Annotated in this window: 58 protein-coding genes, 1 tRNA gene and 1 pseudogene (1 of these 60 cut by a window edge); 36 read left to right on the forward strand and 24 right to left on the reverse strand. The window is 58.8% G+C overall.

Features of this window, described 5'->3' with window-relative positions; all coding sequences use genetic code 11:
* From dnaA to CPA42_RS00025, 5 genes are all read left to right on the forward strand, one after another.
* Complete coding sequence (dnaA, locus tag CPA42_RS00005; RefSeq protein ID WP_002515747.1) at positions 1–1,503, forward strand: chromosomal replication initiator protein DnaA; 1,503 nt, start codon at positions 1–3, stop codon at positions 1,501–1,503.
* Between the two features lie 471 nt (positions 1,504–1,974).
* On the forward strand, positions 1,975–3,135 hold the full coding sequence (gene dnaN, locus CPA42_RS00010; RefSeq protein ID WP_002517483.1) for a DNA polymerase III subunit beta: 1,161 nt from the start codon (positions 1,975–1,977) through the stop codon (positions 3,133–3,135).
* 136 nt (positions 3,136–3,271) lie between these two features.
* The gene (locus CPA42_RS00015; protein ID WP_002515945.1) at positions 3,272–3,925 is read left to right on the forward strand and encodes a DUF6226 family protein; all 654 of its coding nucleotides are present in this window, start codon (positions 3,272–3,274) and stop codon (positions 3,923–3,925) included.
* 36 nt (positions 3,926–3,961) lie between these two features.
* The gene (recF, locus tag CPA42_RS00020) at positions 3,962–5,167 is read left to right on the forward strand and encodes a DNA replication/repair protein RecF (RefSeq protein ID WP_002518554.1); all 1,206 of its coding nucleotides are present in this window, start codon (positions 3,962–3,964) and stop codon (positions 5,165–5,167) included.
* On the forward strand, positions 5,160–5,753 hold the full coding sequence (locus CPA42_RS00025; protein ID WP_002515904.1) for a DciA family protein: 594 nt from the start codon (positions 5,160–5,162) through the stop codon (positions 5,751–5,753). Before recF ends, CPA42_RS00025 begins: the two co-directional genes overlap by 8 nt.
* 63 nt (positions 5,754–5,816) lie before the next feature.
* On the opposite strand, the gene CPA42_RS00030 is transcribed toward CPA42_RS00025, so the two are convergent.
* The 3 genes from CPA42_RS00030 to CPA42_RS00040 all read right to left on the reverse strand — a co-directional run bounded on the left by CPA42_RS00030 (position 5,817) and on the right by CPA42_RS00040 (position 7,502).
* Positions 5,817–6,359 (reverse strand): ATP-binding cassette domain-containing protein, encoded by a 543-nt coding sequence (locus CPA42_RS00030; RefSeq protein ID WP_226807281.1) that lies wholly within the window; start codon positions 6,357–6,359, stop codon positions 5,817–5,819.
* Positions 6,244–7,293 carry an ABC transporter ATP-binding protein gene (locus CPA42_RS12990; protein ID WP_002518557.1) on the reverse strand — a complete coding sequence of 350 codons (1,050 nt, stop codon included), beginning with the start codon at positions 7,291–7,293 and terminating at the stop codon, positions 6,244–6,246. Before CPA42_RS12990 ends, CPA42_RS00030 begins: the two co-directional genes overlap by 116 nt.
* Before the next feature lie 80 nt (positions 7,294–7,373).
* Positions 7,374–7,502 (reverse strand): hypothetical protein, encoded by a 129-nt coding sequence (locus CPA42_RS00040; protein WP_002522464.1) that lies wholly within the window; start codon positions 7,500–7,502, stop codon positions 7,374–7,376.
* 557 nt (positions 7,503–8,059) lie between these two features.
* On the opposite strand from CPA42_RS00040, the gene manA reads away from it, so the two are divergent.
* The 4 genes from manA (at position 8,060) to CPA42_RS00060 (ending at position 14,903) form a co-directional block, all read left to right on the forward strand.
* Positions 8,060–9,247 carry a mannose-6-phosphate isomerase, class I gene (gene manA / locus CPA42_RS00045; protein WP_002515893.1) on the forward strand — a complete coding sequence of 396 codons (1,188 nt, stop codon included), beginning with the start codon at positions 8,060–8,062 and terminating at the stop codon, positions 9,245–9,247.
* A gap of 256 nt (positions 9,248–9,503) precedes the next feature.
* Complete coding sequence (gyrB, locus tag CPA42_RS00050) at positions 9,504–11,561, forward strand: DNA topoisomerase (ATP-hydrolyzing) subunit B (RefSeq protein ID WP_002518559.1); 2,058 nt, start codon at positions 9,504–9,506, stop codon at positions 11,559–11,561.
* A gap of 41 nt (positions 11,562–11,602) precedes the next feature.
* Positions 11,603–14,278, forward strand: coding sequence for a DNA gyrase subunit A (gene gyrA, locus CPA42_RS00055; protein WP_002515815.1), 2,676 nt, complete (start codon positions 11,603–11,605; stop codon positions 14,276–14,278).
* The gene (locus tag CPA42_RS00060) at positions 14,271–14,903 is read left to right on the forward strand and encodes a DUF3566 domain-containing protein (protein ID WP_002515835.1); all 633 of its coding nucleotides are present in this window, start codon (positions 14,271–14,273) and stop codon (positions 14,901–14,903) included. The genes gyrA and CPA42_RS00060 overlap by 8 nt, the downstream gene beginning before the upstream one ends.
* 98 nt (positions 14,904–15,001) lie before the next feature.
* On the opposite strand, the gene CPA42_RS00065 is transcribed toward CPA42_RS00060, so the two are convergent.
* Positions 15,002–15,997 carry an L-lactate dehydrogenase gene (locus CPA42_RS00065; RefSeq protein WP_002518560.1) on the reverse strand — a complete coding sequence of 332 codons (996 nt, stop codon included), beginning with the start codon at positions 15,995–15,997 and terminating at the stop codon, positions 15,002–15,004.
* A 490-nt stretch (positions 15,998–16,487) separates the two neighbouring features.
* Between CPA42_RS00065 and CPA42_RS00075 the strand changes: the two genes are divergently transcribed.
* The 8 genes from CPA42_RS00075 (at position 16,488) to CPA42_RS00110 (ending at position 22,805) form a co-directional block, all read left to right on the forward strand.
* Positions 16,488–17,495 carry a LacI family DNA-binding transcriptional regulator gene (locus CPA42_RS00075; RefSeq protein WP_002515911.1) on the forward strand — a complete coding sequence of 336 codons (1,008 nt, stop codon included), beginning with the start codon at positions 16,488–16,490 and terminating at the stop codon, positions 17,493–17,495.
* Complete coding sequence (locus CPA42_RS00080; RefSeq protein WP_002515830.1) at positions 17,492–18,997, forward strand: sugar ABC transporter ATP-binding protein; 1,506 nt, start codon at positions 17,492–17,494, stop codon at positions 18,995–18,997. Before CPA42_RS00075 ends, CPA42_RS00080 begins: the two co-directional genes overlap by 4 nt.
* Positions 18,998–19,055: 58 nt before the next feature.
* Positions 19,056–20,057, forward strand: coding sequence for an ABC transporter permease (locus CPA42_RS00085; protein ID WP_002518564.1), 1,002 nt, complete (start codon positions 19,056–19,058; stop codon positions 20,055–20,057).
* Between the two features lie 48 nt (positions 20,058–20,105).
* The gene (locus CPA42_RS00090; RefSeq protein ID WP_002515915.1) at positions 20,106–21,047 is read left to right on the forward strand and encodes a substrate-binding domain-containing protein; all 942 of its coding nucleotides are present in this window, start codon (positions 20,106–20,108) and stop codon (positions 21,045–21,047) included.
* On the forward strand, positions 21,044–21,973 hold the full coding sequence (locus CPA42_RS00095; protein ID WP_002515739.1) for a ribokinase: 930 nt from the start codon (positions 21,044–21,046) through the stop codon (positions 21,971–21,973). Before CPA42_RS00090 ends, CPA42_RS00095 begins: the two co-directional genes overlap by 4 nt.
* Positions 21,970–22,353 carry a D-ribose pyranase gene (gene rbsD, locus CPA42_RS00100; protein WP_002515909.1) on the forward strand — a complete coding sequence of 128 codons (384 nt, stop codon included), beginning with the start codon at positions 21,970–21,972 and terminating at the stop codon, positions 22,351–22,353. Before CPA42_RS00095 ends, rbsD begins: the two co-directional genes overlap by 4 nt.
* A 94-nt stretch (positions 22,354–22,447) precedes the next feature.
* Positions 22,448–22,521, forward strand: a tRNA-Ile gene (locus CPA42_RS00105).
* A gap of 80 nt (positions 22,522–22,601) precedes the next feature.
* A complete protein-coding gene (locus CPA42_RS00110) occupies positions 22,602–22,805 on the forward strand; it encodes a hypothetical protein (protein WP_002518565.1) in 204 nt (67 codons plus the stop codon).
* A gap of 151 nt (positions 22,806–22,956) precedes the next feature.
* Here the strand turns inward: CPA42_RS00110 and CPA42_RS00115 are convergent, their stop codons facing one another.
* The 4 genes from CPA42_RS00115 to CPA42_RS00130 are packed head-to-tail and all read right to left on the reverse strand — an operon-like array spanning position 22,957 to position 25,442.
* Positions 22,957–23,433, reverse strand: coding sequence for a PTS sugar transporter subunit IIA (locus tag CPA42_RS00115; protein ID WP_002515763.1), 477 nt, complete (start codon positions 23,431–23,433; stop codon positions 22,957–22,959).
* Between the two features lie 56 nt (positions 23,434–23,489).
* Positions 23,490–24,746, reverse strand: coding sequence for a PTS transporter subunit IIC (locus tag CPA42_RS00120; protein WP_002515696.1), 1,257 nt, complete (start codon positions 24,744–24,746; stop codon positions 23,490–23,492).
* 20 nt (positions 24,747–24,766) lie between these two features.
* Positions 24,767–25,069 (reverse strand): PTS sugar transporter subunit IIB, encoded by a 303-nt coding sequence (locus CPA42_RS00125; protein WP_002515905.1) that lies wholly within the window; start codon positions 25,067–25,069, stop codon positions 24,767–24,769.
* Positions 25,059–25,442, reverse strand: a complete 384-nt coding sequence (locus CPA42_RS00130) for a hypothetical protein (protein WP_002515880.1) — start codon at positions 25,440–25,442, stop codon at positions 25,059–25,061. Before CPA42_RS00130 ends, CPA42_RS00125 begins: the two co-directional genes overlap by 11 nt.
* A gap of 270 nt (positions 25,443–25,712) precedes the next feature.
* On the opposite strand from CPA42_RS00130, the gene CPA42_RS00135 reads away from it, so the two are divergent.
* Positions 25,713–27,224, forward strand: a complete 1,512-nt coding sequence (locus tag CPA42_RS00135) for a BglG family transcription antiterminator (protein WP_002515721.1) — start codon at positions 25,713–25,715, stop codon at positions 27,222–27,224.
* A 15-nt stretch (positions 27,225–27,239) separates the two neighbouring features.
* Positions 27,240–27,605: pseudogene (locus CPA42_RS00140) on the forward strand (PTS sugar transporter subunit IIA); the annotation flags it as partial.
* A 572-nt stretch (positions 27,606–28,177) separates the two neighbouring features.
* On the opposite strand, the gene CPA42_RS13460 reads toward CPA42_RS00140, so the two are convergent.
* A complete protein-coding gene (locus CPA42_RS13460; RefSeq protein WP_002518567.1) occupies positions 28,178–28,453 on the reverse strand; it encodes a hypothetical protein in 276 nt (91 codons plus the stop codon).
* Between the two features lie 78 nt (positions 28,454–28,531).
* Between CPA42_RS13460 and CPA42_RS00160 the strand changes: the two genes are divergently transcribed.
* Complete coding sequence (locus CPA42_RS00160) at positions 28,532–28,747, forward strand: metal-dependent amidase/aminoacylase/carboxypeptidase (RefSeq protein WP_002515855.1); 216 nt, start codon at positions 28,532–28,534, stop codon at positions 28,745–28,747.
* A 307-nt stretch (positions 28,748–29,054) separates the two neighbouring features.
* Here CPA42_RS00160 and CPA42_RS00165 read toward each other — a convergent pair whose 3' ends face one another.
* Positions 29,055–29,396, reverse strand: coding sequence for a hypothetical protein (locus CPA42_RS00165; protein ID WP_002518568.1), 342 nt, complete (start codon positions 29,394–29,396; stop codon positions 29,055–29,057).
* Between the two features lie 352 nt (positions 29,397–29,748).
* Positions 29,749–30,342, reverse strand: a complete 594-nt coding sequence (locus CPA42_RS00170) for an HAD family hydrolase (protein WP_002518569.1) — start codon at positions 30,340–30,342, stop codon at positions 29,749–29,751.
* Positions 30,343–30,508: 166 nt separating this feature from the next.
* Here CPA42_RS00170 and CPA42_RS00175 point away from each other — a divergent pair, with 166 nt between their 5' ends.
* Positions 30,509–31,267, forward strand: coding sequence for a DeoR/GlpR family DNA-binding transcription regulator (locus tag CPA42_RS00175; protein ID WP_002515864.1), 759 nt, complete (start codon positions 30,509–30,511; stop codon positions 31,265–31,267).
* A gap of 191 nt (positions 31,268–31,458) precedes the next feature.
* Complete coding sequence (locus tag CPA42_RS00180; RefSeq protein ID WP_002518571.1) at positions 31,459–31,881, forward strand: hypothetical protein; 423 nt, start codon at positions 31,459–31,461, stop codon at positions 31,879–31,881.
* A 5-nt stretch (positions 31,882–31,886) separates the two neighbouring features.
* Here CPA42_RS00180 and CPA42_RS00185 read toward each other — a convergent pair whose 3' ends face one another.
* Together CPA42_RS00185 and CPA42_RS00190 are read right to left on the reverse strand one after the other, a co-directional pair.
* The gene (locus CPA42_RS00185; protein WP_002515775.1) at positions 31,887–32,624 is read right to left on the reverse strand and encodes a hypothetical protein; all 738 of its coding nucleotides are present in this window, start codon (positions 32,622–32,624) and stop codon (positions 31,887–31,889) included.
* On the reverse strand, positions 32,618–33,091 hold the full coding sequence (locus CPA42_RS00190) for a hypothetical protein (protein ID WP_002518572.1): 474 nt from the start codon (positions 33,089–33,091) through the stop codon (positions 32,618–32,620). Before CPA42_RS00190 ends, CPA42_RS00185 begins: the two co-directional genes overlap by 7 nt.
* A 199-nt stretch (positions 33,092–33,290) precedes the next feature.
* Between CPA42_RS00190 and hisC the strand changes: the two genes are divergently transcribed.
* Positions 33,291–34,349 carry a histidinol-phosphate transaminase gene (hisC, locus tag CPA42_RS00195; RefSeq protein WP_002515713.1) on the forward strand — a complete coding sequence of 353 codons (1,059 nt, stop codon included), beginning with the start codon at positions 33,291–33,293 and terminating at the stop codon, positions 34,347–34,349.
* Positions 34,350–34,352: 3 nt separating this feature from the next.
* On the opposite strand, the gene CPA42_RS13465 is transcribed toward hisC, so the two are convergent.
* Entirely contained in the window at positions 34,353–34,520 is a 168-nt protein-coding gene (locus CPA42_RS13465; protein ID WP_306472438.1) for a DUF6363 domain-containing protein, read from the reverse strand.
* Entirely contained in the window at positions 34,457–35,230 is a 774-nt protein-coding gene (locus CPA42_RS00200; protein ID WP_002518574.1) for a patatin-like phospholipase family protein, read from the reverse strand. Before CPA42_RS00200 ends, CPA42_RS13465 begins: the two co-directional genes overlap by 64 nt.
* A 51-nt stretch (positions 35,231–35,281) precedes the next feature.
* Between CPA42_RS00200 and CPA42_RS00205 the strand changes: the two genes are divergently transcribed.
* The 11 genes from CPA42_RS00205 to CPA42_RS00260 all read left to right on the forward strand — a co-directional run bounded on the left by CPA42_RS00205 (position 35,282) and on the right by CPA42_RS00260 (position 45,420).
* A complete protein-coding gene (locus CPA42_RS00205; protein ID WP_002518575.1) occupies positions 35,282–35,848 on the forward strand; it encodes a GNAT family N-acetyltransferase in 567 nt (188 codons plus the stop codon).
* A gap of 13 nt (positions 35,849–35,861) precedes the next feature.
* Positions 35,862–36,521: a hypothetical protein gene (locus CPA42_RS00210; protein WP_002515733.1), complete on the forward strand. Its 660-nt coding sequence runs from the start codon at positions 35,862–35,864 to the stop codon at positions 36,519–36,521.
* 417 nt (positions 36,522–36,938) lie between these two features.
* Entirely contained in the window at positions 36,939–37,412 is a 474-nt protein-coding gene (locus CPA42_RS00220; protein ID WP_002518576.1) for an SAF domain-containing protein, read from the forward strand.
* The gene (locus CPA42_RS00225) at positions 37,412–38,230 is read left to right on the forward strand and encodes a hypothetical protein (protein WP_002515889.1); all 819 of its coding nucleotides are present in this window, start codon (positions 37,412–37,414) and stop codon (positions 38,228–38,230) included. The genes CPA42_RS00220 and CPA42_RS00225 overlap by 1 nt, the downstream gene beginning before the upstream one ends.
* Positions 38,231–38,508: 278 nt before the next feature.
* A complete protein-coding gene (locus CPA42_RS00230; RefSeq protein ID WP_002518577.1) occupies positions 38,509–39,729 on the forward strand; it encodes a CpaF family protein in 1,221 nt (406 codons plus the stop codon).
* Complete coding sequence (locus CPA42_RS00235; protein WP_002518578.1) at positions 39,720–40,601, forward strand: type II secretion system F family protein; 882 nt, start codon at positions 39,720–39,722, stop codon at positions 40,599–40,601. The genes CPA42_RS00230 and CPA42_RS00235 overlap by 10 nt, the downstream gene beginning before the upstream one ends.
* Positions 40,594–41,496, forward strand: coding sequence for a type II secretion system F family protein (locus CPA42_RS00240; RefSeq protein ID WP_002515937.1), 903 nt, complete (start codon positions 40,594–40,596; stop codon positions 41,494–41,496). Before CPA42_RS00235 ends, CPA42_RS00240 begins: the two co-directional genes overlap by 8 nt.
* 69 nt (positions 41,497–41,565) lie before the next feature.
* A complete protein-coding gene (locus tag CPA42_RS00245; RefSeq protein WP_002515840.1) occupies positions 41,566–41,778 on the forward strand; it encodes a hypothetical protein in 213 nt (70 codons plus the stop codon).
* Positions 41,775–42,155, forward strand: coding sequence for a TadE/TadG family type IV pilus assembly protein (locus tag CPA42_RS00250; protein WP_002518579.1), 381 nt, complete (start codon positions 41,775–41,777; stop codon positions 42,153–42,155). The genes CPA42_RS00245 and CPA42_RS00250 overlap by 4 nt, the downstream gene beginning before the upstream one ends.
* A complete protein-coding gene (locus tag CPA42_RS00255) occupies positions 42,152–42,661 on the forward strand; it encodes a TadE/TadG family type IV pilus assembly protein (protein WP_002515752.1) in 510 nt (169 codons plus the stop codon). Before CPA42_RS00250 ends, CPA42_RS00255 begins: the two co-directional genes overlap by 4 nt.
* Positions 42,658–45,420, forward strand: a complete 2,763-nt coding sequence (locus CPA42_RS00260; RefSeq protein ID WP_002515720.1) for a LysM peptidoglycan-binding domain-containing protein — start codon at positions 42,658–42,660, stop codon at positions 45,418–45,420. The genes CPA42_RS00255 and CPA42_RS00260 overlap by 4 nt, the downstream gene beginning before the upstream one ends.
* A 46-nt stretch (positions 45,421–45,466) precedes the next feature.
* On the opposite strand, the gene CPA42_RS00265 is transcribed toward CPA42_RS00260, so the two are convergent.
* Positions 45,467–46,864 carry an MFS transporter gene (locus CPA42_RS00265; RefSeq protein ID WP_002518581.1) on the reverse strand — a complete coding sequence of 466 codons (1,398 nt, stop codon included), beginning with the start codon at positions 46,862–46,864 and terminating at the stop codon, positions 45,467–45,469.
* A 276-nt stretch (positions 46,865–47,140) separates the two neighbouring features.
* Here CPA42_RS00265 and CPA42_RS00270 point away from each other — a divergent pair, with 276 nt between their 5' ends.
* Together CPA42_RS00270 and CPA42_RS00275 are read left to right on the forward strand one after the other, a co-directional pair.
* Entirely contained in the window at positions 47,141–48,889 is a 1,749-nt protein-coding gene (locus CPA42_RS00270; RefSeq protein ID WP_002518582.1) for a formate--tetrahydrofolate ligase, read from the forward strand.
* Positions 48,890–48,994: 105 nt separating this feature from the next.
* On the forward strand, positions 48,995–49,408 hold the full coding sequence (locus CPA42_RS00275) for a hypothetical protein (RefSeq protein ID WP_002515819.1): 414 nt from the start codon (positions 48,995–48,997) through the stop codon (positions 49,406–49,408).
* Here CPA42_RS00275 and CPA42_RS00280 read toward each other — a convergent pair.
* The 8 genes from CPA42_RS00280 to CPA42_RS00320 all read right to left on the reverse strand — a co-directional run.
* Positions 49,405–49,926, reverse strand: coding sequence for a hypothetical protein (locus tag CPA42_RS00280; RefSeq protein ID WP_002518583.1), 522 nt, complete (start codon positions 49,924–49,926; stop codon positions 49,405–49,407). The two genes, CPA42_RS00275 and CPA42_RS00280, sit on opposite strands and share 4 nt — an antisense overlap.
* A 24-nt stretch (positions 49,927–49,950) precedes the next feature.
* The gene (locus CPA42_RS00285; RefSeq protein WP_002515890.1) at positions 49,951–50,625 is read right to left on the reverse strand and encodes an RNA polymerase sigma factor; all 675 of its coding nucleotides are present in this window, start codon (positions 50,623–50,625) and stop codon (positions 49,951–49,953) included.
* A 197-nt stretch (positions 50,626–50,822) separates the two neighbouring features.
* On the reverse strand, positions 50,823–53,294 hold the full coding sequence (locus CPA42_RS00290; RefSeq protein WP_002515849.1) for an ABC transporter permease: 2,472 nt from the start codon (positions 53,292–53,294) through the stop codon (positions 50,823–50,825).
* Positions 53,294–54,328, reverse strand: coding sequence for an ABC transporter ATP-binding protein (locus CPA42_RS00295; protein WP_002517383.1), 1,035 nt, complete (start codon positions 54,326–54,328; stop codon positions 53,294–53,296). The genes CPA42_RS00290 and CPA42_RS00295 overlap by 1 nt, the downstream gene beginning before the upstream one ends.
* Positions 54,329–54,435: 107 nt before the next feature.
* Positions 54,436–55,092, reverse strand: coding sequence for a response regulator (locus CPA42_RS00305; RefSeq protein WP_002515807.1), 657 nt, complete (start codon positions 55,090–55,092; stop codon positions 54,436–54,438).
* A gap of 18 nt (positions 55,093–55,110) precedes the next feature.
* Complete coding sequence (locus tag CPA42_RS13470) at positions 55,111–55,458, reverse strand: hypothetical protein (RefSeq protein WP_002515869.1); 348 nt, start codon at positions 55,456–55,458, stop codon at positions 55,111–55,113.
* A 3-nt stretch (positions 55,459–55,461) separates the two neighbouring features.
* Positions 55,462–55,659, reverse strand: coding sequence for a hypothetical protein (locus CPA42_RS13660; RefSeq protein ID WP_002518584.1), 198 nt, complete (start codon positions 55,657–55,659; stop codon positions 55,462–55,464).
* Between the two features lie 135 nt (positions 55,660–55,794).
* Positions 55,795–56,566: the 3' portion of a carbohydrate ABC transporter permease gene (locus tag CPA42_RS00320; RefSeq protein ID WP_002518585.1), read on the reverse strand. 59 nt of this gene lie beyond the right edge of the window; the window shows 772 of its 831 coding nt (coding positions 60–831); the start codon falls outside the window, past its right edge; it ends in the stop codon at positions 55,795–55,797.

Consider the following 56,566-nt stretch of genomic DNA (forward strand, 5'->3'; position numbering starts at 1 on the left):
ATGTCCGACACACCGTTCGGCGACGCCGACCACCCTCGTCCCGCGCCGATCCATCCGGATGCTGTATTGCCCCCGCCGATGAGTTCACAGTCGGCTGATAATGATCCCACTGAGGCCCTCAATGAAGCTTGGACCAACATCCTTACGAAGGTTTCGAAACCTAATCGCGCGTGGTTATCCAACACTACCCCGGTGACGATGCACTCTTCTACGGCGATGGTTGCCGTTCCCAACGAATTTGCCCGTGACCGTCTTGAATCAAAGATGCGTTACGAACTAGAAGAACTCCTCTCTGACCATTTTCACAAAGCCATCCACCTAGCCATCACCATCGATCCCGATCTGGAATTGGCTCTTGGTGCTCCTGACCATGAGGACGAGGAAGAAGAGGTTCCACCTGCCCAGTTCGTCCCCAAGGTCACCGTCGGAGTCACTGAACCCTCTGCTCGGCCCACCACCACTATCGACGATGACGAAGGCAACCGACTCAACCCGAAGTACACCTTCGATTCCTTCGTCATCGGTGCATCTAATCGGTTTGCTCACGCCGCCGCAGTCGCGGTTGCCGAGGCCCCTGGAAAGTCGTACAACCCGCTGCTTATCTATGGCGGCTCTGGGCTAGGGAAAACCCACCTGCTGCATGCCATCGGGCGTTACGTCATGTCGTATTACGACAACGTCAAAGTGAAGTACGTCTCTACCGAGGAACTCACCAACGACTTCATCAACGCCATCGGCACCAACCGCACCACGGAGTTCCGTCGCTCTTACCGCGATGTTGACGTCCTGCTAGTTGACGACATCCAGTTTTTGCAGTCGAAGATCCAAACCCAGGAAGAGTTCTTCCACACCTTCAATACTCTTCACAACGCCCAGAAGCAGATCGTCATGACCTCTGACCGGCCGCCTAAGCTGTTGGAGGCCCTTGAGCCGCGTCTGCGCAGCCGGTTTGAATGGGGTCTGCTTACTGACATCCAGCCTCCAGATCTAGAGACTCGCATCGCCATCCTGCGGCGCAAGGTTGCGGCCGAGAAGATCACCGTCGAGCCGGACGTGCTGGAGTTCATCGCTAGCCGTATCCAAACCAATATCCGTGAGCTCGAGGGAGCCCTCATCCGGGTGACGGCTTTTGCCAGCCTCAATCAGCAACCGGTGGATATCTCTCTGGCTGAAGTCGTCCTCAAGGACCTCATCCCGGAAGGTCGCGAGACCCCGGTGACACCAGAGCGCATTATCGCGGAGACCGCCGACTACTTCGACATCTCTGCGGACGATCTTTTAGGCACCTCCCGCGCTCAGACCCTTGTCACAGCCCGACAAATTGCGATGTACCTGTGCCGCGAGCTCACTGACCTCTCGTTGCCCAAGATCGGCGCCGAGTTTGGCGGCAAGGACCACACCACCGTCATGCATGCTGACCGCAAGATTCGCGCCCTCATGGGGGAGCAGCGTCAGATCTTCAATCAGGTCTCTGAGATCACCAACCGCATCAAGCAGTACTGAGCTGAACCGCAGCCTACGGTGACAGCTATACCTGTGTCGTTGAGCTAGGCACAAGCCCGCCCCGTGACACCTATCCCCACACCCATATGTGGAAAACCAGTGGACAGCCAGGGGATAACGGTGGGACAACTTCCTATATCCACAGCCACCCCACCAGCACGCACATCTAGTCCACGTCGTCGTCCACTGCCACAAAACGTTGCTGACAAGGGAGTTTGGCAGTTATCCACAAGTTCCACAGGGGTTACGAGTACGAAGAAAAGACATACATCTCCATCTCTCACAAGTCTGTGGGTGTGGATTTGGGGACAAGGCCTCGCTGCCGCACACCGCTCTAACACGGGAAGAAGATCCACTACCAAGAGAACTCTTGACGTCGACATCACCATGGGCGTGCCAACGGTCGGCAAGCATGGATATGATCAGCATGCAGGCACCATGGAGTGCGAGACGCCAAATCAAGGGGACGCAGTGGAAATCCGTCTGGAACGCGATGTCATGGCCGAAGCTGTCGCCTGGGCTGCTCGCAGTCTGCCGAACCGGCCGACAGTGCCGATTTTGGCTGGACTGCTCGTGCGAGCTGAGGGCGACTCGGTGGTGATGTCGGCCTCCGACAATGAGACCAGCGCACAAATTACCCTTTCCGCTCAGGTTGACGAGCCGGGGGAATCTCTTGTCTCTGGCAAGCTGCTTGCTGATATTGCTCGTAGCTTGCCTAACAAGCCGGTTCAGATCACGACGGACCCCGCCAAGATGGATCTGGTGTGCGGATCTGCTCGCTTTACCCTTCAGGCCCTACCTGTTGATGAGTATCCTGATCTGCCGCAAATGCCTGCAGCAACGGGCACTGTTGACGCCAGTGTTTTCTCCAGGGCTGTCGCTCAGGTCGTCGTGGCTGCTGGTCGTGATGAGCTATTGCCGGTCTTTACGGGTGTGCGCGTCGAAATCAACGGGGAGACCCTCTCGCTGCTGGCTACAGACCGTTACCGGATGGCTCTCAAGGAAATCACCTGGAATCCCAGCGCCACCGACGCTGAGGCTACTGCTTTGGTGCCGGCTAAGGTCATCAATGAAACCGCGCGCTCGATGACCTCTGGCGAGCACGTCACCATGAACCTTTCTTCGGGCGACAGTGGTGAAGGTCTTGTCGGTTTTGAAGGTGACGGGGCCAACGGTGTGCGTCGCATGACCACTCGCTTGCTAAGTGGGGAATTCCCTAAAGTGCGTCACCTCATGGACATCAAGGCCACTCGTTCGGTGCGGGCTCGTACCGATGAGCTCATCAACTCGGTGCGTCGCGTTTCCCTCGTTGCTGAGCGCAACACTCCGCTGCGGATGGTCATTAATGACGACTCGGTCGCCTTGTCAGCGGCCACGGGCGACCAGGCTCAAGCTTCTGAGGCCATTGAGGCTGTTGTTACAAACCACGTTGACGGGGAGCCCACTATTACCGCGGCAGGGTTCAACCCGCATTATCTGTCTGACGCCCTTGGTGCCCTGGATACCCCCTACGTCCACTTCTCTTTCACCGCTCCTGGCAAGCCTTGCCTGGTGACTGGTCTCAATGACTTCGACGGCAAGCCGGAGACGGATTACCGTCACGTCATCATGCTGATGAGATTGCCCTCCTGAGGTAGCTTCGCGTCACGAAGAGTCTTGCTCGATAGCCCCATAAAGCATACTTGTATTGGGCTATAGCACTGCCCTTGATAGGCAAGTGCCATGGGGTGCCAAATGGCCTTGCTAGGGGGATTGCCACACTGGTCCCATGACAACCATCGCTGACGTCAGGACTGGGGTTAACCGCGTCTTCGATGCCCTCGGTGCGCCTTCCTGGTCGAATCCGCACGCTGATCATTTCGTTGCTGCCGAGGAGGAGTACAGCAGGGTCACTGACCCTGAGAGGTACCACGTCCTCATGCTGCGCTTGCAGGCGTGGCAGACGGTTCTTGCGAAACTGTGTGACGTTGACGTCGACACCATGGCCAAAGGTCGGGGCCGGTTGCAGCAGCGGTGGTCAAGCCCTCACAGCGACACGTTGCCTCTGTACGTGTCGGTGGTGACTTTTGACCAGGTTCCTTTTGTCGGGCTGTCCGCCACCTCGGATGCCGATCCCTTCGACATCATCCCGGATTGCGCTTGTGATGCCTGCGACCATGGTTCGGAAGATCTTTTGCGGGTTCTTGACGCGGACTTGGCGGCCGTCGTTGACGGTAGCCTCGTCGTTGTCACTGGGCCGGTGGTCAATGGTGAGCCGACATTCCATCTCGTCGGTACCGGACAGGGCTGCGCGTCGACCTGGGGAGGGGATGAGGTTGGCCCATTAGCCGAGCCGGAAGCCGTTATTGACGCTATTCGCAGTGGGGATGACCCGTTGCTGCCACCTGGATGCACCGTCCTACATGGCAGACCGTGGCTGTGAACATGTCTGTCCGGTAACCTGGCTCGGACGGCCTGAATGTGGTCGGAGGGGGTCCGGATGTTCGTTGAGCGCCTCGAACTGGTTGATTTCCGTTCCTATGTCCGTGCCGATGTCCCCATGGCCGCAGGGGCGACGACCTTCATTGGCTCTAATGGCCAAGGGAAGACGAACCTCGTTGAGGCGGTGGAATACCTTTCAACGTTGTCGTCGCATCGCGTCAGCAATGACACCCCGCTGGTGAGGCTGGGAGCCGACCAGGCGGTCGTACGAGGCCGGGTCCGTGCCGGGACCGACGACGCCCGCAGCTTGCTGCTGGAGGTCGAGATTAATGCGCGACGTGCCAATCGGGCGCGTATTAATCGAGCTCCGTTAACCCGTCCGCGGGACATTCTCGGGGTGTTGAGGACTGTGGTGTTTTCGCCTAATGACCTGGCAGTGGTGCGCGGTGATCCGTCGGATCGTCGAGCGTTCCTCGATGGCCTAGTGGTGACGCGGTGGCCCAGGATGGCCGCGGTGAAGTCTGATTACGAGCGGGTCCTCAAGCAGCGCAACGCCTTACTCAAATCCCTGTCCGGGAAGGGGCGATCGGCGGGAGCTGAGATCGGTGCGACGATGGACATCTGGGACAACGAGCTGGCTACCATCGGTGCTGAACTACTTTCGGCTCGGCTCGATACTCTGTCGGCTGTCATGCCGTTGACTTCGGCCGCCTACCGCGAGATTGCCCCAGTGAATGACCTCACCACTGCGTCGTATAAGTCCACGATCGATCTTGAGGGTCTGTGGTCGCCTCCGCAAGAAAGGGAGAGTTCCACACCGATCGACCGCAAGGAGCTCGCAAACCGATTTCTGGACACTTTGGCGAAACGACGTGCTGACGAGCTCATCCGGGGCGTTACCCTCGTCGGCCCGCAACGTGACGACATCATCTTGCATATCGGAGAAATGCCGGCTAAAGGGTATGCCTCCCACGGCGAATCATGGTCGTTGGCTCTGGCTTTGAGATTGGGGTCTTTCCAGCTTCTGCGTGATGACGGTATTGAACCCGTTCTCGTGCTTGATGATGTTTTCGCTGAGCTTGACGCGACGCGTCGAGACCGACTGGCATCGTCGGTAGTGCAGGCTGATCAGGTGCTAGTGACGGCCGCGGTAGCCTCGGATGTTCCCGAGATTCTGCGCGGGGAGAGGTTCGACGTCGGGGGTGGTCAGGTGCTGGCCTATGAGGGGAATAACGATGACTGACGGCCTTGACGAAGGTCCGACCGAGGAAGATCGTCGCCTGGCGGCTGATCATGATGACGAGGGTGTCGACGTTGCCCTGGCTATTGCTCGAGCCGCTCGTGGTGAACCGGCAGGAACCCCGCGTCATGACGATGATGGCGAGGTTTTGCTGCCGCCACCTCGACGTTCCGCTGCGAGGAAACGTCGTCGTCGCCCCAGTACCCCATCATGGTCCGGTCCTAAGGCTGATGGTCGCGATCCGATGGCCCTTGGCGACGCTTTCACCCATCTAGTGCAATCTAAGGGATGGGGTCGTCAGGTCAATCTACATCTGGTGCTTTCGCGCTGGCCCGAACTGGTTGGTCCGACGAATGCGGAACATTCGCGCCCGGTTAAGTACCAGGGCACAGTGCTGACAGTTCGGACCGAGGCGACGGTGTGGGCGACGTCTTTGCGCACCATTGCGCCTCAGCTGGTGGCCGAGCTCAATCGTCGTCTGGGGGAGGGGACCGTTACTAGGGTCGTTATTGAGGGGCCAAGTGCTCCCAGTTGGAAGCATGGGCCTCGGTCGGTACCGGGAAGAGGGCCGCGAGATACCTACGGATGAGGTGGAAGTCCAGTCATGTTGACTGAGTAGTCACGGTCAACATGACTGGACTTCGTCCATGGTCTACTGCCTTTCCCAAAGTCTGTTGAAAACTCCATCATCGTTAACCAACTCTGCTAGTGGGCCACGTTCAGTAAGCTGTCCGGACTCCAAGACGATGATCTCGTCCGCCGTTGCCAACGTCTTCAACTTATGCGACACGATGATCAAGATGCTGTCTGACGCAACCTGTTGAATCACCGCCATGGACCGCTCCTCAGAAATGCTATCCATGGCGGACGTAGCCTCGTCTAAGATGATGAGCGGCTTAGGGTGAATGAGGATCCTGGCAATGGCGAGCTGCTGTCGCTCACCCCCAGATACCATGGAACCTCTTTCCCCGACCTCGCTATCGAGTCCTCTACCACGTTCTAAAAATTCACCGAGCCCAAGGGTGTTCAATACCTCTAGGGCACGTTTGTCGTCCTGGGTATCTTGCAGCAGCAGGTTTTCACGAATTGTGCCATCGAATACGGGTGGATCCTGGGATACGTACGCCACAGATTCGTAGAACTGGTTCAGGTCTAGATCGCGCGTGCTGATACCGTTGACGCGAACGTCTCCGATGGTCGGTCGCAAAAGCCCCAGCATCAGACGGCATGCCGCCCCCAGTAAGTCCCTCATCATTAGGCAAGAGAAGAAATTGCTCGAGCCGTTCCAGCGATACCCTGTCGAGCTTGTACTGTACGTAAAGGACATTCAGGATCGCGATTGGGTTGTATACCCGGTCCATATAAAGCAATAGAGCCACGAGACCACCAACGCTTAAACTCAACTTTCCGAACGAAAACAAAACAATGGTGGCAATTTTGGCTATGATTATGAGGAGTGCAAAGAAGGCGAAGAAAAATTCGTGAGTCGCCACTACTTTGGCGCTGCGGTTGGTGTTTTCGGAACATAAACGACGAGTCTTAGCCAGCTCTCGGCTACCCAGACCCAGGATCCTCACGGAGACGAACTCCATGATTATGCGGCTTATACTCCGGTTGATGAGCTCGTCGTCGACCACCGCGTTTCGCTTTAGTGCGTAGAGGCGGCGTAGCATGAGGTTAGTGGTAGCCAGCAGGACAACGTAACCCAGAAGAACCGCCAGAGCGATCCTGAAATCCATCCGTGAGATGAACCACAAGCCGAAAATGATATCTGGAAGCACTTCACGCAGCGCCCGCAGCCAGAAATCGCAGATCATCTGCCGCCCCGCGCTGGCCCCCGCCTCAATTCTCTGCAATAGAGCGCCGGTACCGTAGGATTTTGCAGATGAGAAGTCGACCAACGTGGCCTTCTTCATAGCTTCTAATTTGAAGTGATAATAAATCCCCTGTCTGAGTTTAGTCTTAGGGATCTCGTCCAAATATGCAATTACACAGGCGTCAACGGTCAAGCCGCCGTAGACTGCAACTGTCATGACGCTTACATGATTATGAGATACTTGGTCCAGCACGGCTTGGAACCTATTTAAACCGAGGTTCTCCATGAAGGACCTCATCACCCCCAGAACCATGCAGACGGTGAAGAGTCGCCCTGAAGCCGACACGGCGTTCGTCAAAGAGCCGGATAGGCTCTTCCCTATTACCTGCTTTCTCACGACTGTCGCACCAAGCCCAAGAATCGGTCAGCGAGCGGGTCCTCAAGCCCCTCCCTCGAAGGATCCTCAACGGACAGTCGCAAGAGTGCACGCACTCCTTCTTGGGCCGTCTCCCGGTCGGTCATCTTGTCATTTTTGTCATCCCTTGAAGGACACCTCTACCCGAGCCTTTCATCGTCATACATTAAAACCTGTTGCCTTAGGCTCAGGTTGAATCCGTAAGATTGTACGGCAGGTGCGATAGATCTCGCTCTATTGAGGAGAGTTGCCCCATCAATACCTTGGCATACCTGGGATTACGAGCCGAGGCTATGACGCGGCAGAGGTTGGGGTAATCGTGTGGACGTAGCCTTGTTATGGTCACAGGTATCTAGGTGGTAACTCGTGAGACCTAGGACCTCTGTGGCGAATGGCTTTTGGCAGTGTACAGAGTGTCTCATGGGGTGACGAGGATGCAGAATTCCGGTGGATGTGTCCTCTTGATCGAGGTGTGATCTACATCGATCAAAAATTGGAGTTGTCATGAGGAAGACAGTGTTTTTCGTCGGTTCCTTGGTTACTGTGTCAGTCTTGTTGATCCCATTAAGTACTTCGCGTCGTCGTGGAAGTCGTGGTACTCACAATCGTCGGGACTGTCCTCACCTAGGTGACTCGAGCCCAACCAACGTGATGAAATCTAACCATGCGTGCACTGACAGGACAGGTCCAGCATTACGACTGGGGATCCGCTGACGCCATTCCCGCCATCCTTGGGACTAGACCCGATGGCACCCCGTGGGCCGAGTACTGGCTGGGAGCCCACCCCAAAGCTCCATCGGCCCTACCGGACGGCACACCTCTGGATCAGTGGTTGACACATCACCCCGACGAGCTGGGAGCTGGGAGCCGCGAGGCCTTCGGTGACCGTCTGCCTTTTTTGCTGAAAATCCTGTCTGCCAATCATGCCCTGAGTATCCAGGCTCACCCTTCACGGGAACAGGCCGAGAAGGGGTTCGCCGCCGAGAACGAAGCAGGGGTTCCCCTTGATGCCCCCAACCGTATCTTTCGTGACGACTGGCCCAAGCCCGAGATGATCGTCGCCCTTACTGATTTCGATGCCCTGTGTGGGTTCCGCGATCCATCCTCGTCCCTGGTATTGCTATCGGGTCTGGGTGAAGTCGATGGACTGAACGAGGTGCTGACACCACTGAGCCAAAACGATGGCCTGGCCACGCTCGTGGCGGCAGTGCTGTCAGGTGACGACGATGTGACTCCGGTCGTCAAAAGGGTCGTGTCTGCCTCTCGCGCCTACCTCAATGACGGTGCAGATGAAGACGTCCGCAGCCTAGCCACCACCGCCGTCGAGCTGTGGGAGGACCATCCCGGAGACCCGTCCATTCTTGTCGCTCTGCTGATGAACCGGGTGCGATTGGCTCCCGGTCAGCAAATTCACCTGTGCGCCGGAAGTATGCACGCCTATCTTGGTGGCACTGGTGTGGAAATTATGGCTAATTCTGACAATGTTTTGCGTGGTGGTCTGACGAGCAAGTACATCGACGTCAAGGCCTTATTAGACCACGCCAACATGACTCCTGAGCCGTGCGTTGGTGAGTATGCTCAGCAAATATCTCCAGGAGTCGGCGTGTATCACACTACGTTCCCGGAATTCCGGCTTTGGGGGCTTGAAGGGCACAATGATGTCCTCGACCTTCCTGCTACCGAACTAGGGCGAATTCTTCTTGTAACAGAGGGCCAGTTAGTGGCCCACTGCGGTACTGACGATTGCGAATTAAGCCGTGGCCAATCCGTCTGGTTGCCTGCCGGGGACGAGGTGAAAGTGACTGGTCAAGGACGTGGATTCCTGGCAAGTGCTGGGGTAGGGGACTCCTGAATGGAAGGTGGCATAACGCTGCTGACGTCGTGACCCCCCACTCGGTACCGGTAGTCGGGTGAGGGGGTCGAATCGCTCACAGGCCCCCTCAACGTCCATCTCGCGGGTTCGGGTGTTCAGTGCCGCGCGGGCTTGCGGTAGTATCGGACCGTTGGGCTCCCCGCTAGTTCATGACATCCGACGGGGACGCCAGACCCGGAGGTCACCGTGACCTCTATAGAGACACAGGAGCGCATTGCCCGTGAGCCAGCCCGAGATGCCCGAGTCCGTGACCGACGGGGACACCCCCGAGGACCTTCTCATTGATGCTACCGATCATCCTGATGGTCTGGACTCAGAGCTTCCCCCGACGGCCGTCGACGGTTCCTACGATGCCGGTCAAATCACCGTCTTAGAAGGCTTGGAGGCCGTTCGTAAGCGTCCCGGCATGTATATCGGCTCTACTGGGGAGCGCGGGTTGCATCACTGCGTCTATGAGATTGTCGATAACTCCGTCGACGAGGCGATGGCCGGTTATTGCGACACCATCCAGGTTGAGTTACTCGACGATAACTGGTGCCAGGTTACCGATAACGGGCGAGGGATTCCCGTCAAGGAGCACCCCGTCGAACACATCCCTACCGTCACTTTGGTACTGACCAAGCTGCACGCCGGCGGTAAGTTCGGCAACGGCGGTTACAAGGTCTCCGGTGGTCTACACGGCGTCGGCTCCTCGGTTGTTAATGCTCTAGCGGTCCACTTCATCGTCGAGGTCCGACGAGACGGCTACCACTGGCGTCAGTCCTTCAGCCTCGGTGAGCCTGACGGTCCGCTGGAGCAGCTTGAGGCACTCGGCCCCGACGATCACGAAGGCACCACGGTGCGTTTCCAGCCCTCCGACGAGATCTTCGATGCCATCGTTTTCGACTACCAAACCTTGTCGAACCGTTTCCGTGAAATGGCCTTCCTTAATAAGGGTCTGCGTATCGTGCTCACCGACCGCCGTGCCGACCACGCTGATGAGGACGGCAACCCGGTTCACGAGGACTTCCTCTATAAGGAGGGGCTTAAGGACTACGTCCGATTCCTCACGGGGACCCGCGACGTCATCAACCCCACCATCATCTCCTTGGAGTCCCACCGTCCCGAGGAGGGTATGGGTTTGGAGATTGCGATGCAGTGGAACACCTCGTACGCCACCAGCGTCCACACTTTCGCCAACGCCATCAACACCATCGAGGGCGGAGCTCACGAGGAAGGCTTCCGTGCCGCTCTCACCAATACCGTTAATCGGTGGGGTGAGACTTGGGGACTCATCAAGAAGCGTGAGGATCGCGTTTCCGGTGACGACATCCGCGAGGGCCTGACAGCCGTCGTCTCCATCAAGCTCACCGAGCCGCAGTTCGAGGGCCAGACAAAGACCAAACTCGGCAACGCCGAGGCCAAATCTTTCGTCCAAAAAGCCCTTAATGAGAAGCTCTCGGACTGGTTCGAGGAGAATCCCAATGAGGGCAAGAGCATCGTCCGAAAGTCACAAGCCGCTGCCCAGGCTCGCGTAGCCGCTCGCAAGGCCCGCGATCTGGCCCGTAACCGGAAAGGCCTGCTGGGGTCGACGTCACTGCCCGGCAAACTCAAGGACTGCTCCTCAACCAGCCCGGAAGAGTGCGAGATCTTCATTGTGGAGGGCGACTCCGCTGGTGGTTCGGCCTCTCAGGGCCGTGATCCACGTATTCAGGCGATCCTGCCGTTGCGAGGAAAGATCCTCAATGTTGAAAAAGCCCGCCTCGACCGCGCGTTGGGTTCGGAAACTATTGAGTCGATCATTAACGCGTTAGGAACCGGCGTCCACGAGGACTTCGATCTGGACAAACTGCGTTACCACAAGATCATCCTCATGGCGGACGCCGACGTTGACGGCGCTCATATCCGCACCCTGCTACTGACCCTGCTGTTCCGGTTCATGCGTCCGGTCATTGACGCTGGCCACGTCTACCTGGCACAGCCCCCGCTGTTCCGACTGCGGTGGACGAACTCCCCGCACGAGCTCGCCTACTCCGACGAAGAGCGCGACCTGCTGCGCGAAGACGGTCTGACCCACGGCAAGAAGCTGCCCCAAGTTAACCCGATCCAGCGGTACAAAGGTCTGGGCGAGATGGACGCCGAAGACCTGTGGGACACCACCATGGACCCCGACAAGCGTCTGCTGCTCCAGGTGACCCTTGAAGACGCCGCGCTGGCCGACCAGATGTTCTCCATCCTCATGGGTGAGGACGTCGAACAGCGCCGATCGTTCATTCAGCGCAATGCCAAGGACGTCCGCTTCCTCGACATCTGAGCACCCATTCCCTCATCCCCTGATTATTCAAAGGACACTCCATGGCTGACGACGAGAAGCCCGACGAGCAGAACCAGGCCGACCGTCAAGGATTGGTGACCGGCCGTCACGTCGGAATCCAGCCGGTCGAGATTCGTGACGAGATCCAGAACGCGTACCTCGACTACGCGATGAGCGTCATCGTCGGGCGTGCCCTGCCCGATGTGCGCGACGGCCTCAAACCGGTACACCGTCGGGTCATCTACGCGATGTACGACGGCGGTTACCGCCCCGACCGCGGCTGGAACAAGTGCTCCCGCGTCGTCGGTGACGTCATGGGTAAGTACCACCCTCACGGCGACTCGGCCATTTACGACACCTTGGTGCGTCTGGCTCAGCCATGGGCCATGCGATACAAGCTTGTCCAGGGTCAGGGTAACTTCGGGTCCCAGGGCAACGACGGTGCGGCTGCCATGCGATACACCGAGTGCAAGATGGCGCCGCTGGCCATGGAGATGGTGCGCGACATCGACCAGGACACTGTCGATTTCCAGCCCAACTATGACAACAAGGAGACCGAACCGGTCGTCTTGCCGTCGAGGTTCCCCAACCTGCTTGTCAATGGTTCTTCAGGTATCGCGGTGGGCATGGCCACCAACATCCCGACCCATAATCTGCGCGAGGTCAACGAGGCCGTGCAGTGGTCTTTGGCTCACCCCAATGCTTCCCACGAGGAACTGCTCGAGGCGTGCATGGAGCGCATTAAGGGTCCGGATTTCCCCGGCGGCGCCCTCATTGTGGGTCGGCAGGGCATCGAGGACGCCTACCGCACCGGCCGCGGTTCGGTGACGATGCGTGCCGTCATCGACATGGAAGAGGACAAGAAGGGACGCCAGTGCCTGGTCGTCACCGAGTTGCCTTATATGTGCAACCCGGACAACCTCGCCACCAAGATCGCCGACCTGGTGAACTCCGGTCGCATCAACGGTATCGCCGACATCCGTGACGACTCCTCAGCCCGTACTGGTCAGCGTTTAGTCATCGTCCTCAAGCGTGACGCTCAGCCGCGTGTCGTCATGAACAACCTGTATAAGCACACGGCTTTGCAGGACACCTTCGGCTGCAACATGCTGGCTCTGGTGGACAACGTGCCGCGCACCTTGCGTCTGGACCAATTCATCAGCTACTGGATTGACCACCAGATGGAGGTCATCCGCAGGCGTACCGAGTACCGCCTGGCTCAGGCCGAAAAAGACGCCCACATCCAGCGGGCTCTCGTCAAGGCCCTCGATATGCTCGACGAGGTCATCGCGCTCATCCGTCGCTCCCCGAACACTGAGGCCGCCAGCACCGGCCTACAGGAACTGCTTGATATCGACGAGATTCAGGCTCGCGCCATCCTCGATATGCAGTTGCGTCGTCTGGCTGCCCTGGAGCGTCAAAAGATCATCGACCGACTTGAAGAACTCGAGCGCCTCATCGCTGATTACAAAGCAATTCTGGCTAGCGAGGACCGCCAGCGCGAGATCATCTCTACCGAGCTTGCCGAGATCGTCGATAAGTATGGTGACGAGCGTCGCACCCGCATTATCGCCGCCGATGGGGACTTTTCCGAGGAAGACTTCATCCCCGACGATGACGTCGTCGTCACCATTACCCGGGGCGGCTACGCCAAGCGCACCCGCACTGACCTGTACCGGGTCCAGAAACGCGGTGGCAAGGGTGTTCGCGGCGCCAGCCTGCGCGCTGACGACGAGGTGGCACAGCTATTCACTACCACGAACCACCAGTGGATCCTCTTCTTCACAAATATGGGTCGGGTGTATCGCACCAAGGTATGGCAGCTGCCGGAGGCTGGTCGTGACGCCAGGGGGGGTCACGTCGCTGGGTTGCTGAGCTTCCTGCCCGACGAGAAGATCGCCCAAGTCATGACCCTACGGTCCTACGACGGCGCCGAGTACCTCCTCCTGGCCACTCGTAAGGGTATGGTCAAGAAGACGGCGCTCAAGGCTTATGACTCGTCTCGTCAGGCCGGCGTTATCGCCGTTAATTTCCGTACCGAGGACGATGAGCTCATCGGCGCCGAGCAGTGCTCCGCCGCTGACGACGTGCTGCTTATCAGCCGTAAGGGGCAAGCGATCCGGTTCTCTGCCGGCGACGACCAGCTGCGCCCGATGGGGCGTGCGACTTCGGGCGTTACCGGCATGAAGTTCCGTGGTGATGACGAGTTGCTGTCAATGTCGATCATCCACTCCGACATGCCTGAGGATGATCGGTTCGTTTTCACAGCAACCGGTGGCGGCTACGCCAAGCGCACTGCTGTGTCGGAGTACCGTCAGCAGGGGCGTGGGGGAGTCGGCATCAAAGCGATGGCCCTCAGTGAGGAGCGCGGCTCCCTGGTTGGTGGCCTGGTGGTCAGCGAGGCTGACGAAATCATCGCGATTAAGACGTCAGGTCAGATCACCCGATCGGCCGTGTCTGAGGTGCCCGCCAAGGGACGCTCCACGATGGGGGTCAAGTTCGTCTCCGTACGAGGTGGCGACGCTGTCTCAATCATCGCTGTCAACCCCGAACATACCGTCGAGGAGGAAGTCGCTGACGAATCAGTGGAAACTGTTGAAGGCGATGCCACGCAGGCCCAATCGGGAGGTGTGGTTCGGCGAAGCGATACTGTGGACGACGACCGTGCCGTCGATACGGCGGGAAACGACATGAAGCCGGAGGACAACGGTGAGTGACGAGAAGAAGGTGACGCATCCCGGTCCCGACGACCCGGAGGCAATCCACTGGACCGCCGGTGATGCCCGCCGTACCTTCCACGAGGAGGGCGAGGAGCGCCCTGATCCGCGTCAGGAGTCTGATCGCAAACGGACGACGGCGTCTACCCCGTTGAGGCGTACTGATTCGCGTGGCGCCCAGGGGGAGAAAGCCCCGAACCAGCAGGAGCCGCATCGTTCGCCTCAGGCGCATCAGCCGGCACGCGCTCCGAGGCGCACACGTAAGGCTCGGTTGCGCTTGACTCGCGTCGATCCGTGGTCGGTCATGAAGACCTCTCTATTATTCGGTGTGGCTGGCGCGGTGATTTTCTTTATCGCGACCTGGATCATTTGGGGCATCATCGGTGCTTCGGGTGCCTTTGATTCCATGAATAAGGTCGTCAACGACCTCATCAGTTCACCAAGTTCGACGTCGAAGTTTGAGCTGTCTGACTACGTCAATACTGGGCGTGTATTGGGTTTGACTGCCCTTATCGGCGCCATTAATGCGGTGTTGTTTACGGCGATCTCGACCTTGTTTAGCTTCCTCTACAACTTGGCTGCCCAGATTATGGGTGGCTTGGAGGTCACTCTCGCCGAAGACTGAGTTCGGTGCCCGGAACTGCGCACCGAACTCGTCATCGAGGCCGACGTCACCCTGCTGTATGGGTGGGATGTAACGGGAAATGCCAGGAGTCGCGGCGCTCAGGCTGGACGCACCGACTCATAGACCTCTCGTACCGCCTTGGCCGAGACCAACAGTTTCTCTTGCTCCCACTCGTCCAAGACGATGTTGAGGTGATGTTCGACCCCGTGGCCACTGACCACCGTTGGCAGCGACAGGGATACCTCACTGTGGAATCCCAGCACCCCGTCGGCTAGCGTGCATACCGGATGGATGGACCGTTGGTCGAGCAGCATGGCCCGTGCCAAGCTCACCGCCGCCTTCGAGATACCCGAGGACGTCCAGCCCTTGCCCTCAAGGATATCGAAGGCCGACTGTACGACGCTGTTGCCCACCTGGTCGGGGGACAACGGTTGCAGCCCCAGGGCGGTCGTCGCCTCGGCGAGGGTCAGACCACCGATAGAGGCATGCGAGAGGTAGGGAAATGCTGTCGCCCCGTGCTCTCCCAACATGAAGGCTTGCACCGAGTCGGGACTGACGCCGGCCCAGTCGGCTAGGTGACGGCGCAGTCGGGCTGAGTCGAGGGCGGTTCCGGTGCCAACGACGAGGTTCGTCGGATAGTCGAACTCGGTTGCCGCGATATGGACGTTAACGTCTAGTGGGTTAGTAATGAGGATGATGGGTGCGCTGTGGGTGTATTGGCAGATGTTGCCCATCACCTCGCGGATGACCTTCGAGTTGACTTGGGCCAGCGAGTTACGTGAGTCATGGCCGCCGCCGTAGCTGTCAGGCAGGACGGAGGGACCAGCGGAGACGATGATGACGTCGGCGCTGCGACATGCGTCATAGTTGGCTGCCGTGATGGTGGTCGTCATGGCGGGGGCGACGGCGGTGGCCTGGTGGTTGTCGAGAGCTTGGCCGTCACGGACCTTTTTGTCGACATCAATGAGCGATATACGCGAGAAGAGTCCCAAGGCTGCGGCATTGGTGACGACGTCCGAGCCGACGTGGCCGATCCCGATAACGACGAGGTGCGGTGCAATTGACATGGGTGTGATCCTTCCGTTGACGTTCATCGTCTCACGTGGTACACCACCGTCTCTGACAGTGAGACGTGGTGGCGAGCTTGTCTGCTCCTGCTTAGCACGTACTGCAACGAACTGGAACAGAGTTGCAGTAGCTGGTAATGCGGCGAGTTTAGTGCTTCACGACAGTGTCTGACACGAAGCCGTGACAGTACGTTCCAGTGTGTTTGAGTGCGCATGACGTTGAGGCGGCCGAGAGCTGCGGTCTCGGTGTGGCAAATGTGTTCGTCGTTGGGTTAGTTGCCACTCCTCATGGCACGACCCTGTGTTGTGTGCAGGATTGCCACAGCTTTGATGAGGACATAGTTGATGAGGGACTGGCAGGGATAGCCGGGGACGTGGGGCGGATTCTGTAGTACCCCCTTGACACTCAATGCTGAATGTGGTTCCGTGTAAATCACACACTCATGGAAACGTTTCCATAAGGTGGACATGGGAAAACTCTTCGACACCTCACACTCGACGACGAGAGGAGGGAAAGATGACTCACAAACCGACGATCAAGGATGTCGCTCGGTTGGCAGGAGTGTCGCTGGGGACGGCATCGCGAGTTCTTAACGGCAGCTCCGCGACCTCCGAGGCGTCCCGCAGCGCGGTGCACAACGCAGCCCATGAGTTGGGATATCTGTCGAATGCTCACGCTAGGTCCTTGCGTTCATCCCACAGTGGCGTCATCGGGTTGGTCGTCCCAGATATCCGTAACCCGTATTTTGCTGAGTTGGCGTCGGTCGTTGAAAATGCGTGCCTCGCTTATGGTTGGGCAACTTTGCTGTGCAATGCCGACGAGTCTCCCGACCAGTTCAACCGGTACGTCAACACTCTGCGTCGTCAGAGAGTTGACGGGGCGATCGTGACGCCCACTGGCAGCGGCGGGCAGGCCGTCAAAGACTTAGTTGACGACGGCGTTCAGGTGGTGTGCGTGGACCGTGAAATCACGGGGTCGCCTCTGCCAGCCGTCACCTCTGATCCCTGGAATGGAATGAGACAGGCCGTCCACCACCTGGTGGATCACGGGCATCGCAGGATCGGTTTCATTACCGGACCACAACAAACTTCAACCGGTCTGGAGCGTTATCAGGCCTATCGTCAACTGTTGGCTGAACATGGACTGGAGGTTGACGAGGACCTCGTTGTCGAAGGCGACTTTCAGGAGGAGTCAGGACGCATGGGTGCCCGACGACTACTTGACGGTGGTGCAACTGCCATTTTTGCGTCCGACTCCCTCATGTCGATGGGGGCGCTGCGGACATGCATTGACCAGGGGGTTCGCATCGGTGACGAGATCGACCTGGTCGGTTTCGACGACCTGCCGGTATTCAGCCTCACCAATCCCGCCCTCACCGTCGTCGCCCAGGATATTGACGCCATGGGGAAGGTCGCCGTCGATCTACTTAACCGTGCCATGTCTGGGGAGCCCACCAGCTCCGCCCGCTTGGACACCCACCTCATCGTCAGGGCATCAACTCGAATGGTCAAGGAGAACCAGTGACAACAGTACTTCGACTCGACCACGTCACTAAGGCTTTCGGACCCGTCAAGGTCATCCAAGACGTATCGGTGGACGTCATTCCTGGCAGGGTGCGCGTCCTGCTCGGTGAAAACGGAGCCGGAAAGACCACCCTCATCAAGATGATGAGCGGCATTTATCACCCCGACTCTGGTTCGGTTGTCATTGACGACACACCCGTTGAACTGCCTACTGTTAAGGCTGCCGAAGCTCGGGGTATCGCGACGATCCACCAGGAACTTAATCTCGTTCCGCAGATGTCGGTGGCTGAGAACATCATGCTTGGACGCACCCCCAGCCGGGGCGGGCTGGTGAATTGGGGCTTGATGCGGGCTCAGGCCCGTGCTGCGCTGGAGCGGATTGGTTTAGACGTCTCCCCGGACCGCCTCGTCGGTTCGCTGAGTACTGCCCACCAACAGCTCGTGGAGATCGCGCGAGCTCTGTCGATGGATGCCAGGGTGCTCATCCTTGACGAGCCCACCGCTGCTCTGACGCGCAAGGAGTCTGGCCAGCTCTTCGAGGTGATGGATGACCTCAAGACTAAGGGCGTGGCGATGGTGTTCATCTCCCATCACCTCGACGAGATTCCCCGCGTCGGTGACGACGTTTCGGTGTTGCGCGACGGCACTCTCGTAGGGGAGGTACCGGCCCGTACCTCGGAACGTGAGCTGGTCACGATGATGGTCGGCCGCGACATTGACGACCAGTTCCCGCGCCATCGCGGTGAGGTCGGAGAGGTGTTGCTATCGGTTACGGGACTCAGCCGCGAAAGGGCATTTCAAGATGTCGGGTTCGACTTGCACGCCGGCGAAGTGTTGGGTCTGGCGGGTCTGGTGGGAGCCGGACGCACCGAGGTGCTGCGCGCCATCGCCGGAGCCGATAAATACGACTCAGGCACCGTGCGTGTGCGTGGTAAGGAGCTCCCGAAAGGAAAGATTTCGCGCGCAATCGTCGACGGTATCGGCCATGTGCCGGAGGAACGCAAATCGCAGGGATTAGTTCTCGATGCTTCGGTTAACGAGAATCTCGGTTACGCGACCATGAAATCGACCTCGCACGCGGGATTAGTTGATCGCTCTGGGCAACGTCGACGCGCTCAGAATGTTGCTGAGAAGCTGAGGGTCAGAATGGCTAGCTTGGATCAGCCGGTGCGCAATTTGTCTGGTGGTAATCAGCAGAAGGTTGTTATTGGACGCTGGATTCTCGCGGGCTCGTCAATTCTGTTGCTTGATGAGCTAACCAGGGGTGTCGACGTCGGCGCCAAGGTCGAGATCTACCAGCTTATTAATGCTGTTACCGATGCCGGGGGCGCCGTCCTCATGGTTTCCAGCGAGCTTCCCGAGGTCATCGGGATGAGTGACCGGATCCTCGTCATGTCCCATGGCCGAGCGATGGGGATCCTCGACGCCAAGACGGCCACTGAAGACGCTGTCATGGAGCTAGCGGTGGCTTCCGTCGATCCTGTTGATGAAAAAACAGGATGAATCCCGTATTCATTCTTAATGTCGAAAAGTACTGAATGTCGTCTTCTCTCGATCGGTGATGATCTGGAAAGGAAAAATCATCGTGACTACTACATCAACCGCTACTACGCAAAGACCGTCAGTTGGCAGGAAAGTTGGTTCCTGGTCCCTTAATCATGGTGCTCTCGTAGGCCTTATTATTCTCTGTATTGCTCTGTTTATTGCGACTCCAGTATTCCTCACTGTGCCGAATATCATTAATATCGGAATCCAAGCCGCGGTGGTGGCGATTATGGCCTTCGGTATGACCTTCGTCATCGTTACCTCCGGCATTGATTTGTCTGTGGGTTCGGTCGCAGCTCTTTCAGCCATGGTCTCAGCATGGATGTTTTCTAACGCTGGTCTGCCAGGCTGGCTCACCCTTATCATCGGCCTGCTAATCGGACTGCTTGCTGGAGCTGTTTCCGGTCTGGCCATCGCCTATGGCAAGTTGCCTGCCTTTATCGCCACGCTGGCCATGATGAGCGTCGCACGCGGACTAACTCTTGTTATCTCTGGCGGCACCCCCGTCGCCACCTCTGACGCAGTGAACCAGCTGGGTGCTGATGTTGGGCCAATTCCGGTGCCTGTCATCATGCTCGCCCTAGCCGGTGTGGTGTGCTGGTTCATGCTGTCGCGTACGGTGCTGGGGCGTTCTCTCTATGCCATTGGTGGTAACGAAGAGGCTGCTCGTCTCTCCGGTATTCCGGTGCGTCGCATCCTCGTCACTGTCTACGCTCTGGCCGGTGTTTTTGCTGGCCTAGCTGGTCTGGTGTTGGCTGGTCGGCTCTCCTCAGCCCAGCCTCAGGCGGGGTTCGGGTATGAGCTTGATGCCATTGCAGCTGTCGTTATTGGTGGAGCCTCATTGTCAGGAGGTTCTGGAAAGGCAAGCGGCACTTTTATTGGTGCTGTTTTACTAGCCGTTATTCGTAACGGTCTTAATATTCTTAACGTTACCTCGTTCTGGCAGCAGGTTGTTATCGGCTGCGTTATCGCGCTGGCTGTCGGATTCGATGTCTTCAGGTCTAAGAAAGAATCCTGAATAAGCGCTCATGCACGAACTATTGTGTAACAAGAGAAAGGTAGAACAATGAAGTTCAAGTCTACTAAGGTGCTCGCGACGGCAGTCGCCGTGACGATAATAGCGACTGGTGTGGCCGGTTGTAACCGTGACGGTGGAGCTGGTTCATCTGCATCGGGCACGGTGGTGTTTGCCGTCTCCACGCAAACTAACCCGTTCTTCGTTCAGCTTGTGGATGGGGCAAAGAAGGAGGCTAAGGCCAAGGGAGTTAACCTTCAGGTGCAGGACGCGTCAGACGACGCCGCCACCCAGGCCAACCAGCTTGCTAACGCGGTATCTACCTCAGCCAAAGTAGTTATCGTCAATCCGACTGATTCTGACGCCGTTGCGCCGTCTGTGAAGGCCCTCAATAAGGCGAAAATCCCGGTGATTACGGTCGACCGCAGCTCCAGCAGCGGTGATGTTGCTTCCTTCATTGCATCTGACAACATTGCTGGTGGTATCGATGCCGCCAAGAAACTCGCTGAGATCATGGGAGACAAGGGTGAAGTCATCCACCTACAGGGAACCCCGGGTGCCTCGGCTTCCCGTGACCGTGGTAAGGGATTCAGCGAGGAAATCGCCAAACATCCAGGCATCAAAGTGGTCGCCAAGCAGACTGCCAATTTTGATCGCTCTAAGGCTCTCGACGTGACGACTAATCTCATGCAGGCTCACTCCAAAGCCACGGGTATTTTCGCCGAAAACGACGAGATGGCTATTGGTGCTATTTCCGCCCTGGGCTCGAAGGCTGGCCAAAGCGCCAAGGTTGTAGGTTTCGACGGTACTGCTGACGGTATCAAGGCCGTTAAGGCTGGAACCATGGGAGCGACGATTGCTCAGCAGCCTGCCTTGCTGGGCAAGACCGCGGTGGACCAGGCGGCCGACATATTGGCTGGCAAGCAGGTTTCTAAGACCACCCCAATCAAGGTTGTGCTGGTGACCAAGGACAACGCGAAGGACTACGAATGAGCGGCGCGACAGCGAAAGTCACCGTCGTCGGATCGATCAATGCCGACATGAGGGTCGGCGTGGAGAGATTTCCGGGCCCAGGGGAGACCCTGGCCGGAGGTGAGGCGACACTGACCCCCGGCGGTAAGGGAGCTAACCAGGCTCTTGCGGCGGCGCGATGTGGCGTTCAGGTGGCGATGGTCGGAGCTGTGGGGAAGGACCCGACGGCTGAAACCGCCCTATCCCTACTATCGGAAGGCGTTGGCCTTGATGGCGTGGTCCGTCGTGACGTATTGACGGGGACGGCCGTCGTCATGGTCGCGGATTCCGGAGAGAACTCAATTATCGTCATCGCGGCCGCTAATGGGACCGTTGATGCACAGACCGTCCGGGCTCAGGCCGAGCGCATCCAGGACGCTGACGTGGTGGTGTGTCAAGGTGAGATTCCGCCTGACGGGATTGCCGAAGCTGCTCGCGGCGCCAAACGATTCGTGTTCAATCTGGCACCGGTTGTTGACGTTGATCCAGAGGTCATTCGCATGGCCGACCCGCTGGTAGTTAACGAACATGAGGCGGCCTTGGTGGCTCTTGCTTTGGGATCGACGACTTCTCGTCTTGAGGATGATCCTGACGCAGCTTTGCGCGAGCTGTTGAACCTTGGGTGCCGCAGTGTTGTCATCACCTTGGGATCGGCAGGATGCATCGTCGGCGGGCCGGAAGGGTTCGACGCCGTGGCTGCGGCGACCGTGAAGGCTGTCGATACCGTCGGTGCGGGAGATGCTTTCGTTGGTGCGTTGGCTGCAGAACTGGCTCGTGGCCGTACTCTTGTCGAGGGTTGCCGTTTTGCTACCGCGGTGGCGACTTTGACGGTGACCAAGCCGGGGGCACAAGCCTCCTACCCCAGTGCTGACGAGGTGGAGAGCATTCGTCGAGGAGAACACGCATGAAGAAGAGCGGACTGCTTAATCCCCAATTGTGTGCGGCGGTGGCCAGGTTGGGGCACACCCAGACCTTCGTCGTTGCTGATGCTGGGTTGCCGATTCCTCATGAGGTCCCGGTGATTGACCTCGCTGTGGTGCTGGGAACTCCGAGGTTCCAGGAGGTTTTCGACGCCATCCTCGACGAAGTGGTCGTGGACGGAGCCACGATTGCTCACGAGGCTCTCGGGCATGAACCGGAATCTTGGGTGAGAGAACGGATTGAAGAGGTTCACACGGTCAGTCATGAGGACCTCAAAAAGGCGCTGCCCAACGTCTCTTTCGTCGTGCGGACGGGAGAGACGACGCCGTATTCCAACGTCATCGTGCGTTGTGGAGTACCGTTTTGATGGACGTGCGACACCTCGATCAGATCCCGATTTGGTTCTTCGGAGCGTGATCCAGTAGAGTTTTTACTCGCGGTCGGGAAGCCGGTCGAGGTTTGGGCCTATAGCTCAGTCGGTTAGAGCGCCGCCCTGATAAGGCGGAGGTCACTGGTTCAAGTCCAGTTAGGCCCACAGTGCGAACCCTCTTGGTGACAAGGGGGATTGTTACATTTAGGGGCGTCGCATCGGCAATGTGCTCCCGTTTGTGTGCCATGTCTGTCTGGGGGCCTTTGGAGTTCGGGCGTGGTTGGCAAAGGATTCGTACCGCGGTAGAGGCCGCGATGAAGGCGGACTACACCGACCAAGTGGTACGACCGGCTTTGGGAGAGTGGGTCGACGAATCGATGGCGACGACGAGGGGTTCGTCAGTGCTCTTGTTGTTCATTTTTCAGCCTTTCCAAAAACAACTTCTATGACGAAGCCGTCTTTGTAATCACCCTTGTATCTTGAAAAATCAAGACCAAGTGTTATTTATACAGCGCGACATCATAACCGGCACAAGCGCATTCTTTGCCGTAGTATGATGTCGCGCTGAGCAATCTTGAATTCAATTCAGTTCCGCTGTAGTCAGGAATCCTCTGTATCAGCGGGTATCAGCGGCCTGACGATAGAAACGACCTCTTCAGGTTTGGTAGCGCTTCTGATCGTTTGCATAAGATTGTCATCCTGAATGGATTTCACAATGTTTTGGAGCATATTCAGATGATCGTCCGCGTTCGATAAAGCCATGAGAATGACGACGGACACTGGAACCTCATCTTCTTCCGATCCTCCCATCTGACCGAAGAGGACCGGTGTATGCAGGGTTGTGACAGCCAAGGCATCCCTCGTGACATACTGCGGATCGGTATGAGGGATGGCGACACCGCAACTGATTGGCAGGCCGGTCGGATAGATCTCCTCCCGTTTCAACAAAGCATCCAGAAATCCCTCCTTGGCCACTCTGACTCCATTAAGTTTGTCAGCCATGACCGTCAGGACCTGATTGCGGTCGGGGGCCTCGATATTCACACTTATCAGATCGGTGTTCAGAAGTACGCTCATGTTGTTACTGCTTTCACGGGATCAGAAATGGCCATAAAATACTGCGCTGTTCCGGATCAGAACATCCGATGGATCGCCGAGATGATGATGTTGGGAAGGTTGTACCCGAAGAACGCATCAGTCACAGACCCGGAGACATGAACGCCGGTGGCATGCATCATCGCAGTAGCCTCCGGTGCGAAGAAGCTGGCACCCCACTCGACGAAGAACATGTAGATCGCCCCAATGATGAGAGAGCGAAACATGTTTCCGTTACAAGCCAGGCAGATCATCGGCATCATGTAGACGATCACGGTAAGCATGCCGACTGGGAAGTAGTTCATTCCGGGGATAATGAATGCGAAGGCAATGCACAGCGGGATCATGAGAACGGTGATGGTGATGGCCGCCGGGTCACCGAGTGCCAGAGCGACATCCATGCCGATGCTGAGCTCGCGTTCGCTGCCGTCCTTGTTCTTTCCGAGGTGACGCTTCATGAAGGTCTTCGCACCTTCACCGACCGTCGACAGGCCCTCCATCATGACCGAGACCATTCGAGGTAGGAGTACCAGAACGGTGGCGATTCCCATACCCATGACGAGGACACCCTGCCAAGGTTGACGGGTCATGAGTCCCAGGAAGATACCAACGATGAGGCCGATGAAGGCGGTGTCGCCGAAGAATCCGAGCCTGTCGCCGAATTTCTCCATGGAGATGTCGATCTTACGAACTCCGGGGATTTTGTCGATGACCCAGTTCAATCCGATCGCAATGGGCCATGCTGACGTGATGTAGGAAAGAGTCGAACATGTTGTCCCTGTGAGGCCGTAGTATTCTTGCCATTTTGGTGCGATATGCTGAGCGACGATGAGGTCAATGACCGAAAGCACCAAGACGACACCTAATCCGATCCATGCGTTGTTCGTTAGTGCATAGGCCAGCGTTCCTGGGACCAAGAAATGGATGAAGTTCCAGATGTCGACGTTGAGTACGTTCGTCATTTTCGCGAGGATCATGACAACATTTATGAGGACGACAAGGAGGATGGCAGGAGCGGCAAAGGGTACTCCGAATGAAGCCGCGCCGACTGCTGCCCAGCCGACATCAACAGTCGTGAATCCTCCGCCCATGTGCCGGTAGTAATCCACTGCCGACTGCACAGACGTCATCAGGAATCCGATGACGAGGGAAAGCCCGGAGAATCCGATACCGATCATCAGACCGGCCTTGAGGGACTTACCGAAAGGTATCCTGAAGATCAGGCAAAGAATCAGCATCACGATCGGCAGGATAACCACGGCGCCGACGTCAAGAATGCCTTTGATAATTGACATTATTGAGTGTTCCTAGAATATCATGACTGGTTCAAGATATCTCGACACGTGGAGATGATTTCTTCTGCCACCGCGTCTTCGTTGATGCCCGAAATGAGACCGAACACCTGGATGACGGGCTTGTTCAACGGCTTGCCGTAGCGGGTCGTCAGCATGATGACATCGACACCGTTCTGGAGAACTGGCAGCTGTCCCACAGTCCCTTTGGTGATCTTTGCGGGAATTTTGGCATCCCGCAGGATCTCCTTGACCTTTTCCTGAGCGACCGTGGATGTTGCGATTCCTGAGCCACATGCGACGAGAACCTTGACTTCACTTGCCATGGTGTTCACTTTCCTTTCCATCGGGTACGAGGACCACCCTCAGTGCCTCGCCGGTACGGGTGAATTCGATAGCGTCGTTGATCCGACTCAGTGGCAAAACTTTGCTGATGACCTGCTCGGCGGGGAACTTGTCGTTAATGACTAGTTCGAATGCCTTTTGGACCTGAACACTTGTTGCGCCATAGTGGCCGTAGATGAAGGGGTAGTCGCCCTTCCGGGAGTCCGTCGTGAGATTGCGAATGTCTGAACCACACAGTCCCACGGCATCGACCCTCAGAACGAACCTTCCGGGAGGGCACGTGGGCTTCGGCATCTGCTCGACGCGAATGTCGCCAGGTCCATACATCAGTGCAGCGTTCATCATCTCGGCCATTAAGTAGCCTCCTGTCTTCGCCGCGGTGCGATGTGTTGGTGCCGGTTTCATCGTCGGTACGGGGCCAACGAGGACCCTTCGTGGAAGACAATGATGGTTGAGGTCGATGAGCATTTCATGCCCCATCGGTTCCAGGGGTGCGGATCAGATTAGTTGCCGTCCAGCGGGAAACACGCCATTGCCAGTGCCGCGGCAAAACTCGAATTTCGCCGCACAAGAATCTGTGACATGATGTGTCGCTGATGGTACGTCGATGTCAGGTGTTCTCTATTGATTCGTTTTTCACAGCGGCAGGCCCTGTTGCTACAGCTGCTCAGCGAGGTCGATCACCCTATCAAAGGGACCGACCTCGCAGGACTCCTTGGTGTCAGCACGAGGACGCTCAGATACGATATTGCGCGGATCAATGGGATTAGCCGAGATAATATTATTGAGTCAACGACGAACGGATACTCGGTGGAGCAGTCCGTGTACACCGGGGTCGTTGCAAGGAATTCAGAATTTTCAACTCAGCTCGAGCACCACGAACGGATACTTCTGTATCTGCTCGACACTCCCGACACCACGATCTATGACGTCATGCGTGATTGCTATCTCAGCGAGTCCGTCATAAAAGCGTCACTGAAACGTTTGAAGCCGCAATTCGAAGACCATTCATTGCACCTGTCGTTGAAGGGGTCATCGATTCATCTTGATGGAAACGAGATTTACTTCCGTAATTTCTTGAGAAGCCTCGTAAATACAGCCATGGATGCCGTTGTTGGCCAGAATGATAAAATAAATAGGTACCTGCCAGATGTCAGACTGAGTGATATCGAGAACTTGGTCGTCGAAACGCTACGTGATTACTACCTGGAAATTGACGACATACGACTCAGCAATATGGTCGTGAACATCGCAATATGCGTACAGCGGTACAGCTTTCCGATCGAGGACAACGCGGCGACAGATCTGATGATGAGCAACCAATCTGAGATGTTGTGCGATCAGTTGCTGGTTGGATTGCGGAAGTTGTACCCCGAACGCCCACTGTCATCTGCTGATGACGCCTACTTGAGGTCCATCGTTGGTGCGACCCTCGGATTTGGGCATGGCGAACTTGATCATCACTCTGATTCCTGTGACATTTACTCGACGGTGAGCAGGTGTCTGGATGACACGGTTGAACACTTCGGTTTGGTCATCGCGAAGGAAGAGCTGTACGGCAGTGTTTCGAAACACGTTGGGCGACTCATGGCCCACGCTCCTTCAATGCCCTATTTTCGCAATACTCTGCGTGAGTCATTGAGATCACGGTCACCATTCCTCTATGACGCCGCTGTATACTTGACTGACAAGCTTTCAAGGCTGTTGGGAATTTTCTTCACGGATGACGAGATTGGGCTGTTGGTCATCTATATTGGCCTGTATTCCGAGCCTGCGCCGAATCCGAATTTGGTCACGGCAGTGGTGGTCTGTCCGCGTTACCAGGCACTCCGTGATGTTCTGCTAGCCGGACTGGTCGACCATTTCGCGGATCGAATGAGGATTGTGGACATCGTTTCATCTGTCGCGGAAGCGGATACGTGCGATGGCGACATCGTGATATCGACGACAGAAGAACCGTCGCACCACCATACCTGTGTTCCCATCAGCGCGTCGATGTCGGATCTCGATCTGTCGGCGATCGATTCTGCGCTCCTGAGGGCCAGTGAGAAGAAGTCGCGGATTGCCACTGCCAGCGCGATGAAACGTTTTCTCGATCCCACACTGTTCTTCACCGGAAGATCCTTCGACTCATGACGTGAAACTCTCGACTTCATGTGTGGATCGATGGAGAGGAATGGCATTGTTCCCGACGCCTTTAGAGAAAGTATTTTTCTGAGGGAAGGGTACTCATCCACGGTCTTCTTCCGAACGTTCGCAGTGCCACACGCAATGAATTTTCTGGCGTATGAAACAAAAATTGCGGTCCTCATACCTTCAACTCCAATCAACTGGGAAACGTCGGATGTGAGCTTGGTTCTCCTGCTTGCCATCAATGAGGGGGACTACGATGATTTCGTGAGGTTCTATCAGCCGCTTATCAGCGTTCTTTACGATCGGGAATTGTTCACAGAACTGCGGTCAATGTCATTGTATCATGAATTCATGAAATTTCTCGATAAGCAAATATCCATGTGATGCTGTCGAGTGGGTAGACAATGGTTAAGGGCGTGCCACTGAGGAAGAGCCAGCATCCGTAGTATTGCCAGAAGGGTTGAGGAAAGAACGTCCTGGTTATGTGACCGCTCTCATTGCCCTGGTGGCTGCTGGTCTGGCTACATTCTACAGGAACGGCGCTTCGTCCCGAAAGCGGTTCACCTTCGCACCGAGACGCAAGCCGCCCTCGATCATTGGTGCGATTCACGTAAGGCATTATTGTTTTGGTGGCCTTTTTAGCTATGGGGACCATCATTTCCCTTTATGATTTCCTTGGCTACCGTCTGACTACTGCTCCATTCCATTGTTCCCAATCGGGAGCCGGTGGCATCTTCCTTCTGTACTTTTTGAGACGGTTGCTTCGGCTTGTACGGGCACGGTCGTCACGCGTTAGGGACGCCCTCGGACGATCCTCAGCGGCGCGGTGTTCATCTCGGACTCTTTATCGCTTACTCCGTTGTCTCCGGGTGGGTGCCTCGGTGAACGCTGATCGCGCTGAAGCTTCAGGCACGTATCTAGCCTGTTATTACTTGAGATCGTCCATTGTCGGCTATCTAATAGGCTTTGTCTTCCACTATTTCTGACGGTTTATCGTGACATTGTAGATAGAGCGAAGTTCTCCTGGCGATGACTTGATCGCTACACTGCCGGACCCATAGCATTTTGGCATCATGTGAGTTGTCCACTACGACCATTGGCCTCTCGACAAAAAATTCGTAGAGATAGCGCCACCTTATCTCTGCGTGTCCAATAAGTGAACACGCATTCACCCTGCGGTCATGTTTAGGCAAGGTGAGAGACCTAACAGGGGGTGAGGAGGCGTGAGCCACATAGTCTTAGACCACCTTGGGAGATAGCCTTGTCGCATTGCGGCATGAGCTCCATGGCATGCCGGAGCCTGGTCTCAAGTGCCAGCTGCAGCTGAGTTTGTGCTGGCTCCCCAAACGATGGTCGCTCGACGGTTCGATGTCTTCGACCCCGTTGTCGTCACCTCTGGACATGCCACTGTTGCGTCGACTCTGCGTGCTTGCCCTTCACAGGGCCGTTACCGACTTCTCAAACTCCTCTCGGAGGTCGCTGTGGGAGTAGCTTGCGCCCACGGCGTCACTGCCGAGTACATCTAGGTCACGGACTGCTTTCTGTGGGGCATCATGCGTGACCTGGAACAGGGCGACTTGATCTATCGCTCCCGGGTGCTGCACCAGAGACCAGCGAGTTCTAGCTGTTTGAACGAGGAACCACCTTCTATTGCTGACAGCACAACCCCTCAGGTGATCGCTAGAGATCTCTCTCAGAGGAATGGAGGCCCTGTTTCACGTCGCCTTGACGGGCCCGCTTTCATCAGGACACGACGGTCTCTCGCGAGCAACACGGCCGGGGCTACTGACTCTGCCTGCCACCCACTCCACTGGTCGCATTAAAGTAGTGCGGTCAGATCGCCCGCCCGAACGCGGCCGTGTGGCGGATGCGGGGGCGCATCGCCGTGGTAGTAATTTCGTAGGTACACAGCGCCGCATCGGGGAAGGCCCATGTGATTGGAGCGAGTTGTTGGTGGCTCCAGGCCACGAGATCTTTGGGGTGCTCGATGGGGCCGCGGAAGTGGAGCAGGGACACGTACCAGAGATCTCGGGGGCTGAGGATGCCTTCTCGGTAGGCGTTGGGTCCGAGCTCGTGGCCGAGCGTGTAGGTGCGGAACTCATCGGCGTCCGGGCTGGTGGGATGCAGGAGCGCAAGAACGCCGCCGGGGGTTATTAGGAGGCGCTCAAGTTTCATGAACAAGGGCGCGTGGTGAGCACAAGCTCGGTCAAGCGCGCTCGCGCAACTGACCGCGAATGGATCTTGTGGTGGTACTGGTCGCCGGTTCTCTAGCGCCCGGACGGTGACATGTGCACAGCCCACAGCCCCACTGTGCAAGTGGTCTGTCCCGGCGAGGTAGATAGCTTCCTGTGTTAGGCGGCCAGAACGCTCTCTGCAGGTGGTGGAGGCATCAGGACGATACTCAGCGGCCAGCGTCCCGCCCCGTCATGGACTGGCGGTTCGATGGTGTGGGCGCTGGTGGCTACCGCTCGCTCACCCTGAGTTTGCAAAGTTGTGACGTCCACGGTCTTCTGCTCTCTCGATCAGGCTACTTGGAACGTATCTGGACGAGTAGGCGGTGCAGGTCGACAAGGTCGTGACATACGACGTCGGCATCCCTGCGTCCTCCGACAGCCACGACTACGGTGCCGGCGCTGCGTGCTGCCGCGAGGCCGGACGCAGAGTCCTCCACGACCAACGCTCGGGTTGGCGCGACACCGCAGGAGCGGGCTCCATGGAGGTAACCGTCGGGCGCCGGCTTGCCATGCTCGACGTCCTCGAGGGTGACCAGGAGTGGTGGGTCGATGGTGGCTGCGCCGAGTCGGGCGAGCGCGAGTCGCCGCGGCGCGTTGGTGACGACGCCCCACGGGATGCGGTGGGCGTCGAGCCAGATGAGGAGTTCCCAGCCGCCGACCGCAGGCTTTACGCTGTCGAGCTGTGTGCACTCCTGGTCTAGCTGGGCACTCACCATGCTCTGGAGGGTTTCCGGGGTGATATGGGGCAGGAAATGGGTGATGGTCGCGGCCACGTTCCGGCCATGACACCAGGCCAGGACATCAGCGGTGGGGATGCTGTTCCGTTCAGCCCAGGCCGACCAGACGGATTCGACGGCTACGGTGGAGTCCACCAGCGTCCCGTCCATGTCGAAGAGGACCGCCTGAAGTCGGCCAGTCGTGGATCAGTGCGTGTCATTGTTATCTCCGTCCTGCCCGGCTAACTGGCGGCACACGCTTGCGGTGATGGCCAGGCCCTTGGTGCTGAGGACGGCCCAGATTCGCTGCCATATATGAGCCACGCCACTAGCGTGCATGATTAAATTATTTCGCCAGAAAATGATCATCAACTCTCTCGGGACCTCACCGACCTCGGTGGATACACTCGTGGAGCTCACCGGCGCCTCGCCGGCGACGATCCGCCGCGACCTCACCGACCTTGAAGGCCACGGACAGTTGCGCAAGGTACATGGCGGGGCAGTGGCGGTGAACCTGCGCGGCACGCCGATGCCTTACTCCCTGCGGTCGGCCGAGAATGCTGAAAGCAAGACTGCCTTAGCTCAGCTGGTCTCCCGCCTCGTGACTGACGACATGTCCGTGATCATCGACAACGGCTCGACCATGGTTGCCGTGGCGCAGGCCCTTCAGGAACGCCCCATCACGGCTTTGTGTCTCTCGTTGCGCGCCGCGCTGCCCCTGGGCGGAGGCGGCGTGGCTACCGTGAGCACGCCGGATGGAACGCTTATGCCCGAGAGCCTGCGCTACGAGGCTGCTTCATGTTTGCGTGCACTGGGTGAGTTCCGGGCTGATGTCGCCATCGTCGGCACATGTTCTGCCTCTCCTGCCATGGGTCTGACGGTCACGACGCATCAAGATGCCCAGGTGAAACGCGCCATCCTCGCGTCCTCGGCCCGGGTCGTTTTGGCTGCCACGGGTGACAAGCTCTCACGAACCTCAAGTTTTCGCTTCGGCGACATCGAGGACATCGACGATTTGGTCACCACGCGAGATGCGCCTCAGGTAACGCTTGACGCTTTCCGGGTTGCGGGAAGCAGGGTTTACGTCGCTGACTGACTAGCTCCGAGGAACGCACGACTCTCGGCTACCTAGAGAATCTCTTGCAGGATCCGGCGGCCATGTTGAGTCTTAGGTGCCCAAGACCGTCGCCTCCTATTCGGCTGCCCACTTCGGGGGGGGGGTGAGGCTTTCATTTTGTTTGCGCGATCCTGGGCACTTCCGGATCGGTAGAGGCTCAAGAGAGGAATGTGCCACCCGAAGTAGCTATGCCTTCCTATGCTCACCATCAACGCCGAACGCAGGAGGGCAAGGATCAGTACCACTCTAGGTCCGGTCATGATCGGGATGGATCCCCACACACGCAGCATCACGATCGATGTCATGGATGGTCAGGAGACCGCAATCGCGGGCGGCCGGGTTACTACCGTCGCGCCCAGACCACCTTCGTGATTGAGGGGGTATCGATTGTTCAATCGTGTCCTGTTGGGGCGGGGAAACTTTTGTGGAGGCCGGGGGCACCTTTTCGTTCTCGAGTAGGTCATGCTGCTAGAAGGTTAATAGAGAGTATGACTCTCAAAGAGAGTGTTCCTATTCACCGTGTGAGGAGATGTGAGGTACTTGTGATCGTGCAGGTGATATTCGAGTTCCCTGATTTATATCTGTGTTTGTGATGGGTTCACCAGGGTCGGATTTTTTGTTCGTTTGGGGTGGCGTGGATGTGTTGTGGTGGTTGGCCTTGGAGGAGGGTGATGAGGTCGAATAGCCAGCCTAGCGCTGTGATGTCGTCGGGCATGTGCCAGGTGAGGGTTTCTTGGTGGGCTTGGGGTGTGTGTCCTAGCCAGGGGTATTCGAAGTCTGGTGGGAACCAGCGGTTGATGGTGTTTTGTGCTAGGTGAGGGTCGAGGTCGGGGTTGGTGGTGGCGGTGGTGTGCCAGGTGTGGGTGAGGTGAGGAGACATCCATCGGCAGACCTCGCGGCTGAGAGTACCGATCATATGTATGTGGTCCTCGGGGTCTGGGTTGAGGAGATCCCAGTCGCGGGGGTCGAAATAGACGCATTCGACGTCGATGCTTTGGGGGGTGGATAACCCTATGAGTCGGAGGGCGTCGGCGAGGACGAGCATGATTTTCATGCCGGGTCGTCCGAGGATGTGGCGTTCAGGATTGCAGTCTAGGCGTAGGGTGAGGTATTCGGGTTGGCTGGTGTCGGATACGACTACTCCGATGGGTCTTTCTATGAGGTATTCCCGGTTTTCTAGTGGGGGTGGGTCGAAGTAGCCGTGGGATTCGGCTGATTCCATGAGGATGCGTAGTTCATCGGTGTCGGTGAATGCTCCGATGTCGTTGGGTGCGAGGTGGAGCGTTGTGCTGATGGCTACGGTGCCGATGATGCATGGGCGTTGTTCTTTTACCATGGTTGACAGTTTAACTTTCTGTCTTGCGAGTTGGGTCGATTGGATGTGTCGATGGCGTCAATGATGTCTACATCAACTTGTCCGTGATACCAAGTAGGTTTGTGGCTACGACAGGATACTGATCCTGAGGCTCGTTTGCCGCCGCCTCCCCCGGCATAGACAGTCACCGGATTCTTCTTGGTAGGAATCTTGTTCACTTGGACCCACTGCGACCCTTTTTTGGCCCACAGATAAACCGTAACTCGGGCCTTCATTCCGCTGAAGTTGTTATACGTATCTAGCCACCATCCATGGACATTGACACTTCCAGCATGACTGGATGAATAGTGAGGATCGTCTATTTTAGATATGAAGGGAGCGGCTTTGGATGCGACTTTGGCGGAACCCTGTTCGGGTCTTAAGTCGCTATTGCCGCTAGCAGTGGGGGATGGAGATGTGGTTGGGGAGGCGGATGCGGTAGCAGGCACTGCTAAGGCAAGTGTCAGGGCCAGCAGGGCTACAGCGGGTTTTTGATACATAAATAACTCGTATCACCCGAGGGGGTCAGCCGAAGGATCGGAGTCAAGTACAGCGTGGCTGGTCCGTGCCAGATGTAGTAGAGCATCGCGACGACGACTGTCGGGGGAGTGTGAAAGAGTTCTAGCGAACGTTGAATGGGAGGATGACGTGAGTCAGGACCGACGCGATGTTGTTCGAGGACTACCGCTCTACAAGCAAGGGGCAAGTCACGGCGAGAACGCTGTGAAGCTGTCATCCAACGAGAACCCTTTCGAACCACTGCCGAGTGTGGTCGAGGCCGTCACCCGCACACTGCCGAGGTTCAACCGTTACCCATTAATGAGTGCCGAGGAAGTACGCTCGACCATCGCCGGTCACTTCGGCGTCGACGTGAGCCAGGTGGCGGTGGGGGCTGGATCGACGGAGGTAGCCAGTCAGCTCATGCATGCCTTGGCTGGTGCCGGTGACGAGATCATCTTTCCGTGGCGGTCCTTCGAGGCCTACCCGATCCTCACCAAAGTTGCCGGGGCCACTCCGATCCCGGTGCCGCTGACCGTCGACTTGCGTCACGACCTTGACGCTATGGCTGACGCGATCACCGACCGTACCCGCGTGATCTTCCTATGTACCCCCAACAACCCGACTGGAACCGTCCTGCACACCGATGAGGTGGTGGAGTTCTTAGCGAGGGTGCCGGAGAACGTGGTCGTCGTCATGGACGAGGCTTACTGCCACTTCAACCGGGACGATGCCGCTGTGGATGGGCTCACTCTTCTCGAAGATCACCCCAACGTCGTCGTGCTGCGGACCTTCTCCAAGGCCTACGGGCTGGCCGGGCTGCGTATTGGTTTCGCCATCTCCACCCCCGAGATCAGCGACGACCTGCGACGTGTCGCCACTCCCTTCACGGTGACCACCCTGGCCCAGCAGGCCGCGATCGCTTCCTTGGCAGCCGAGGACGAGCTCAACGAGAGGGTTAACCGGATCGTCGCCGAGCGCACCCGGGTCTTTGACGAACTGACCCGCCAGGGCTGGAAGATCGTGCCGTCCCAGGCGAACTTCCTGTGGTTGGCCACGGGTGACGACACCGATCGGATCGACGAGGTGATGGTTTCCCACGGCGTTTTCGCACGCTGCTGGAGCGAGGAGGGGATTCGTCTGTCGATCGGGTTGGACGCGGAGAATGACCGAGCAATCGAGGCGCTATCCCAGGCCGTCAAGGGCTGAGGCTCAGACCCCCAGGAAGTCCCGCCACTGCGGCAGCTCAGCGTTCACCTGGGCCATCCCAAGAGCGTAGGCCTGACGTAGCTTTGTGACGTTTCTTTCCTTATTGGTTACGGGCATGACGCGTGGATAGAAGACGTAAGCTTTCCCGTCTGACTCGAGGTCGCGCAGCAACTCACGGGTAGCGTTGTACTTGGCTGGTCGTGCGATGGCTGCCTCGGCGACGCTAGGACGGCGTCGGAACAACTGTCGAAGCGCCTGAGGGCGTTTGACCTCATTTTTGACGTAGCCGCGAGGCCGGGTACAGACGACGAAGAACCGGTCGTAGCCGTCGAGTTGAGCGCCGTCGATAGGAATGCCACCTGTGTCCCCAAGGCTCCGTCGACGTACTCGACGCCCTCGATGGTTACCGGCGGCATGAATCCGGGCATGGTTGAGGAGGCTCGTATCCGCGCCATGAGGTCGTCCATTGTTTTCATATCCTCGCGAGTGAACCATTCCTGCTCGCCGTCGCTGGTACGGGTCGCGCCGATGCGGAAAGCCTGACTTGACGCGCAGAAGGTGAGGAAATCAAAGGGGAGGGCTTGATGGGGCTCGGCGGTTCGCTGGTAGATGTACTCGCCGTCAAAATATCCACGCCCTGCCAGCCAGGTACCGAGGTTGCCGAATCGGGGGTCCGCAGCGAAGTCAGTGAAGCTGAGACGGGTACGTTCAGGATCGCGGGAGATGTAGTTTGCGGTGAGGCTGGACCCAGCGGAGATACCGGAAACGTGCGGGAACTTCCAGCCTAGCCCGAGCATCTTGACGATGACGGCGCTGGTGTAGGCGGCACGCATGCCACCTCCCTCGAGGACCAGAGCTGTACCGTCTATAGAAGTCGTCATAGGTCCAGCCTGCCACGTGGTGAGTTGTCTTGGGCAGGCAATAATAGGGGCGTGACTCGACCGCGCGACGTTCCCCCTTGTGACGGCCCTGCACAGGTCAGGAAGGTTGAGGTCTGTCCCCTCGTCGAGGAAGACCTGGAATGGTTGTGGCACTGGAACGTTGAGGTCGTCGACCCCCAGTGGAAACAGTGGGATGGTCCCTATTTTGGGCCCGACGACGATCGTAGTTTTGCGGAGTTTGCCGAGGAGTGGCGTTCGGGGCTGATGAGCGGTCACCGTGCCGTCGTCACTGTGGACGGGCAGCGGGCTGGGTTCGTCTCCCGGTTCGAGGAGCCGCCAACTGGAGGAGGCTGGTGGGAGGTCGGGATTGTCGTGTTTCGGCCGACCTTATGGGGACGCGGTGTAGGGCGTCGAGCGCTGCGGTTGTGGACCGAAGCAACCTTTGCTACCACCGACGCTCAGGTGGTGACTCTGACTACGTGGAGCGGCAATGGCAGAATGATCCATTGTGCTGGTGCTGTGGGATACCGAGAATGTGGCAGAATTCCGCAGGCACGATCGTGGCAGGGGCGTCGCTGGGATTTGGTGACAATGGCTCTGCTGCGTGACGACTTGTGACGGAGGTGAGGATATGCGCCGCGGCGTGGTCACGAGTGTCTTACTGGCCTGCACCCTGGTATCGGGGTGCAGCACTCTCAAACCTCTGACTGAGCCACAACCAACCCCGACGGTTTCGGCAAGTAAAGTCCCGCAGGGCATTGACGCGCACCCGGCCTGGGCTGTTCCAGTGGCGCGATCAGGAAAGAAGCTGGGGCACTTTGGTGATGACCGTATTCGCATTGAAGTGGACCAAGCGGCAATAGCGAAGGCTCCCGAAGATTCCATCATGGTGAATCCGCAAGATGGCACTCCGGTGGTGAGCAAGGGCTCGTCAATTGTGTTGGTGCGCTACATCGTCACCAATGTGTCAAAGGCGCCAATCAATCTGGGTTTGGGGACGGTGACGATCACCGCACGCTACCCGGACTGGACTTGGCGTCAACCGTTGGTGTCAGTGCTGGCCCCCCGGGCTGATGCGGCTCACAAAATCGTGACGACCCCATTCGCCCCCGGGACCGCGCGGCCGCCGTACGTGCTGGGGCTGGGGGAATCCTTCATGGTCGGGGCGAACTATCCCTACGAGACCGCTGAGCAGCTCGATGTGACGGCCACCGTTGTGGTGTGTGACACTGCCGGGGCGGTGGATCCCGGGTTGGGGTGGACGATTACTGGCAAGGTTCATCTGGCGTAGCGGGGTCGAGATTCGGGCGGCCATATCGTGCGAGGAGCGATGGCCCCGAATATCATCCGCCTGATGCCTATCACGGGCGGGTCCTGAGCATGTCGAGATACCGCCATTATCCCCAGCGTTGTCCACAGGATTTGCGGGTAGCTGTGGACAGCATGCTGTGTGCGCGTGGCACCTGACACCCCGATTTCGGTGTCCACAGATCTTCTGTGCGTCTCTTGCCGCTGATTTCAGCTGACGCATAGTTTCGCGGCCATGTCCGTGACGACTACTCCGATATCTGCTCGCGCAACGACGCCATCTCCCCGGCTTCGACGCTCGCCGCGCCTCATCGTCATAGGGGTGCTATGTGCATGCCTAGGCGGCCTGGGGGGAGCTGTTGCCTGGCACCGCGCCTCTCATGCCGACCAAGTTCTTGTCATGACGCGAGCTGTAGGGCAGGGAGATATCGTCCGCAATGCCGATATTGGGCTGACTTCAGTGGCCGTCGATCGGGCCGTCGCAACGATCCCAGCTTCCCAACTCGACAAAATCGTTGGTCGTCATGCTCTGGTCGACCTATCACCAGGACAACTTCTCGGGTCTCACTCGGTGGGAGAACTACGGGTGGCACCAGGGCGCGCACGGATAGGTCTCAAACTTGCTGCTGGACGCCTACCCACCGTCTCCCTACCCGCTGGCGCCCGCGTCACCGTGATAGAAACCAGCCCCGACAAGGACACGGGGACTGTTTCTAATCTGTCAACGGCCGACGCTGTGGTCGTCGCGGCACCCAAGGCGACGAATGATCATGGAAGCTGGTTGGTCGATGTCGAGGTCGATTCCGGCAATGCTGCCCGACTAGCCGACCTCGCTTCCCTGGACCGCATCGCCCTGGTCGAAAGGGGTCAGTGATGTCGATCATCCTGTTGACCAGCCCTGGGGGAGCCCCGGGCCTGACAACTACCGCTCTCGGCCTGGCTCTTACCTGGCCGCGAGACGTCGTTCTTGTCGACGCCGACCCGTGCCCGGGACACGTGATCGAATCGGGATACCTGACGGGACGCATCCCACCGCGCCCCGGACTCATTGGCTTGGCTACAGCATTCCGTGACGGTGCTGACCCAGTTCAGACGATGTGGGAGGAGACTATCCCGCTTCCCCACGACTCCGGAGACCGGATGGTGAGGTTACTCAGCGGGTACGGGCACCTCGGACAGGCCTTTCTCATGGGAGCAGCGTGGTCGAGCCTCGCCAGCGCCATGATCGATCTTGGTCAGGCAGGGGTTGACGTCATTGTTGACGCAGGCCGGTTGGGGCCGGAAACCCTGCCTGGCAGTCTCGTCTCCCGCGCATCCCTCATCGGAATCGTGACGGGATCTCGGCTGCGTCAGCTGGCCGGACTGTCTATGAGAGCTGAGGAAGTGGAGGCAATGTCCTCGGCGACCACCGGGACCGTGGGGCTCGTCATTGTTGGTCCCGGTCGCCCTTATAACTCGCGTGAGATCGGTCATCAGTTTGGTCTCCCAGTGTTCGGTGACGTCGTTTTTAACGCCCATGCCGCTGCAGTGCTGTCTGACGGGGAACCAGCGGGAAAGCGTTGGTCGCGAGGACGTTATGTCACGAGTATGCAAAGTATGGCGGAGTCGATGCGAGAGCGGATCCGTCGAGCAGATCAAGCCATCACCGGACCTGAAATTCTCAGCACGTCGGCAATGGGAGTGGCGTCATGACGATCGACCATGCAGTAAGCCGATATGCACAGGACGCTCCGGTAGTCCCGCTCGATGATGGGAAGGACCTTGCCGGTGTGCTTTCCCGCATCTCCCCATCGCCACACGTATCGCCGGCAGCTGTGTCTCCTCGTCCCAACCCACGACGATTCGAGGCGAAGGACATTGATTGGCGTACCGTCGTTTCATTGCGTCGGAAGGCATCTGAACGTATCTCGTCGGAACGGGCGTCCCATCGGGAACGTACCGGCGTCGACCTGAGCGGCGATGATGTGCGAATGCTTGGCCGGTCGATCGTGCGGCAGGCTGTCGAGTCCCACGCGGAGAAATTGACGGCTGAGGGGCAAGCCCTGTGGAGCGCGCAGACTAAAGACGCGTACGTCCGCGCGGTCATGGATGCCATCTTTGGGTACGGGCGGCTACAGCCTCTTTGGTACGGGCGGCTACAGCCTCTTTTCGAAATCCAAGACGCGGAGAATATTGAAATCAATGGCTGCGACCGGGTCTTTGTGCAGTACGGGGATGGACGACGCGAACCTGGCCCCGTAGTGGCCGACGATGACGCTGAGCTCGTCGAGGCGATTCGGTTCCTCGGGGAGTCGGCTAACCCGCCTCGGCCTTTTGACGACGCTCACCCCACTATGACAGTGGCGTTGGGATCCCAATATCGACTGCACGCTATCGGGTTTGGGCTGTCCTACCGGCCCTCGGTCGTCATTCGCCACCACACCCTGACGAGGGTGACGATCGACGACCTCGTCAATACCGCGATGATGCCCCACCACGTCGGGGTGTTGCTACGTGCGGCCGTCCTGGCGCGTCGGTCCATCGTCATCGCCGGAGACCAGGGTGCGGGCAAGACGACGCTGCTACGGGCTTTGGTTGACGCTATCCCACCTACCGAGCGGTTCGGAACCCTTGAAACTGACTATGAACTGCTCACTCACCTCAATCCAGATCGCGACAATATGGTCGCCTTCCAGGCCACCGTGGGGCTAGGAGAGAAAGTGGACGGGCATTGCGTGGGCGAGCTCACCGTCGCTGACCTTGTCCCGGAGGCACTGCGTCAAAACCTCTCGCGCTTAGTGGTGGGCGAGGTTCGTGGCGCCGAGGCGGCTGCCATGTTCGAGGCGATGCAGGCCGGTGCCGGAACGATGAGCACCACCCACTCCCACTCGGCCACCTCGACCATGGATCGGTTGGCTGGACGAGTCGCCATGGGAGGGGTCATGACGATTGAGGAGGCTTATCGGCAGATCGCGCACAACATCACGTTCCTCGTGCACGTCACCCTCGTCGATGACACCTGGCGAGGAGGCACCCGAACTCGTCACATCACCGAGATCCGCCAACTCACCGGGGCGTTAGAGAATGGGCGACCGGTCACCCACCTCACCTATGCTGCGCCAACGCCAACTAGTCCAGGCGTGTTCCACCCGGATCCCGCTCTCGTTGCTGAGTTGTCCCACTACGAGCCGGAAGTGACGAGATGGGTATGAACACCGCGATTGCCGCACTGCTCGGCGGACTTCTCGTCGGGGGAGTAGTCATGGTAGGCATCGGCATCGCCCCGATTCACCAGTTATCCACAGGGCAATCCACAAGCTTGTGGACAAGAGTGGACAATTGGTTCTCGCGGCTACCCCGCCGTAGTCGCGTTCATGGCCTCACTGGTCTGGGAATCGGTGTCGTGGGTTATGTGGTGACGGGGTGGGCGGTCTTACTGGTCATCGTGCCAGTCTTGGCGGTCGTCGTCCCTGCCTTGTTGGCTGATCCACCACGTCATGACCTCGACGTCATGCGTGCCCTGGAACGATGGGTGCGTCTTGTCAGCGGGTCAGCATCGACAGGTAAATCCGTCATTGATGCCATCCGGGCGACTCGTCGTCAAGCCCCCGAACTTCTGATAGAACCACTCACCCGGGTGGTAGCCCGCCTGGATTCGCGGTGGGACACCCGAGCTGCCTTGCAAGGTCTTGCCGATGACCTTGACAGCGCCGACGCTGACCAGGTCATTGCCGCGATCATGATGGCTGCCGAACGCGGCGGGACGGGGGCCACCGGTACGCTTGACGCTCTCGCGGCGTCCCTCCAGGAACGCATCCGGGCAGCTCGAGAAATACGAGTTGAGCGTGCTAAGCCGCGGGTCGTTGTGCGTCAGGTCAGTATCATCATCGGCGTCGTGTTGGCAGGTGCCCTCATTCTTGGCCGGGAATATCTGGTTCCGTATCGCACCGGCGTCGGCCAGCTGCTGTTGTGCTGCTACGCAGGTCTTTACCTCGCCGGTTTGATCGCCCTATCCCGGCGTAGCGAGCCGCGACGTCGTGCCCGGATCCTCCTTCGGCGTGCAGGGGAGGCCAACTATGGCTGAGTCCACCGTCATCCTCGCTGCTATCTGTGGGTCTTTGCTGGCATGCGCTCCAGTCTTTGTCGTTTCCGGACGACGCAATGCGCCTTTGAGATTGTCCGACGCCTTGGCGGGACTGTCCGATTATGGACGTCAGGACGCCGTCGTCGATCTCGCCGCGGAGGGCGGACGGCTGGAGCGGTGGGGAACGCGAGCAGCAATCCGCTGGCCGCGGGTAGTGAGCGAGCGATCTCGTCGCACTCTCATATTACAGGGGAGAACCCCTGGTGATCTGGTGATCGAGAAGGCCGTCATGGCTATGGGAGGGATGCTCGTCCCGGCCTTGACACGGGCTGTGGCTGCTGCCTGCGGGGACACTCTGCCGGTGACTCCAGTTGGTTTGGCGGTGGTTCTTGCTGTCGTCGGGTGGTTTATTCCCGACACCCGGATCAGGTCACGGTCTAAAGCAGTGCGTCAGGATGCCGCCGAGGCCGTCTTGGTCTATGTCGATCTCGTCACCCTTGCTCGATTGGCTAACCAGTCAGCTCCGCGGGCCCTCGTCGAGGCGGCGCAGATGAGTGATCACCCTGTCTTGGCGCGCATTCGTATGACGCTGGAGCGCTCCCGGTTGGAGCAGCAGTCCCCATGGGCTGGTCTCGACGGGTTGTCAGATGAACTTGATCTGCCAGAACTTGCCGAACTCGTTGAGGTATTGCGACTCGACGACCAGGGAGCATCCCTCGCCGGAGCACTGCGCGCTCGAGTCCATGAGATGAGGGACGCTCACCTCAATCAGGAGAAGGTCGAGGCCCAGACGGCTTCGGAATCCCTGACGATTTGGATGGTCATCCCCGTCCTTGTTTTGGGCTTGGTGCTTATCACCCCACCGCTATTGATCATGGCGGGGGTCGCCTCATGACTACGTTTCGCACCCTCGAATCCCCGACCTGTTGCGGGGTACACGACGTCACCGGAAAGGCCGGTGCGAATGACCAAGGAGGTCGCCATGAAACACGTCAATACCGTTGCTTCGGTCGTTCTGCCGATGATCGCGGGGATACCCCCTCTCGTCGAGAAACGCGACGAGAGAGGACTCAGCCAGTCAACCGAAAACGCCATCTTGTTAGTGGGGGCGGTCTCGATAGCGACGGTGGTTGTCACCGTGATCAAGGGCTATGTGTCGTCAAACTTGCCGAAATGAGTCGGGGTCGATCGGAGCATCGACAGTGCCGGGAGCGTGGAGTTTCCGAATCCCTTCAGTGGTCGCTGGTGTGGCCCGTCGTCCTGCTGGTAGTTGTTGCGGTCATTCAGATCGCGGTCGTCCTTCAGGCACGGGCTACCGTCACCGAAGCGGCTCGAGCAGCAGTTCGCGTCCAAGCTTTACGAGGTTCGCACGCCGGTGAAGCCGAGGCTACCGCGCGCGATGTCGCCCAGACCTCGAAGGTGACCGACGTCACCGTCACGGTGAGTACGACTGATTCTCTCGTCAGAGTCGATGTTGAAGGACGAGCCGCAGCGCTCTTTGGTGCTGTTGTCGCGGTGAGAGGGCATGCGGTCGCCGTCGAGGAGGGGACATGATCCGGCCTTTCCATGGGCGAGCGCTGTTGCCTCAAGACCGCATCGACCAGATACGGTATCGACGCTGCAACGCCTGCCAGAACAGACGCCATTGGTGCTGCCGGGGAGCGGTCGCGGTCGAAGCCGCACTGATCTTGCCCGCTCTGCTCATGATTGCCGCGGTGGCCACGGGAAGCTGGCGAATTTCTGAAGTAAAGGCCGACGCTCAATCGGCTGCCCAAGTCGCTGCACGGGCTGGGTCAGTAGCCTCGTCGGTTGGCGAGGGCATTGCGGTTGGGCAGCGCGTTGGTCTGGCTGAGTTGGCTGGCACCAGGTGCAGTAACCCCGCAATTGCTGTGGATTCATCTGACCTTACGCTTCCTGTCGGGTTCGCTGGCACCGCATCAGCACGAGTAAGTTGCACCATCAAACTGTCTGACCTTCTCGTCCCGGGAATGCCGGGGTCCTTCCACATCGAGTCGGTGGCCCACTCCACCCTCGACAGCCATCGGGAGCGATACTCATGAAGATCTCACCTGTCCGTGCCCGAATACACGGCGCCCTGGCCATGGTTGCCCTCCTCCTTCTGGTGGTGGGCTCCCCAGCCGCTCTCGTGGCATGGGGACACCTCGACGCCACCACCGTGTTGAGCCCAGCAGGATGGCTAGCCCCTGATGACGGGTCGATTTTCCTCACCGTTGTGACTGTGATCGGCTGGGCGGCTTGGACCGTATTCTGTGTCTGCGTCGTTGCCGAGGCCGTCGGAATGGCCACCAGCCAGCGTCATCACGTGAAGCTTCCTGGTCTAGGCGCGATCCAGGGGATTGCGGCAGGACTGCTGGTGGCAAGTCTGACCGTCCTGTCCCCGTTGACGCGATCAGCTGTCCCACCCGCTCCGGTATCGCTAGTGGCTACTGCGGCGGCTGCCCCGCAGCCTGCGCCTGAGGCTCAGGTGGACAGCGACTCTAGGCACGACGAGGACGTCATGACTGTCACAGTTGGCCCGCATGACGACCTGTGGACACTCGCCGAGACCTGGTATGGGGATGGCACTTCATGGCGACGCATCGTTGCTGCCAACCCCGATGTCGACGTTGATCATCTCGTCGTCGGTCAGCGACTCGCTCTTCCGGGAGCCACAGTGACCGTGCCCGCCGGGCACACTGGCGCCGGTCGCCCGATCGATACTGAGCAACTTAACCAGATCGCTCCCCCGTCGGAGATGTCGAAAATTCGGACCATCACGGTCGAGCAAGGAGACACCCTTAGCGGGATTGCTCAAACACAGTTGGGGGATGCATCGTCCTGGCCAGCAATCTGGCATCTCAACGAGGGGATCATCGCGGACCCCGACCACATCGAGCCAGGTTGGGAACTGGTCTTGCCGGACTCCCCAACTGTGGACAAGCGGGCATCTGACCAGCACACCAATGAGCAAGGCGGCAAGTGGGAAAAATCGACCCCTGCCGAGACTCCGACCACCGAGAGCACTCCGCCCGTGCTACCTGAAGGGGGTGGCGACACCACGGCCACCGTAAATGAGACGAAAGTCGAACCTCACACGGCTGCCGGGGCGGACCAGGAAGTGAGTGTGGCTGAGGTCGGGCAAAGCCCGGCCGAGATACTTCGGACCGCATTAGCTGGCCTGAGCTTGTTCCTGGCAGGTGGGGTCGCTGGAACAGTCACAACTCGACGCCGGCAGCAGCTTTTCACCCGGCCTCTCGGCAGACGCATACCGCCAGTATCTGGAGAGCCCCGGCGGGCCAAGCGTGTTCTTGACGCCGCCGCAGATCAGCTCGACGAGTCCGCGTCATCGCGGGACACCGCTGCTCTTGCCATGACGCCGACCACCGTCGTGTTGGGAACATGTGACCCTCAGACGCCGGTCGTGGTGGACCTAGCCGATGTTGGCGGGGTACTAGCGGTTAATGCCGCCAGAGACCTGGCTACGGCGATGGTTGCCTCGATCAGCCTGTCCCTTGTTGCGGCGCCGTGGAGCGGCGGAATTGACATCGTAGCGGTGGGTGAGGATCTTGCCTGGCTGGCACATACCGGCAGTGACGATGTCCAACTCGCTGATGAGGACGAGGTTGTCGAGGGGTTAGCTGGTCTTTCCAACGAAGCCAGCGAGTATCCCGCGACGATTACCAGGGTTGTCCTCTCCTTAAGCCCCCTCAACCTTCCGAGCCCGGCCTCCCTTGCTGCAGCGGGCATCGTCATCGTCATGCCCGGGGTAGGCGGCCAAAAGATTACCGTCACCGACTGCGATCATGCGGAGTTCCACGGCCAGTCGTTTACCCCACAGATCGTCACCTCTCCGATGCGTCGTGCTGTTGTGGAATTGCTTGAGACTACCGCTCGGTCTGATACGGAGCCCGCTCCGTGGTGGGAGCCGCGGCGAGGCGATGAGGAGGGATCCGATCCTCCGCCGGTGATGGACAAGCCCTGCGCTGTGCTGCCACCCAGTGATGCCCATCTGACCGTCGAGGAGGAAACCGTGCTGACGTCGACTATGACGAGTGATGTTGCCCACCTGCCTGCCACCGGTGGACAGGTGCCGTCGCCCATATTGCGGCTTCTCGGCCCGGTTGACCTGTTGGGGGCTCGGGGAAATCCGCCGACGAAGGCTCGACGTCAATGCTTGGAGTACTGCGCCTGGCTGCTGTGCCATCCAGGAGCTCGCTCGGTGCAGATGGCTGACGCACTCATGGTTGCCGAGCCGACCCGGCGCTCCAATGTCTCCCGGCTACGCCGTTGGCTCGGCACCGACGACGCCGGTCGCGCCTATCTTCCGGAGGGATACGACGGTTCATTGCGCCTCGCAGACGCAGTGACAAGTGACTGGGAAAGGCTCGAGCTGTTGGTTTCTGGGGGAGTATCGACGGCTCCGCTAGCCAATCTTGTGAGCGCCCTTGACCTCGTTCGTGGGGCTCCTTTGGCCGATGCCGCACCCGGCCAATGGCACTGGGCCGAGGAATGGCGGATCGACATGATCCAGATGGTTCGCGACATCGGGGTCGAGGTAGCCCGACGAGCTATGGAGATAAGAGACGTTGAGCTGGCATCTCGGGCCCTTGCCAGGGCCACCGTCGCCTGTCCCGAGGACGAGGTGTTGTTAGTGGCCCGCATCAAACTGGCTGACGAGCTCGACGATCGTGGTGAAGTCGAGAGGCTGGTCTACGTGCTGTCTCGTCAGGCCCGACGGCTTGGCGTGGACTTGTCAGAGGAAACCATCACCGTTTTACAGGAGGTGATGGAAGGTCACGCCCGAGCCAGGGTGGTCTGAGGGCATCTACTAACTATTAGTCGAGGAGCGACGCCCGTGCATGGCGTCATTCTTCGGGGTTAGCGGCGGGCAACCCACCGAGGGCACTACCTTTGTCGAAGACATCGTTACCATGGGCCCGGGTAGTTAGCGCGAAGACCACAGCCACCACGGCGTAGGCGATGGCCAGGCCGACTATGTGTGGGCCGGACAGTCCCTGGATAGGCAGCACCAATGCAGCCAAAGCTGAACCTGCCACGAACATCGCGTTGTACACCATGTCGTAAGCGATGAACACACGGCCCTTGTAACCGTCAGTGATGTGTGCCTGGCAAATGGTGTCGACACCGGCCTTGAGAGACTGGGCGAATAGCCCGACGAAAAAGCCAGCCACGAGCAGACCCCAACGGTTCGGGGTGGCGCCTGGGAAAGCCTGGATGACTGCGGTCGCGGTGAGGAGGGCCATAAGGGCACGACGCATTCCTAGCCGATGCACCAACACGGGCATGAAGCCTGCCGAGAGCACGAAGCCGGCCCCCATAGCTACGGCCCATACGGTCATGTCTGCCATGGCTCCGTTGATGTCAGACTGCACGTGGAATCGGTTACGGTACCCCAAGATCATCGCCACCGAATACACCCCGAACAGCACCCGCTGGGCGCCAATCAGCGTGAGGGAGTGCCCCACCAGTGGCACTTTCCCTAGGTAGCGGAACCCATCCACCACATCCCCAGCCACCGCTCTCATCGTCCGAGAACGATCCACCGGTGGCGGCCCAAGCTCCCGACGTGAAAACTGCAGCCCCAAGGCGACCGAAACTGCGAAGAGGGCTGCGGAAATACAGAAAATGATCGTATCGGCGTGGTGTACAGGGATATGGCGTCCGGCAATCATGCGCACTGCTGCTGCAACAACGGCACCAATCATGAGCCCGAGCGGGCCAATCGTCGGCATGATCGACGACGCCGTCAGGTAGTCGCGCTTGTCGATGGTGTACTCCAACCCAGCGACCAAGGCGGTGAGCAAGAACCGGTTCAGGCTCATCGCGATGAGTAACCCGATGAGCAAGGCCAGGTGGGAGGGTTTATCGCGCGCACCATTCCAGACCAAGATCCCCAGCCCGACCGCAATGAGGCAGCGCAGACCATCGGTATAGACGAGGATGCGCTGACGCGACCAACGGTCGAGTACAACGGAGACGAAGGGGCCAATGATGCTGAAGGGCAGCAAGGTGATAGCCAGCACCATGGCGATCGACCACGCGTCAGGCTGCTGCTCGGGGGAGAGCAAAACGTAGGAAGCCATCCCGACCTGAAGGGTGCCGTCAGCCGCCTGGGTAGCTACACGAACCCCGAGAATCTTCCGGAAGTCGCGGCGTCGCCACAGGTGGCGCAGGTTCTGCCAGAACACATGGTCTCCTTCGGGCTGGCCTCTATCGATCCTAAAGGGTGAACCGAAGAACACTCGCGGGGGATCCACTTTAGCGGCCCTGCAAGGTTGGCCTCATCAATGAGGCTGCAAGGACGACGCAGCAGGACCGGAAATACCCCTACCTGCGGGCGAAGTACCACGTGGACGGTTGCCATAGCTCGGGGCTCTCGGCGCTTTTGTTACGGAAGTTTGCTCGGCTCCTATGTCCGCGACCTCGAGGAGAAATCAGAATCTCGGTGACATGTGATGGCAGCGGAACGCTACGCTGCTGTGGCGTCAGGTGAGCGTTGGTAACGGTCCGGGCCGGCCATGATGCGCACAGGTATGCAAAGAGGTGTCCAACACGTCATGATTGGAGCTATGACAATGAAGTCGGATCTTGAAATTGCTCGCGAGGCCCACCTTGACCCCATCGAGAAGGTTGCAGCCCGGGCAGGCATTGATGAGAAATACCTGGAGCCCTATGGGCGCGGCGTCGCGAAGGTGGACCTCGATGTCGTCACACACAACAGGGATCATTCTTGCGGTAAATACGTCGTCGTCACGGCCATGACTCCCACGCCTCTTGGTGAGGGCAAAACGACCACCGCTGTTGGTCTAGCCCAGGGCCTAGAGAAGATCGGCAAACATAGCGTGCTGGCCCTACGCCAGCCGTCGATGGGCCCAACTTTCGGAATCAAGGGCGGTGCCGCTGGCGCTGGATACTCCCAGGTGCTGCCGATGGAGAAGCTCAATTTGCACCTGACTGGTGACTTCCATGCCATTGGAGCGGCCCACAACCTGCTTGCCGCCATGATCGACAACCATCTGCACCAGGGCAACGAGCTCGACATTGAACCTCACTCGATCTCGTGGCGTCGCGTCGTCGATATCAATGACCGTGCCCTGCGCAACACCATTGTTGGTCTTGGATCGAGGGTCGACGGCGTCCCCCGCGAGACCGGATTCGATATCACCGCGGCTAGCGAGGTTGGCGTCATCCTGTCCTTGGCCACCTCCTTGTCCGACCTGCGTGCTCGCCTGGGGCGTATCGTCATCGGCTATAACCGCTCCAAAGAGCCAGTCAGCGCCGAGGATCTGCACGCCGCCGGATCGATGGCCGTCATTCTTAAAGACGCCCTCAAGCCAAACCTATTACAAACTACCGAGAACAGCCCGGTGCTCGTTCACGCCGGCCCCTTTGGCAATATCGCCACCGGTAACTCCTCGGTCATCGCAGACCGCGTCGGTATCGGTTGCGGCGATTACTTGCTCACCGAGGCCGGATTCGGTGCTGACATGGGAGCTGAGCGGTTCTTCAACATCAAATGCCGCATCGGTGGGATGCGCCCCGACGCTGCCGTCCTCGTCGCCACCGTGCGTGCCCTCAAAACCCACGCCGGTCGCTACAAAGTCATCCCCGGAAAGCCCCTGCCCCCGGCAATGCTGGAGGACAACCCTGACGACGTGCTCGCTGGTGCTGCCAATCTGCGCAAACACATCGAGATTGTGCGTGAGTTCGGCGTCTCCCCGATTGTGGCTCTCAACGTTTTCCCGACCGATCATCCCGATGAGATCGATGCCGTCCGTAAAGTCGCTGAGGCCGCCGGAGCCCATTTCGCCTCTTCGACCCATGTCGTCGATGGCGGTGACGGTGCCGTCGACCTGGCTCACGCGGTCGTGGCAGCCTGTGACCACAAGGCCGACTTCCGCTACACCTACGACCTTGGGGACTCTCTAGTCGAGAAACTGACCAAGGTTGCTACCAAGGTTTATGGGGCTGACGGAATCGACATCGCCCCAGCGGCAGCCAAGGAGCTGGCCCACTTCGAGGATCTCGGCTACGGCACATTCCCGGTTGTCATCGCGAAGACCCACCTATCCCTGTCCCATGACCCATCCCTCAAGGGCGCCCCGACCGGATGGCGGTTGCCTGTGCGCGAGGTGAGGGCCGCCGTCGGAGCTGGATACATCTACGCGATCTGCGGCGACATGCGCACCATGCCGGGCTTGGGCCGTCACCCGGCCGCCGAGAGGATAGATATCGACGATAACGGCGAAACCATCGGACTGTTCTGACGTCAACGGTTCGGGGGCGCGCAGTGGTGCCGCGTCCCCGAGCTGGTTCCAACCATCGGCGTTGTGTAACGCCTCCGGACAACACAGTTCAGGCTTGTTGCGGGGATGCCGTACCCTCAACTCGTGACCAGCAAACGTGCCGAGGATGCCCGCCTCCGTATCGAGTTTGAGGAGAGAGCGCGCCGTCAGGAGGCTGTTCAGGCCCAGCGACTCATCGATGACTTCCTCGTCATGGCTCGCGCTCAGGGGATGACACCAGTGCCGCTGCGCGCTCAACTTATGGACGGCCACGAGGCGCGCACTGACAAACGAGGCTGGTACCTCAACGCCAAGCATTCCCTCGCCATCGGAGAAAACGGGGAGTACTACCACCTCGTCGTCACCGGTGGCTTCGCTGAGCGACTGCGCGGGGTCAAGCTTCACCCTTCCCTGCCCCCGATGCATATTGGCAGAGGCGGTCGCGACGGTGAGACTGGAGAACTTAAAGAGTTCCTGACGTGGCTGATTGACTCTCGTTAGGCTTCGACGGCGGCCGGGGCGTGACGCTGACCACCTAGTCGACGGCGTCTCTTGGACCTCAAGTAGTCACGTCCGAACCATGCCGTCATAATGACGGCGCTGGCGAGGAATCCCCAAGGAATGAGACGCAAGCCCAGGATGGTGTGGTCACGCACCGTCACGATGGCGTCATCCGGATGGTTCGGTGTGGCTCGGATCACTAGATCGACCTTCTGACCCACGTGGTATTTCTTGATGTCACGGTAGGGGTTCGACCAGACCGTATCCGTCGCCCCGTCGTAGGTGTACGAAATGAGCGCAACATTGCCGCCCTCGGCATGCATGAGGTACTTGGTAGCACCGGTACTGACGGAGTGGTGCGAGTAGACAGCTGTCACGGTTCCCTGGATGATCTGGCCATCATGGATGAAATTGTCGCTGCGGTCAGCTAGCACGAAGTACAAGCCTCCCACAGTCACGAGATAGATCACCCCGAGCAGAGCCATGACACGCTTGAACTTCGTCACAGCGAACAGCATACGTCGCACGCATCGCAACCTCATTCACGACGCGGCGAGCAACTCGTCACGATGCTGCCTCATGGCCCGGCTCGCCCGAGAGCATCGAGCTCGCACCGCTGTAGGGCTGGTGTTATGACGTTGTGCGGCGGTAGTGCAATCCAATGCCTCCACCCACACACTACGCAATACTGGCGCGCTTGTCGGAGTGATGATTCCGAGCTCCTCAGCTGCACTGAGCAAGTCCGACGCCACCTGCCCTGGTTCTTGCATCTCTGGTGCGCTGATGTCGATTGATTCGGCAGGGGTTTCTGGGCTGCTGTGCTGGCGTCGAGATGAAATGGCATGTAGACAGTCCAAGGCCACATTTGTGCACACCTTGTTAGTACGGGACAACGGGAAAGTGACGATAACTACCCAGGCCTCGCCGATGTAGTCATCGAGACAGGCCTGATGATCACGATTGGCGATCGTGACCAGGGTAGGAAGAATCGCCTGAATCAGCGCCATCCCGGCGAATTCGGATGTCTGACCGGCCCCGCTGCGGGCGGCGATAAGGGCGCGAAGTGCGGCAGCGTCGTCTTGACGCAGCCGTTGGGGAAGATCCTCTGGGTAGCACCCGCGGCAGATTAAGTCGGTGCGCCACGGGGCGCTGGGTTGGGAGCACAACTCTTGCCAGAGGGAACGGAGGCGGCGGGGTGTAGTGGACGTGAAGGTCATGGCAGCACCTTTCGGATGGGCGATGCCCTAAGCCCATCGAAGTGGTGTTGTCTGCGGTGTTGTCCGCATCCGTGTAGGTGTTGCCCTTTCCTACACCGGTGTTGCCTCTATCTCGTCTGGTGTTGTCCGATGAATCGCTGCGAAAACCGGCCGTGCCCCGAAGGACACGGCCGGTTCACGGCTTCCCGCACAAGGTCTCACTCGTCGGCGAGCGCCTCGGTTGGAATCGCTTTGGCGGCTCGTCTGCCCGGCAACACCGAGGCCAGGCATGCCGCCACCAGGCAGATCGCGATGAGACTGAGGGTCCATGGCCAATCGATCGAGAAGTGCACAGGGATGGTGTCCGAGGCGACGCGGAACACCGACCGAATGCCCAGCCAGGCGAAGTAGAACCCAGCAACTATTCCCACGATGACGCCGGCCATTCCGACCTGGATCGATTCGTACAGCAGCATCAACCTCAATCCACGCCGCTGCATGCCCATAGCCCGCAACAGCGCAGATTCCCGACGCCGCTCCAGCACGGACAGGCTCAAGGTATTGGCCACGCCGATGAGGGCGATGAGCACCGCCACACCGAGCAGGGCCGTCATCACCATCAGCAGGACCTTGAGGATCAGCTCGACGATTCCGCCGATGAGGGCGCCTCCACCGATGTCCATATGCTGCGAACTACTGCTCGACATGGACATCATCACCGTCAGAGTGGAGGCCAAATTGCTGCGGTCGTCCAGGTGGACCCAGATGGACTGGTCAGTCACGGAAGGCACGATCCTCTTCAAGTCCTCTTGATTGACCACGACGTCGCCTTCAGAAAGCCCGTGGACCTTCGTGACCTTGAGAGTCACTTTGCCTTTGGAAGAGGTGAAGGTCATAGTCTGCGGCGGGTTGTCTATGGAAGTTATCAGTGCGACCCCCGGCTTCATCTCCTTGGCGATGGAGGGTGCCACCTTGGCGATCTCGTCAGGGTTTCCGGACAACATATGGGCGTGAGGGGACAGATCACTCTCGGCGAACCCACCTTTGAGGACGATGGAGTCCTTGACGTTCGGCAGGTCCTGCACCGTCTTTAGGGCTGACGTGTCGAGCGTGCTCGCCGTCTCCTGGCCGGTATTTGGGTCGTAAGAGGGGCGGTTCGTGAGGGTGAGGTCGATCGGGAAGTGCTCGTTGATTTGGTCCATGACCGTCGTGCGCGTCGTCGAGATGCCCACCTGTAAGGTCACCGACAAACCGATAGCCAACATAAGGGCCACCGCAGTCAGAGAAGTGCGAGTCGGGTTGCGGTTGGCGTTTGAGGTTGATAGCCGTGCTGTGGGCCCGAGAGGTCGCAGCAGGAATCCCATGGCACGGATCAACCACGGCACGTACAGCGGGGTCGCGATGAGCAAAGTTAGAGACAGACACATTGCTGACAGAATTGCCATCGTGATGATTGATGTACCGGTTCCGACGATGGCCCCCACAGATAGCGCAATTCCAGCCACTGCAAGCAGGGAGCAGACGACGATCCTCGCAATACCGATGCGACGTTTCTGTTCCACGGTCGGTACTGGGCGCAGTGCCTCCAATGGTGCCACTCGAGTTGCCCGCAGTGCCGGCAGGAAGGCCGCCAACACAGTGATGACGATGCCGATGAGGAACTCGACGATAATGTCACCCCACGGCCAGGCTAACCCGAAGGCTAAAGCCCCGGTATAAGCCGTGCCGGCAACGGTCAACAGGATGCCAAGCACGACCCCCAGCATCGATCCAAGGACGCCGAGCACGATCGCCTCGGCGAGGACTCGTCGTCTCACTTGGCCGCTCGACGCTCCAACAGCCCTCATGAGGCCGATCTGGCGACGTCGCTGAGCCAACAGAATGAGAAAGGTCGTCGTGATAATAATCGCTCCCACTAACAGGGCGATAGCACCAAAGACCATAAGCATGTACTTGGTGACATCGAAGTCCTCAGTCAGACTATTGATGGTTTTCTTCTGGAAAGAGTCAGCCGTCGAGATCGTGGCGCCGGCGTCGTCTTTATTGAACTGCGGTGCGTCCTTAATCTTCGGCAGGGTCTTCTCGAGGTTGGTGACGAGTTGTCCCGGCGCCGTCCCATCCTTGGCCTTGACGACCCAGGTATCGGGGGTTTGGCCGGGAAGTTGGCCCACATAAGCCGGAGCAGTTTGCAGAGCCGAGGGGTCGTCGGTGATGCCGACCACCTTGAGGTCATGACCGCTGAACGCAACGGTATCGCCGATGCTGGCCTGGAGTCGCTTGGCAGCATCTTCGGACAGAGCGACCTCGTCGGCCTTCGACGGCCAGGACCCGTCCTTGACCGTCGACCAGCGGAAGGGCTCTGCCGGAACCTGGTGGAGGTCGATCATCACCGAATCATGTCCGTGGGCTGCCGGCATGGACGTCGACAGCACGGTGTCAACAGCCGCGACCCCCTGGGTTTCTTTGATAGTTCGGGTGACCTCATCGGGGTCGGCAACCGCTCCGCCGGTGTCGACGACAACGTCGGCCTTCGAGGTGGCAACGGCCTGTTCCTTGCCCAGCGCCACACCCTGGGTACGTACGAACATCGAGATACCAACGAGGAACCCAACCGACACTGCAATGGCAATGAGGGTTGCGACCAACCGACCGGGATGGTGACGCAGCTCTCTGAGAGCCTCAGTGAACATCAGCCCTCCAATCCGGCCATTGCCTCGCTCACCGATTCGGCGGTGGGGGAGGCAATGTCGTCGACGATGCGACCGTCTAACAACATGAGGGCGCGGTCGGCATAGGATGCGGCCTTTGCGTCGTGAGTGACCATGATGATCGTCTGCCCTAGATCGTCGACGCAGTGGCGCAGATAACCCAGGAGGTTTGCGCCTGACTTTGAGTCCAACGCACCGGTAGGTTCGTCAGCAAAGACGACGTGCGGTTTGGTGATCATGGCTCGGGCGCAAGCGACACGCTGCTGCTGGCCGCCCGACAGCTCCGAGGGACGATGCTTAAGCCGGTCGCTAATGCCCAGGCCGGTGATCAACTGGTCCCACAGCGCCCTGTCAGGCTTGCGTCCGGCCAAGTCCAGAGGAAGCAGGATGTTTTCCTCAGCGGTGAGCATCGGCAGCAGGTTGAACGACTGGAAGATGAACCCGACATTGTCGCGGCGCAGAGTCGTCAGCTTGGCATCAGGAAGATTCGAAATCTCCATACCAGCCAGGAATACCTGCCCTGAGGTTATGCGATCCAAGCCAGCCAGGCAGTGCATGAGAGTTGACTTGCCAGATCCCGACGGTCCCATGATCGCGGTGAAGGTGCCGCGGGTGAAGCGAACGCTAATTGAATTCAGGGCGGTGACGCGGGTTTCCCCTTCTCCGAAGATCTTGGTGAGCTGCATGCCGGCTGCGGCGTCGGTCTCTATGGGAGTATTGAGGAGCCCAGGAGCGAGGCCACCGCGTTGGGCCGGGGTGGCGGTGTTAAAGGGGTGGGCAGGGAAAGGCTTGGCAGTGTGGGGCGGCTGAGGAGCCGGTGCCTGTAGTCCCCAGGGCTGACCTAGTTCCCGATCCTGCTCACCGATAGGTCGCAACGAGTCACCGCTCCACTCCGATGAGGTGCCATATCGGGGTGGCTCGAAAGATCCTGGCTCGCTCGGGATCGCATGGTCCAGCGAGTGCTGGGGTTCGTCAGATTCGTAAGGTCGGTCGTGGTCGCTCATGATGCCTTTCATGGTTCCCGAAGAGGGTATCGACTAGTAGCCGACACCCCCTCACGCCTTAGGTGACGTGAAAAAGACGGACGTTTATGATGCCCAGTATTGAGTACGGATTAGGTATCTCAAAGAAGGCCGACCTCATGGGCAAACAGCACGAGGCCAACCCGGTCGCGGCACTCTAATTTCGATAGTAGTCGGCCGATGTGAGTTTTCACAGTTCCTTCTGCCATGTAGAGGGTCTGCGCGATTTCGGCGTTCGTCGCTCCCTTTGCAATCTCCACCAGCACTTCCTTCTCGCGATCTGTCAAGACCGACAGTCTCTTATCTGCGGCCTTGGGATCGTTAGGCAGGGTGGGGACGACGTGGTCGAGCAAGCGGCGGGTGGCCGATGGTGCGACGACAGCGTCGCCGTCAGCAACATTGCGGATAGCGCTCAGCAGTTCCGTGGGGCGGGCATCCTTGAGCAGGAACCCCGAGGCGCCGGCCTTGAGAGCGGCGTACACATACTCGTCGAGGTCAAAGGTGGTCAGAATCAGCACCTTGGTATCCAGTGGGGACGCCGTGATGCGTCGAGTGGCCTCGACACCGTCCATCTGCGGCATCCGGATGTCCATGAGGGCGACGTCGACAGGCATTCGACGTAGCACGTCAAGGGCCTCGAGGCCGTTTGACGCCTCCGAGACGACCTCCATGTCATCCTCGGATTCGATGAGCATACGAAACCCCGAACGGACCAGGGACTGGTCGTCGACGAGGATGACGCGAATCGGATCGGGCATGGCACCTCCAGTTGCTCGTCAGTCGAAGCTTACCGATCGCGTGCCGTGCAGGAATGTGTCGATCTCTGGATTCGCTGGGTCGTAATGGTCGCCGCACCAGGTCTCGGCGAATTGCTCTAGACGCTGATCGGTCGAGTGAAGAAGGAGGAACAGCGTCGCGCCGTGGGCAATCATGGCGAGCAAGACGAATGAGCGTGGTAGGTATAGCAAGAACGCGAGAACGAACAGGATGAGCGCAGGCCAGGTCATTCCACAGAACGCCATGATCGTCTTCTTGGCGATGGCAGCCTCCATCGCGTTGGCGTCAACCTTGCCGGTTAGTTTGGTGGGAAACGGACGCAATATCAGGCCGAGGATCAATGCCACAAGTCACGATGCAGCAGGGATGCCTAATGACTTGACGAGCGGTGTGTGGGATTCCGGGAGGATTACCCACGCATCCAGTCCGAAAAACCCAAGTGCCACAGCCACGGTGAGGAGCAGGATGTCCAGTTTTCTCGTGATGCCATGAGTTAACACAGCGTAATAGTATTTCATATCTCGATCATCCAGCGTCACACCGCACATGAATCGTAGTTCTTGCTGCGAGGCTGTGAATGACCACAGGCACGTTCTGGCGAACCTCAGCAACGAGAACCCCTGGGCGCGATGCGGTTTCGATCGACAGCGCTGCCGCCGTGGTTGGCCTCTCCTCGATGCGGCTTAACTCTTGACTGCTCCCTCCGAGATACCGGCGATGAGTTGCTTGGCACCGATGACAAACACGACGAGCAGTGGGACGACAGCAATGAGCGAAGAAGCCATGAGCATGCCGTAGTCGGTGCCGTGTGCCGTCTTGAGTTGGCTCAAGGCTACCTGCAGGGTCAGTTTGCTGGGATCGTTGAGGACGATAAGGGGCCACATGAAGTCATTCCACGAGCCGATGAAGGTGAAGATCCCCAAGAATGCCATGGCAGGACGAATAATCGGTAGGCACACGTGCACGTACTGGTGCCAGAACCCGCACCCATCTAGCGTGGCAGCCTCCAGCAGTTCCTTCGGGATGGCATTCGTAGCGTACTGTCGCAGCCAAAACACCCCGAACGAGCTGGCTAGGGAGGGCACGATGACGGCCTTGAGGTCGCCTACCCACCCGATCTTGCTCATGAGGACGAACTGCGGGATCGTCGCGAGTTGGGTGGGAAGCAAGAATGTCGCCAGGACAATCACGAAGAGCACGTTCCTGCCGGGAAAATCGAACTTGGCGAAGGCGAAAGCTGCCAGCGACGAGATGAGTAACACAAGTACCGACACCGTGGTCGCCACGAGAGCCGTGTTGGCCATAGCCGCCCAAATGTTGACCTTATCGGTGATGGTATGAACGTTCTCGCCCAGACGGTTGCCGGGGGTAAGGACCGGAGGATACTTGTAGATCACTGAGGATGGCCGGCTGGCTAGCACGAACATCCAGTAGAACGGGAATAGCGAGATCAGC

This window comes from Cutibacterium acnes, assembly GCF_003030305.1.
GTDB classification, from domain to species: domain Bacteria; phylum Actinomycetota; class Actinomycetes; order Propionibacteriales; family Propionibacteriaceae; genus Cutibacterium; species Cutibacterium acnes.

Coding starts and splice junctions, on each gene's coding strand:
- CPA42_RS00225 (WP_002515889.1), top strand. CDS start 37,412: ATGTCGATCATCCTGTTGACCAGCCCTGGGGGAGCCCCGGGCCTGACA.
- CPA42_RS00015 (WP_002515945.1), top strand. CDS start 3,272: ATGACAACCATCGCTGACGTCAGGACTGGGGTTAACCGCGTCTTCGAT.
- CPA42_RS00250 (WP_002518579.1), top strand. CDS start 41,775: ATGAGTCGGGGTCGATCGGAGCATCGACAGTGCCGGGAGCGTGGAGTT.
- CPA42_RS00125 (WP_002515905.1), bottom strand. CDS start 25,069: ATGGCAAGTGAAGTCAAGGTTCTCGTCGCATGTGGCTCAGGAATCGCA.
- gyrB (WP_002518559.1), top strand. CDS start 9,504: ATGCCCGAGTCCGTGACCGACGGGGACACCCCCGAGGACCTTCTCATT.
- CPA42_RS00115 (WP_002515763.1), bottom strand. CDS start 23,433: ATGAGCGTACTTCTGAACACCGATCTGATAAGTGTGAATATCGAGGCC.
- CPA42_RS00085 (WP_002518564.1), top strand. CDS start 19,056: ATGATCTGGAAAGGAAAAATCATCGTGACTACTACATCAACCGCTACT.
- CPA42_RS00075 (WP_002515911.1), top strand. CDS start 16,488: ATGACTCACAAACCGACGATCAAGGATGTCGCTCGGTTGGCAGGAGTG.
- CPA42_RS00095 (WP_002515739.1), top strand. CDS start 21,044: ATGAGCGGCGCGACAGCGAAAGTCACCGTCGTCGGATCGATCAATGCC.
- CPA42_RS00270 (WP_002518582.1), top strand. CDS start 47,141: ATGATGCGCACAGGTATGCAAAGAGGTGTCCAACACGTCATGATTGGA.
- CPA42_RS13660 (WP_002518584.1), bottom strand. CDS start 55,659: ATGTGCGGTGTGACGCTGGATGATCGAGATATGAAATACTATTACGCT.
- CPA42_RS00290 (WP_002515849.1), bottom strand. CDS start 53,294: ATGTTCACTGAGGCTCTCAGAGAGCTGCGTCACCATCCCGGTCGGTTG.
- CPA42_RS00165 (WP_002518568.1), bottom strand. CDS start 29,396: ATGAAACTTGAGCGCCTCCTAATAACCCCCGGCGGCGTTCTTGCGCTC.
- CPA42_RS12990 (WP_002518557.1), bottom strand. CDS start 7,293: ATGGTTCTGGGGGTGATGAGGTCCTTCATGGAGAACCTCGGTTTAAAT.
- CPA42_RS00090 (WP_002515915.1), top strand. CDS start 20,106: ATGAAGTTCAAGTCTACTAAGGTGCTCGCGACGGCAGTCGCCGTGACG.
- gyrA (WP_002515815.1), top strand. CDS start 11,603: ATGGCTGACGACGAGAAGCCCGACGAGCAGAACCAGGCCGACCGTCAA.
- CPA42_RS00120 (WP_002515696.1), bottom strand. CDS start 24,746: ATGTCAATTATCAAAGGCATTCTTGACGTCGGCGCCGTGGTTATCCTG.
- CPA42_RS00275 (WP_002515819.1), top strand. CDS start 48,995: ATGCCGTACCCTCAACTCGTGACCAGCAAACGTGCCGAGGATGCCCGC.
- CPA42_RS00305 (WP_002515807.1), bottom strand. CDS start 55,092: ATGCCCGATCCGATTCGCGTCATCCTCGTCGACGACCAGTCCCTGGTC.
- CPA42_RS00065 (WP_002518560.1), bottom strand. CDS start 15,997: ATGAACGTCAACGGAAGGATCACACCCATGTCAATTGCACCGCACCTC.
- CPA42_RS00220 (WP_002518576.1), top strand. CDS start 36,939: ATGACGCGAGCTGTAGGGCAGGGAGATATCGTCCGCAATGCCGATATT.
- dnaA (WP_002515747.1), top strand. CDS start 1: ATGTCCGACACACCGTTCGGCGACGCCGACCACCCTCGTCCCGCGCCG.
- CPA42_RS00040 (WP_002522464.1), bottom strand. CDS start 7,502: ATGACCGACCGGGAGACGGCCCAAGAAGGAGTGCGTGCACTCTTGCGA.
- CPA42_RS00130 (WP_002515880.1), bottom strand. CDS start 25,442: ATGGCCGAGATGATGAACGCTGCACTGATGTATGGACCTGGCGACATT.
- CPA42_RS00210 (WP_002515733.1), top strand. CDS start 35,862: ATGCGCCGCGGCGTGGTCACGAGTGTCTTACTGGCCTGCACCCTGGTA.
- CPA42_RS00230 (WP_002518577.1), top strand. CDS start 38,509: ATGCTTGGCCGGTCGATCGTGCGGCAGGCTGTCGAGTCCCACGCGGAG.
- recF (WP_002518554.1), top strand. CDS start 3,962: ATGTGGTCGGAGGGGGTCCGGATGTTCGTTGAGCGCCTCGAACTGGTT.
- CPA42_RS00285 (WP_002515890.1), bottom strand. CDS start 50,625: ATGACCTTCACGTCCACTACACCCCGCCGCCTCCGTTCCCTCTGGCAA.
- CPA42_RS00240 (WP_002515937.1), top strand. CDS start 40,594: ATGGCTGAGTCCACCGTCATCCTCGCTGCTATCTGTGGGTCTTTGCTG.
- rbsD (WP_002515909.1), top strand. CDS start 21,970: ATGAAGAAGAGCGGACTGCTTAATCCCCAATTGTGTGCGGCGGTGGCC.
- CPA42_RS00175 (WP_002515864.1), top strand. CDS start 30,509: ATGATTAAATTATTTCGCCAGAAAATGATCATCAACTCTCTCGGGACC.
- manA (WP_002515893.1), top strand. CDS start 8,060: ATGCGTGCACTGACAGGACAGGTCCAGCATTACGACTGGGGATCCGCT.
- CPA42_RS00280 (WP_002518583.1), bottom strand. CDS start 49,926: ATGCTGTTCGCTGTGACGAAGTTCAAGCGTGTCATGGCTCTGCTCGGG.
- CPA42_RS00295 (WP_002517383.1), bottom strand. CDS start 54,328: ATGAAAGGCATCATGAGCGACCACGACCGACCTTACGAATCTGACGAA.
- CPA42_RS00185 (WP_002515775.1), bottom strand. CDS start 32,624: ATGGTAAAAGAACAACGCCCATGCATCATCGGCACCGTAGCCATCAGC.
- CPA42_RS00260 (WP_002515720.1), top strand. CDS start 42,658: ATGAAGATCTCACCTGTCCGTGCCCGAATACACGGCGCCCTGGCCATG.
- CPA42_RS00170 (WP_002518569.1), bottom strand. CDS start 30,342: ATGGACGGGACGCTGGTGGACTCCACCGTAGCCGTCGAATCCGTCTGG.
- CPA42_RS00110 (WP_002518565.1), top strand. CDS start 22,602: ATGTCTGTCTGGGGGCCTTTGGAGTTCGGGCGTGGTTGGCAAAGGATT.
- CPA42_RS00200 (WP_002518574.1), bottom strand. CDS start 35,230: ATGACGACTTCTATAGACGGTACAGCTCTGGTCCTCGAGGGAGGTGGC.
- CPA42_RS00255 (WP_002515752.1), top strand. CDS start 42,152: ATGATCCGGCCTTTCCATGGGCGAGCGCTGTTGCCTCAAGACCGCATC.
- CPA42_RS00245 (WP_002515840.1), top strand. CDS start 41,566: ATGACCAAGGAGGTCGCCATGAAACACGTCAATACCGTTGCTTCGGTC.
- CPA42_RS00025 (WP_002515904.1), top strand. CDS start 5,160: ATGACTGACGGCCTTGACGAAGGTCCGACCGAGGAAGATCGTCGCCTG.
- CPA42_RS00235 (WP_002518578.1), top strand. CDS start 39,720: ATGGGTATGAACACCGCGATTGCCGCACTGCTCGGCGGACTTCTCGTC.